The organism is Pseudomonas sp. 5C2 (assembly GCF_034314155.1).
In the GTDB taxonomy this organism is placed as follows: Bacteria; Pseudomonadota; Gammaproteobacteria; order Pseudomonadales; family Pseudomonadaceae; genus Aquipseudomonas.
Map to the genome: position 1 here is coordinate 1,323,768 of NZ_JAVIWH010000003.1, position 55,874 is coordinate 1,379,641.

The following is a 55,874-nucleotide window of genomic DNA, read 5'->3' on the forward strand; positions in this document are numbered from 1 at the left end:
CTTAAAGGTTCTGGCTACCTGGGGTTGCTGTCAACGACAGCGCTTTGCCCGATCTTTTCTACGCCTGTGGATAATTCGGGTCAAGGCTCGAGTTCTCGGGAATTCTGCGGCTGTGGATGAAATTATCCACCGGTGGAAATCTGTGGTTTTCCACAGACAGTTGCGTGGGCTTTAGATTTTTTAAGTGAGGTCCATCCAAGCAGGGCGGCTTTGCAGCCCTGTTTGGATGGACCCGCGTGGAAGGGCGGACAACGGTGATCTCACAGGCTTACCCGCGTTTGGATGCGCCACGGCTATTTTGTAGGGCCGTGATGTTGTCGCCGACTGGGTGAGCGAATTCGTGGGGCGTCACATGCCCATGGCGGTTGGCGTCGATGTAGTTGCTCCACCACGCCATGATCAGCCTGCGCTGTTCGAGGAATTCGGCCTTGTGGATATACGCGGCGCGCACGCGGTTGCGTTCCTTGTGACTCATTTGTCTTTCAATGGCTGCGTCGGTCCATAACCCGGACTCCAGCAGGGCGCTACAGGCCATGGTCCTGAAGCCGTGGCCGCACACGTCCTTGCTGGTGTCATAGCCGGAGTTGCGGAGCATGGTGTTCACCGTGTTCTCGGACATGGGCTTCCAGTACTTGTGGTCGCCCGGCAGCACTAACTCTGAGAAGCGACTGAGGCTGCGCAGGCGCTCCAGTATTTCGATGACCTGCGGCGATAACGGAACCATTTGAATGTCGCCGTTCATCTTGGTCCCACGTGTGGAGTTGCGTACCCCTTCAATCGGTGCGCGCGTGTCGGGGATTTCCCACATGGCGCGTTGGAGGTCGAACTCACTCCATCGCGCGAAGCGCAGTTCGCTGGAGCGGACGAATACGTGCAGCGTCAACAGGACGGCGAGGCGCGTCAGCTCGCGGCCGTTGTAGTTGTCGATACGGTGCAGCAGTTCAGGTAGGCGGTTGAGAGAGAGCGCCGGGCGATGGACAGTGCGTGGCGCGTGAATCGAGCCTGCCAGATCCAGTGCAGGATTCATGGTGATCTGCCGGGCTCTTTTGGCCCCGCGCATGATGGTGGATAAGTAGTTTTGTACCCTTAACGCCACATCCATGGTGCCGCGTTCCTTGATGCGCTGGGTGATCTCTAGCAGGTCGTGGGTATCGAGTTCGGCGATGGGCCGTTGGCCAATAAGCGGGAAGACGTGGGTGCGCAGTCGGCTCATTACGGTTTTTGCGTGGCCTTCGGTCCAGCGGCGGGACATATCAGCGTGCCACTCCAGAGCAACGGTTTCGAAAAGCAGTGCCGCCCGTTGGGCTACGATCTTGGCCTTTTTCTTTTCTTCCATTGGATCGAGGTTGTCTAGCAGCAACGCCTTGGCTTCGTCTCGCTTACGTCGTGCGATGGAAAGGGTAACGATGGGGTAATTGCCAATGATGAGCGTACCTTCCTTGCCGTTGGGCTTGGTGTACTTCAAGCGCCAGGTCTTCACGCCATTGGGTTTGACGAAAAGGTACATGCCTCCGCCGTCGAACAGTTTGTAGGCGCGTTCGCGGGTTTTGGCGGTGCGGCATTGTAGGTCGCTGAGGGGGATCGCAAGTCGTGGCATAGGGGTACGCGCTCCTGACCGGGAAATCGCAGTACCCCTAACATACCCTCGGGGAAGGGGGATTTTGTTGGAACCCGACAGAGGGTCCTGGAACGAAAAAACCCGCCAAAGGGCGGGTTTTCGGGGCTTCCAGAGCATTCGGTGGAATGCAATGGAGCCTAATGTGGTGCCGGCACCAAGAGTCGAACTCGGGACCTACTGATTACAAGTCAGTTGCTTTATGATCCAGCGGTGTCCAGACTTGTCTTGTTACTACCTTAAATACCTGTATTTATTATGATTTACATATAAGTTTGTCCGGGTGCATCCAGGCGAGTATCGTCACAGCCAGTAAAAACCGGTGACAAAGGCGGTGACAAAATGCGACATGCGGTGACTGTTTTTGAGCTGGGCGCCCTCGCGCCCGGAGATACCTTGACCTTGCACCTGAGCGGTAAAGGGGCGGGCGCATTACTTTTTAAGGGTGGAAAAAAGGCAGCAACTGCCTATTTCCGGCAGAGAGTGGGCAACAAGGATCAACTGCTAAAGATTGGTAAGGTCGGACGGGTCGACTCAAAAAACAAAAATGAAGAAATTGCGACTCTCAGGGAGGTAATGCGCGAAGCGGAACGGCTCTACGCACTTGCCGCAACTGTGTCGGATGTAAAAGCGCATCTGGAAAACGAGGGCGTCAACAAGGCCCTAGAGGCCGAGCGCAGGAAAGCGGAGTTGGCCGAAATCAACCGGCAAAAAGCGATCAACGATGCACATGGCACCCTTTCAGACCTGATTCAAAACTACATTGATCGCGGCGGCAAGCAGCGGTCGATGAGTGATGAAATCCAAAGGGTCTTAGAAAAGGACATCAAAAAAGACAACCCGGAAATCGCCGTCCAAAAGGCGCGCGACGTAACGCCCGAGCATATAGTAACCATCCTGCGAAAAATATATGACCGTGGTTCAAAGGGTATGGCAGGCAAGGTGCGCGGATATTTGCATACTGCCTACAATTTGGGGCTAAAGCACCGCTATACCTATACAAACAGCGGTGGTGATAACGGCAAGTCATTTGAACTAACGAGTAATCCAGTTTCGCTAATACCCAAGAACTACCACGAAACGCCTGGTACGCGGTCGCTAAATGAGGCTGAGCTGAGGCACTTTTACAAAACGGTAGACCGCACAAAAGGGGTCAGCGAGCGTATGGGGTTGCTCTTTAAGTTAAATATCCAACTTGGAGGTCAGCGCATACTACAGTTGGCGCGCGAGCCCTGGGCGTCTTACGACTTAACTAGGGGGGTGGTAACAGTAGTAGACTTAAAAGGGAGACCCTCTGGCGATGCAGAAATTAGGCGCCATAAGAAACACATACTGCCATTAACTCGTTCGTCACTAGCTATCGTAGAGCGGTTGAGGGTTGTATCGGATGGGTTTGATTATCCGTTCTCAGAGGATGGTAGAACACCTTACCTGGTAACCAGTTTTTCGCACGCGACCAAAGCTTGGCTTGAATCAAGTAATGGTAAATTGGACGGAGAACAGATCCCTCACTTTACCCCAAAAGACTTGCGCAGGACGTGTGCGCAACTTATGAAAAACATGAACATCCCAATGGAGGAGAGCAATATTCTGCAGTCCCATGGATTAACAGGCATGGTAATGCGGCACTACTTAAACGACCCTGAGCTATTTGTTGCTGATAAGGCCAAGGCACTAGCGGTTTTCGAAAAAAAGCTTGGCAAAATTTTGAATGTGAAGTCACGAAATGAACATCAAGCTAACAAGCATGAAGGGGTATAACTTTGGGTGTTGGACGATGGAGAAAATTTAATTTATGTATGAAGAAACTTTAACCGCCGATTCGGGCGGTCTTAAGCTTTTGGCGGAAAACTTGCTAATTGATTTTTCCTTTGCCCGTAAAATGGCCAGTTGTATGTGGTGAATTTTTAAGTATTTAATCGCTCTGAATACTTTGATAAGCATTTTTGCTTCCAGGTGCTTGAGCGGTTTAAACGCGCAATTATCGTATCCTATGAAACCGCCGTAGTTGTGAAAACTGCATCTAAACCCCTCTCTTTTAGGTGTATCAGGCCCGTATAGTCCGTTACGCTTTCGCCTTCCGCAGTTACCGATTTGCTCGGCCAATGTCGGACAACCACAGCAAACTCAGGCCAGTGTTATCCAACATTTGTTGGGTGAAGTCAGTTGGTGTCCGTAATTACTAGTCTTTGCCTAAATTGCCAAAATAACAATTAAAAGTTTGTTGACAGTAATCGACATAGTAAGGCGGAATGGATTCACCAGGACAAGCCTGGATGGTCATAGACGTAGGGGTTTTAAAATGCTTTATTCAGTTGGTGATTTAGTTCTTGAACTTAGAATTTCCCGTTCGTGGATTTATCAGATGGTTAAAGACGGAGTTTTTCCTCCGCCCAAGAAAATTGGAAGACTAAGCCGATGGAAAAGTGAAGACGTGGAAAGATTTTTGCGGGAGGTTGTGGTATGAGCATTGATCTCGGAGATAGCAAAGATAACATTACCCATGCAGATCTAGTTACCAAAGTTTACCACGAGCGACTGTCAATCAGGCGTGTGGTTGAAGAGATTTTGGATGCCAACGACTTCACCAGGGCGCTGAAGATTGTTAAGCAAGGTGTACGGGATAATGCTTGGCTAAGGGAGGCATATATTAGTTATTACCGAGGAAGACTTAAAGTTTCATTGTTTAATGTAACAGGCCTAGACTGGATTAATATTGAAGTTTTTGGTCTTATTTGCAGTCTTCGAAAGATTCAAGGGTGGAGCGACCAGGATTTGTTTGAACTAGAATCGTTCGCCAAATCACTAGGCTAGCCACACTAGTTAGATGATGATTTAGTTTTTTTTGAACACCTGCCGCCATTTATGGCGGTGCGGAATAATAATAATAAGAAGAAGAATCTAAAATGTATAACTTTACATACTCAGGCGCTACATCGCCTTATGAGCACTGCTACGCAACCCCTCTTCCGGCGCCAAACCAGCTGACCTCGCTTGAAACCCTTGAACTAAGATACTTAGCGAATCAGCTTGCCGCCGCTTACAAAAGCGTTTTACCTGGCTGCACGCCGGGAGTGATTAAGCGGATTCTCCAACGCCCGCTAGAGCTCGGAATAAAGTTAAATCACTATAAGACCTCAACAACCCAATCCTTATCCCTGCGGCTCCAGGATGCTAAATGGTGGAGGCGCAAGGTAATCGCCATGACGGACGAGCTCCAAGAACATCAAGCGCAGTTAGCCGGAGAGCTGGGCGGAAAGACGCCGAAAGCTGTTTGCTGCTCTAATAAAGCAGTCGTTGAGTTTAAAAAAAGAAAGGAATATTCAGATAAGAGCTTGAAATCCCAATACAAGATCAAAAACCATGCGGATGGTTCAGCTAGTGTTTTTTCTCTTTATGATATCTCAGAATTATCGAAAAAGAGCAGGCTAAATGAATTGTTCCTAGATATAAAAGCCCTTGAGAAAATCGCCGAAACCCAAGGGTTTGGATGTGCATTTATAACGTTAACAGCCGCGCCGGAGTTTCACTCAAACCCCAAGCATGGGCGCAGCACCTATAACGGTTCCACTGCGAAGGAAGCAAATCAGTCCATACATAAGGACTGGAAGTCCGTGCTGGACGCTTTAGACAATCTGGGTGTTGGACGAAAAAGCGGTAAGTATTTTGGATTTAGAGTAGTGGAGTTGCACGATGATGGCTGCCCTCACTGGCACATATTAATGTTTTTTGATAGGACGGAGCGCATCATTGGTACACTGGAAAACTCACTTGCTCGCCTGTACAAGGACAGGGGAACATATTTCCAGTCTCAAAAAAGAAATGTCGTTAGGTTAATCGAGAAGACGGATGATACCACTGCTAAACCGTCATCTTACATTTTTAAATATATCGCTTTTGCTCTGGGCGAACCCGAAGTAACAGATAGCAACGCAATAAGGTACAAGTGCGCCATCCGGGCCATGGGGGCAAGGCAGTACGCCTTTTTCGGGGTTAAATGCTCAATGGGCAAGCAACGCGCCCTCAAGGCCATATCTCGTGTCGACACCGCCCCTTTACACATCAAGCGGCTTGCCGATGAACTTCATGTAGCGAAGGGCGAGCTGGATCGAAATGCAAGGCAACTCCAAGCGAGAGTAGATTTTCTGCAAGGCGGCGCTGATGACTTGGATTTAATCACTGAGGTCACCAAGAATAAATATGGGGAGGAGGTGGCCGTAAACAGGTGGATAAAGCACCGCAGGGACGGCGAGCCAGTGCAGATCTCTGGGCTTTGCGAGGATATCAAGAAAAGCATTAGAGACGTTGGAGCCCTTGGCAGGCCCCCTGCAATGTAATACGAAGTGGCAATTTTCGGGAAGGGCATGCGGATTACTCAAGCCCCGAGCAGAGAGGCCCTGGGGTGCTGATTGCGGCGTTTTCAGGGCCCTATTTATAGTCGGGTTGCGAGCAAGCCGGCAATGCGCTAATAGGGCCCTTAGCGGGGCGCTGTAGCGTGACACATACCATGATGTCTGATTTTACCCCCCCGACAAGCGCACAGCTGAATGGCCTCAGGTCGTCCAGCCGGTCACGCGCCTAAAGCGCCTACTAGACATCCACAGGCCACTCAGCTCTTTTCTGTGCTGGAGTGGCAGATACAGGTGGCTCTGATCCGGAAAAACGGAATCCGGCTGTCTTCAGTCCTGCTATAACATCATCTCGCTTTAGCATACTCGGGATTTTGACGAAGTACTTCCATGCCATATACATAGCGATCGGAAACATGATCAAGCCCAGCCCGTAAGCGATCAAAGCCAGCACGCTTGCAAGAGTGCCGCCGAAGAAAAAAAACAAACCACTGTTGCGAAAGCCCTTGGCTACATCATCGATTTCATCAGGATCGAACTTCGCCACATCGCCATTTTCGTAGGCCACGAGGCAATGTGCTTTGCCATTATTGATATCGACGACATAAAGCGTGTTCATTTTCTTGTTTGTCATTGCGCTATGCAGGTATCCCGGCACAACCAATTCTTTAAAATATATTGTTTCACCATCTGCGGTTGTGCAACGAACCCGTTTTGCCAGAGAGAACCTGTCAGTACCGGCCCCCTTGTGTACATAGTTTTCAATTCGAACTGTGTGTTTGCTCACGTTGCCCATGATTTCCCTCTCACCCAAGCACTGAAAAATGCTTGATATCACATCGCCATTATCTGCGCAATAGAGGAATCTTCGGGCTCGCGCGGGTGCGGTTGTTTGGCAGATGGTTTCAAGTAGCCATCAAAGTACATTTGAAGGCAGTCTATGCTGTGGCGTGTCAGATCTTGATTAACATCCCCACGATAGCTCGCATTGGGTATAAGTGTTTCATCTGCTGAATAAAACTTTGCGACTAAACCAAAACTGACTTCTTGCATAAACACCTCGGGAATATAACCAGTAATGGGGCGAGTGCCGATTGCGCTCTCGTTCCTGATATGTAAATAATATACTCACTGGCTTTTTGGGAGCAAGGGCTAATCAGGTTGCACCTAATTCTCGCAATTCGCTTCGCTCTTACTCGCCTTGCCTCACCGCGCTTTGCTCGTGAAGAAAAACAATAAGAGCCATTTACGGCCGGAACCGACGACATGACTAATAACCGCACCAAAGATAAAGAAAAGCGCACCAAGCGCCTTAATGTATTCTTCAATGGAAACGAATATTTGCAGTTGCTTGGCGAGGCTAAGCGCGCCCGCATGAGGCCATCATCGCTTGTGAGGCAAAAGTTTTTTGCTACGGCACCACCGCCGTCAGTGCCGGACCTTAATTTAGATGCTTGGGTAAGGCTTGCGCCTGCTGCTGCAAATCTGAATCAGATCGCTCGTTATCTCAACACAGGTATGGAACTAGACATAGCCGAGCTTTCAACGATTCTCGCGGAGTTCCGGATTGCCCTCGTATGCGCATCGCGGAGGAGATAATACGACCATGAAAGGCATGAATAGAATCACTAGAGGCACGGGGTTTGCCGGGGCAATTAGATACGCCCAGTTCGGCGAGAAGGGGGCGCCCCGTAACCACGAAGGCATTGTCATCGGCGGAAATATCTCAGGCACATCTCCCCGCTCAATAATTCGCGAGCTTAATGCCACTAAAGAAATTCGGCCAGATGTTCACAAGCCCGTCTGGCATAACTCACTGCGATTACCAAAGGGCGATACTTTGGCGAGGAGTACCTGGAGTACTATCGGGGATACATACATGCGAAACATGGGATTCTCTGAACACCATCCTAGAGTCTATTTTCTGCATGACGATAAAGAAGGTCAGCACATACATATCATCGCGTCGCGGATTGGCTACGACGGCAAATTGTATCTTGGCAAAAATGAAGGTTTTCGCAGCACAAGCCTGATCAGTACCCTTGAAAGAGAATTTGGACTGACTGTTACGAAGGCTGTTACCCGTGATTCTGATGGCAGGGTCAAGCTGGCTACGCTTTCAAAACTTTCAAAGAATGAGATCCAGAAGTCTGTTCGCTTAGACAAAGAGCCTGAGCGTATACAGCTACAAAAGCTTGTTAAGCAAGCCCTTACCCGGCCCATCACGGCGACTCAATTTGTTGAATCTTTGCAAGTTGCTGGCGTGGACGTGCGCGTAAATATCGCCCGTACTGGAAGTCTCAATGGTTTTAAATTCGGTTTGAATGGAGTTTATTTCAGCGGCTCAAAGCTGGGCAGCAAATACAGTTGTGCGTCACTCCTACAAGAAGGTTTATCTTATGACAAAGACAGAGATAGCGAATTCCTTTCACGATTCCGATCAGAAGTTAGAGACAGTTCGGTCTATTCGCGAACTGCATCAAGTGTTGAAAGGTATGGATCTGGCCGGGACAGCCTCACTGATGAAGGACTTTCAGCAAGCGAACGAAACGTTGTTGAAAGTTGCGCAACGTATTCACCAGATTCCACCAACGACGTCTCATATCCTATCGCGAGCCCTGTTAGTGATCTCAGTATTCAACAGTTTAGGGATAATGTTCTTGGTGCTGAGTCACTAGACCCCGACAGCGGCGCCGGGCCATTACAAACGGGTGATAGAGTCTCTGACGAGTTCTCCCGCAAGTTGCATAACTTAAGGCTTTCGGAAGCGAAACAAGGCGTTAAGTTAGCCGGAAAATTAGAGGCAGAACTTTCGGCTCATCAAGCGGCTCAGAAAACCACTCATCAGGCGCGAGATGAGGCAGAAAAGGCGAAGCAACGCAGGCTCAATAATGAAGACGAAATGATTATGAACATAAGCCAGGAACTTGTAGCAAAAGGTTTTGGCTTTGCGATGCAATCAAAAATAATAATAAGAACTGGGGACGACAAAAATGACACAACAATTTCAAATTCAAAAGCGCGAAAAAATAATACAGAGATATCAGTTGATGCAGCACCCCGACGCAGTTAAGGCCTGCTGTTTGGACTGCAAAAATGCGCGCTTGCAAATCAAAAACAAAAATAAAGATGAACTTGATGAGTATGCAAGCCCCGCTATCGTCAAGGAGTATCTCCAGCAGTTGGAGATTACTGTGGTGTGCGTAGCCACTGGCCAGCAAAACAAAATGGGGCAAATCTCAGTCTGCGAGCTGTCAGAGGGCTTTGAGTAGAGCTGACAAGAAGAAAATCAAAAGCCCGTTCGCCGAGGCTCGGAGTGTCGTCAGTCACCATGCCCGCTGCCGACTCAGCTTGCCAGGGGCGGTCTCGCCAGCAAGGCCAAGCCGCTTCGCGGTCGCTGCGCGAGCCCTGCAGTCGAGCCCTCAAGCCCTGGCCTGCTTATGTCAGCAGCGAGCATGGCGACCGACGAGCAGAACCTCAAGTTCATGTGTGAGCTCACTCCAAAGGCAAGGCTGTCGCGCTTTCGCGCTCGGCTTGAGAGGCATTTTTTCGCAGCTCGCTGGCTCGGTCAAAGCAGGCCCGATGAAGCAAGTATGAAGAGATTGAGGGTAGGAAATAGTGTTTCCGCTTTCTCTATAAAATGACTCCGCTTTTCTTTAAATACTTTATCAACTCTGAAACCCTAATGAACGAATTCTTGCCGTTCGGATTCCCCTCAGCGCCTTTTGCTGCCACACCCACAACGTGGTAGCTGGAATTGATCACAGGGCCGCCACTGTTACCGGCATATAAAGTTTTATCTACTTCGCTATGCAACACACCGTGCAATGGGTATTTGTTTGTAATTTTACATTTTAGAATGCCAACATGGGGGCCGGCTTTATGGTTTGGGAAGCCTAGCACGGCTACGCGGCCGCCGAGGTTTGGCTCTTTGGATTCCTCTAGTGCAAACGCAGGAAAGGCATGCGGTGCGTCTGTAATTTTTAGCACGGCTATATCAAGAAGCTTGTCAAGGATGACTACTTTGGCTTCGTATATGGGCTCTCCTTCACCGGCTCTGAAAACAGTGCACTCGTCAAAATATACGATCTTTTTGGTGATTTTATCGCTCTGTGAATCCTTCAGTTCGATCTCACCACTAAAATTATGCGCACAGGTTATTAGTAACCCACCCTGGATCATAAACGCACTACCTTGAATCTGTACGAGCTGGCCTTCGCGATTTTCCGCGATTTCTGTAATCCAGCACTTGTTCTTTATGAATTCTCCTACTTTAAAGTTGTCGGAGTCTTCACTGGTAGCTTGAGGAGTATTTGGCACTTTGGAGCTAATAGGTAGCATATTGAATCGTTGTGCGAGTCGCCTATAAACTATGGAACTCTCACTAACGACTTGTTTTATGTACAGTAAGTGTCCTTGAAGATGAGATTCAAGCACGCCTGAGGAATTGGGGTTTTTTTCCTTGTATATGGCGTTGGCGGCTTGATCACCGTATTTCTCAATAGAGTGAATCAAGGCTGCTATCTTCCTAATGTAGGGGCGAGGTACATTAGGCTTTTGATTAGTAACCAGTCCTGTTACTGTTCGGCGTTCGTGAGGGCCCTGCAGTCTGACCTTGCTGGTATTTATAGTAAAACCCTGATTGTTTATCGTCGCCTTGAGATCGTGCCCTACGTTGCTATGATAATGATTAGCAATGCCATTTGAGTCTGACCACTCAACTATGTTGGTGGGTAGAAATTCAATGGGGCAATAAAACGAAAAAGTTATATCGTCAGCATACCTTGTATAAACAGCTCGGTGGCGCTTAGCTAATGAATAAAGATCCCGATCCAAGCTACCGCATAGCATATTGGAGAGAATCGGTGAGCTTGGCGCGCCTTGGGGCAAAATTCCGTTTACTGTAGTTAGGTGTGCTATAACGGTGGCAGTTTCTGGTGAAAGCGAGTATGGCTTAGCAATCAGCATGCCGCGAATTCGTGCAAAGGTGATCGTACCGAAGAAGTTCTCTAGATCAATATTAAATACGTATTTTTTGCGGCAGTGTGGCCGTGCGTTGTCAACAATTGATGTCCCTTCTAGAAAGGCTTTAACTGGCTCGCGTGGCTTGTACATCTTTTTCAAAAGCCCGGCTATACGAGCTTGAAGAGTTTTAAGCTTGTCTGAGGGTGCTAAAATCCTGCGCTTTCCACCATTTTTTTTCGGAATATCAAACGCGAGGTAGTGGCGCTGCATTTGGCCGCTATAGTAGATGCTTTTAATCTTTCCATAGCTGGTGCCCAGAAGTGCTGCGAGTTCAACCGGAGTAGTATTAGGATTTAACGCTACGAAGTTTAGAAAGAAGCCTCCATTCATATTTCACCATATTCCTTTGAACATAACGTCTCCCAGAGTCGCAGAGAGTCGTTGCTTGTAGCTTTTTTGATTCGGGTCGCAGTTTGAACAACCCTATTTAATACCTGAATGGAGGCTAAGCGACACTACGTGAAATATTCGGAGCGCGCAAGCCGTATTCCGTTGTGCTAAAGGTGCTAAAGGTGCTAAAGGGGAGCGACTGGTGCCGTTCCTTCGACCTCCTATTGAGATGAGTGTGCTAATGCTGAATGGCCTTCGCGCGGGCTACTACCTCTACGAATACCCTAATTTCAGCTTGGCTGATCCAGCGCGGTGAGATGGTGACAAATCCGGTGACAAAAAGCGATGCAAACAAAAAAGGCCCACCTTGCGGTGAGCCTAAGTCGTTGTTTCGTATGGTGCCGGCACCAAGAGTCGAACTCGGGACCTACTGATTACAAGTCAGTTGCTCTACCAACTGAGCTATACCGGCGTGATGGGCGCAAAGTATATCCAGATTTTTTGGGTTGTAAACCCCTAGCTGACTGATTCGATTGCAAAAACTTTCAGCGATGAGCTTTTTCACTGCTTCTGTCCCGCTGCTTCCCTGATCCACCCTCGACAGTTGGGGTTTTTTCCTTGTGTTGGTCAGGTTCTGTGCACGTTCTGCACCCCTATGTACTGCCGGTAAAACAATGGCTTTGCGGGCCATATTCACTTTTGCTGGAATGCTTATGCACAATCGGAGTTAGGGGTGGCGCGCCAGTGGCTGATTTTGTGCGGCCGTTCTCAACTGCTGCAACTTACTGTTTTTTGGGCGGTTTAGGCTTGAGTGAAAAATGATCAGTCATGAACTTGGCCAGCAGGCTGCGGTTTTCGTGCCTTCTTCGAATTGTTATTAACAGACTTATCCACAGACTGGGCGCGGATGAGTGGAGTATTCAGGCTGCTCCATTCACCCGCGCGTTTGTCTCACCGCCCTTGGCAGGCGTCCACGCGCAGTACGCGTTCCAGTAGCTTGAAGCCGCGTACCAGGACGTAAGCCATCAGCAGGTAGAACATCCCGGCGGCGAAGAATATTTCGACCGGCAGGTAGGTCCTGGCGATGATGGTGCGCGCCATGCCGGTCAGTTCCAGCAGGGTGACGGTGCTGGCCAGTGCGCTGGCTTTGAGCATCAGAATCACTTCGTTGCTGTAGGCCGGCAGCCCGATACGCGAGGCGCGCGGCAGGATGATGTAGAACAAGGCTTTCCACTTGGACATGCCCAGCGCCCGCGCCGCTTCGATTTCGCCCGGCGGGATGGCCTGGATCGCACCACGCAGGATTTCGGCGATGTAGGCTGCCGTGTGCAGGGTCATGGTGACGGTCGCACACCAGAACGGGTCGCGTAGATACGGCCATAGTGCGCTCGCCCGCACCGAGTCGAATTGCGCCAGTCCGTAATAGACCAGAAACAGCTGCACCAGCAGCGGTGTACCACGGAAGAAGAAAATGTATGCGTACGGCAAGGCGCGTACGGACAAGTGCCGTGACGAGCGCGCGATGCCCAGTGGTATCGCCAGAATCAGCCCGGCGACCACTGCGATGGCGACCAGCTCCAGGGTCAGGGTTGCGCCCTGAGCCAGCCTTGGCAGCCATTTGATGATGACTTCCCAGTTCATGACGAACTCCTCAAGAAACCGCGTGCGGCGCGTCTTTCCAGCAGGTACATGCCGATCATCGCCAGGACGGTCAGGCCCAGGTACATGAAGGCTGCGACCATATAGAAGGTGAACGCCTGTTTGGTGAAGCTCACGGCGATCTGCGAGTGGCGCATGATTTCTTCAAGGCCGATCACTGACACCAGTGCGGTGTCCTTCATCAGGATCATGAACAGGTTGCCCAGGCCGGGCAGGGCGATGCGCCACATCTGCGGCATGATCAGCTTGATGAAGATCCGCGATGTGGACATGCCCAGCGCCATACCGGCTTCGCGATGACCTTTAGGGATGGCGAGGATGGCCCCTCGGAACACTTCGGTCGCATACGCACCAAAGCACAATCCAAGCGCGATCACCCCGGCCGCGAAGGCGTTTAGCTCAAGGTCGGGTTTGCCGAGCGCTTCGCCGAGGCTGCGCATAAGGTTGACCGTGCCGAAGTAGATCAGCAGGACCCAGAGTAATTCCGGGATGCCGCGCACCAGCGTCGAGTAGGTACCGCCAAGCCATTGCAGCGACTTGTAGGGTGATGTTTTTGCCAAGGCGCCGAGCAGACCGAGCACCAGCCCCAGGCATAACGCCGACAGGGCAAGTTTGACGGTCATCAGCGCGCCAGCCGCAAGGGCCGGGCCGAATCCGTAGATATCAATGTTCATAGGCAGGCTTTGCTAGGGACCGGCACCGCGACGCTGTCACTGAAACAAGAAGCGGCGGTGCCCGTCGGGCAGGTCAGAGAATACTGAACGGGAAATACTTGTCGTTGATTTTTTTGTAGGTGCCGTCGGCGATGATTTCTTTTAGCGCTTTGTTCAGCTCCTCACGCAGTGGATCGCCTTTGCGCACGGCGATGCCGATTTTGTCGTTGCCGAACACTGGCTCGCCTTTGAATTCAAAGTTTTTGCCCGCGTCGCTTTTGAGCCATTCGTAGTTGACGAATTTGTCTGCCAGCAGTGCATCGACACGCCCGGAGGTCAGGTCGAGGTAGGCGTTTTCCTGAGTGTCATAGAGCTTGATGGTGACGGTGTCACCCAGGTTGTCTTCGAGCCAGCTACCTGCCAGCGTCGCACGCTGGGCACCAATGATTTTGCCTTTCAAGGTTTCCTTGAGGGTGGCCTTGTCGATGGTCAAATCAGTGGTCTTGGGCGCAACGAACTGCAGCTTGTTGGAATAGTACGGGTCAGTGAAGTCGACGGCCTGTTTGCGTTCCTCGGTGATCGACATCGACGAGATCAGGAAATTGAATTTATTCGCGTTCAAGGCCGGGATGATGCCGTCCCAGTCGGACGTGACGATTTCGCATTCGACTTTCATCTTGGCGCAAAGGGCGTTGCCGATGTCGACGTCGAAGCCCACGACCTGGCCGCTGGCGTCTTTGTTATTGAACGGCGGGTAGGCGGCTTCGATGCCCATTTTCAGTTTTTCTGCGGCAAAGGCGCTGGTCGCGAATGTCAGAGTGACGGCAGCGGCCAGGAGAAATTTTTTGTAGGTCTGCATGCGTGTTGCTCCGTTAGCGGTTGCTGGACATGAATTGTTTACAACGCGCCGACAAGGGGTTTTCAAACACCTGTTGCGGCGATCCTTGTTCTTCGACGAGGCCCTGATGCAGGAACACTACTTCGCTGGACACTTGGCGGGCAAAGCTCATTTCGTGGGTTACGAGCAGCATGGTCCGGCCTTCTTCGGCGAGGGCTCTAATGACGTTGAGCACTTCCTGAACCATTTCCGGATCGAGGGCGGAGGTCGGTTCATCGAACAGGATTACTTTAGGCTGCATCGCCAGGGTGCGGGCGATGGCCGCGCGCTGTTGTTGACCGCCAGACAGTTGGGCCGGGTACACATGACGCTTGTCGCCGATGCCGACTTTGGCCAGCAGGGCTTCAGCGACTTCAATGGCTTCAGCCTTGCTTTGCCCCAGTACGCGACGCGGCGCCTCGATGATGTTGTCGAGTACGGTCATGTGCGGCCACAGATTGAAGTTCTGGAACACGAAGCCGATCTCGCTGCGCATGCGATTGATCTGCTTGTTGTCGGCGGCGATCAGATCGCCATTCTTGGCGGCCTTGAGTTTCAGTTCTTCACCGGCCACCAGAATCTGCCCTTGATGCGGGTTTTCCAGCAGATTGATGCAGCGCAGCAGGGTGGATTTACCGGAACCGGAAGAGCCAAGGATCGAGATCACATCGCCATCGCGGGCGGTCAGCGAAATACCTTTGAGTACTTCAAGCGAACCGTAGCGTTTGTGCAAGTTACGGATTTCCAGCGCGGGCGTGGCCTCAGCCATGTGCGGTCCTCATTGTGTTCTGTGTGCTCCTGCTATTGGCTGCCTTCCTTGGCGAGCGCCAAGCTAGCATAGCGTTTGGAAGCAAGCTTCCGGCTATCGAAGGGTTGTCGCATTGCTAACGCAGACTGTCGCGCGGATACAAACCGCACCTCGGAAGGTGCGTTGGTCACGCGACGGCTGGGCAAAAAAGGGCCGCGATGGTGCCAGTTTCGAGAGGGTGTTGGAAGGTTTATTGCCTCGGAGGCAATCCTCTCGGTCATTTTGCGAGCGCACCACATCGGGGCGACAAATGCGCCCTGTGTGTATTTGTCATGCACGCCATCGTTAAGTGGGTGAGGCGTTCAGTAACAAACTCTGGAAAATGGCAAAAGGCCATTCCTATCAAACGCTTATGGAACGAGGCGCAAGCGCGTATATCCGTGGACGACGTCGTTATAGACACATTTTGGCGTAAATCTTGCGTAAAAAATAAGGAACAGCGTCGTTGCTTTCTTTTTACGGGGTGCGCGACGTGTACGACGAACTGAATCTCGCTTCTTTGCAAAGGTAGTTTTAATGAGCAGTGCGCAAAAATCCAACGACCTCGATCAGGGGCTCAAATCGCGACACATCACCATGCTTTCTATCGCCGGTGTGATTGGCGCTGGCTTGTTCGTCGGCTCCGGGCACGCCATCGCCGAGGCGGGCCCGGCTGTGCTTTTGGCCTACTTGGCGGCGGGCACGCTGGTGGTTCTGGTCATGCGCATGCTGGCCGAGATGGCGGTGGCCTCACCTGACACCGGTTCGTTCTCCACCTACGCGGACCGTGCTATCGGCCATTGGGCCGGTTTCACCATTGGTTGGCTGTACTGGTGGTTCTGGGTGCTTGTTATCCCTCTCGAAGCCAACGCCGCCGCGACAATCCTGCATGCCTGGTTTCCCGGCATGGCAATTTGGGCGTTCACGCTGGTTATCACCTTGCTCCTCACGGCCACCAACCTGTTCAGCGTGAAGCATTACGGCGAGTTCGAATTCTGGTTTGCCCTGATCAAGGTGTTGGCCATTATCGGTTTCGTCATTTTGGGCGTTCTGGCGATTTTCGGTCTGTTGCCGGGCAGTCAGGTCAGCGGCGTCAGTCATCTGGTCGACACGCACGGCTTCATGCCCAACGGGATGGGCGCTGTACTGGCGGCCATGTTGACCACCATGTTTTCGTTCATGGGCACCGAGATCGTTACGATCGCTGCCGCTGAATCGAAGAACCCGGGTGAGCAGATCACCAAGGCCACCAACTCGGTGATCTGGCGGATTTGCCTGTTCTATCTGGTGTCGATTTTCCTTGTCGTCGCGCTGGTGCCGTGGAATGACAGCCGTCTGACCGCGCTGGGTTCTTATCAGACCGTGCTCGACATGATGGGCATTCCTAACGCCAAACTGATCGTCGATCTGGTGGTATTGGTCGCCGTAACCAGTTGCTTGAATTCGGCGCTGTACACCGCCTCGCGGATGCTCTTCTCCCTCGGCAAGCGCGGCGATGCGCCTGCTGTTGCAAGACGCACTAACCGCAGCGGCACGCCTTACTGGGCGGTCATGCTGTCCACCTCAGCGGCCTTCCTGGCGGTATTCGCCAACTACGTCGCTCCGGCGGCGGTTTTCGACTTCCTGCTCGCCAGCTCCGGCGCCATTGCGCTGCTGGTGTACCTGGTCATCGCCATCTCCCAGTTGCGCCTGCGCCACAAACGCACCGCTAATGGCGAGACCATTGCCTTCCGCATGTGGCTGTTCCCAGGGCTGACATGGGCCGTCATCGTCTTCATCGTCGGCGTGCTGACCATCATGCTGTTCCAGGAAGAACACCGCGTCGAAATCCTCGCCACCGGCGTGTTGAGCGCGTTGGTCATCGCAGCAGGATTGCTGGTGGCACGACGCCGCAACATCGCGGTACGGCAGGGCAAGCCGGTACTGAGTTAATGGGGCAGGGCTGTTATAGGGCTCGATAAAACAAAACGGCCGCGATCAGTGATGATCGCGGCCGTTTTTGTTGGGGGGGTAAGCTCAAGCAGCGACGAGCGCTTTCAGGGCTTCTCCAATGGCTCGGGTATGAAGCCCTGATCTCTAAGTGCTTTGATAACGCCGCGTATCAAATAATTATTGGAAAAACCAATCGTGTACTGCCTTGCACCTTCGCTGATAGGAAGTAGCATGCCTTGGTCGACGAGTTTCTTTATCAGGTAGGTTCGCTGAGCGCTTTTAAGCTTGGGTAACACACCCGATAAATCTGCGGATTTAACGACCTTCGCCTCTATCGCCACGGACAGCACAGACTCTTCTGTCTCGGTGATCCAGCGTCTTTCACGGGCGAAAGCAATGGCAGGATTGAGGATCGACTTCGTCAGGTATGCATACTGTGTGAGTCTATCAACCTTGGTCAGTTCGTCGCGAACGCCTTCCAGGACATAGGTGCACCAGGCTTCGAGCCCTTCTTCTGTGCCTGTATCTGCTGTCGCGAGCATTGTGTAGTAGCGCTCTCGATCGTTACAGAAAACGGCTGTGGGGTTGAGAACCCGCCCTCCAGTGCTCACATTGAAACCATACTTCATCAGCATTGCGTAGGTGAGTAGTCTCACCACCCGACCATTCCCATTACCGAATGGGTGTATCCATCCGAACCTATGATGAGCCAACGCCACTTTCATCAGGTCGTATTTTGGCGAGTCGTCCTTGTTTATGAAGTCGACCAGCTCTTGCATGTACCCTTGCACAAGTACGAAGTCAGGCGGCAAGTGCTCTGACTGGGATATGCGTACCGTGCCTTGTCGATAAGCCCCTGGCGTCTTGTCACCTTCGCGGTGGAGTTCCTGCACCGTCATGGCATGCAGCTCGCGGATAACATGCTCGGTAAGCGGGGTGCCGGGCTCCATGATTTTTTCTATGTAATCCATGGCCTTTTCAATGTTGGCCACCTCGCGCAATTGATCGGTGTCTTCCACCCTGCCTTCTACCTTGCTGTCGATGTAGTCAGCAAGGGTGGTGTGGTTCCCTTCGATGCGCGCAGATCCCAGGCTCTCAAGCGTGTGGAATATGGATTTGAGCTGGAAAAAGACCGGGGCGGGCGTGTCCCCTTCAAGTTTTAATCGGCGAAGGTGCTCAAGCTCGCTCAGGACGTCCACCAAGCCTGAGTCAAAGGAGGGATTCAATAGCTTAAGGTCATGGTGAAGAAATTCAGGCATGAGCGGAATATCTCTAATCGCCAAATAGATTATCTATAAAAATTTCAGCGAAAAGCTTGTATTCACTGAGTCCCTGATTAGGGCCTGATAAACATTATATTAAATCAACGATTAAGCTAAGTTAAATTTCTGCGGAAATTATGTGTAAAAACGACAGGTCTTGGGGCGTCGTGGGCAGAGTCAGCGGGCAGGGAAGATCGGCTCGGCGGGCGAGCTTGCCCTGCATGACTCTTAAAAACAAAACGGCCGCGATCAGTGATGATCGCGGCCGTTTTGTTTGGAGCGGGCTTTATTTGAACGGTTCGAGCAGGTCGCCTTCGGCAGCCAGTAGCGCTGCTCCTTTCTTAGTCACGATCTCATTCAGGGAGGCCATGCCTGCATTCCCCGGGTGAAACCGCAAAACCAAAGCCCGGCAAAAAAGCGTCAGGCTGCAAACGAATCAGTCATGTTTGCGCTTGTGTTTGCTGCCACTGGCCATGTCATTGGCAATGGCGCCACCTGCTGCGCCGCCCAGGCCTGCGCCAACGGTTGAGCCGGTAGTACCGCCCAGTTTGCCGCCGATCAGCGAGCCGCCTGCTGATCCGAGGCCGCCACCGAGTGCTGCGGAGGTCTTGTGACCTTTGGGTGCAGAGATCGCGCCTCCTGCTGCGCCGCCGACACCGGCACCCAGTGCTGCACCGGTGCTGCCGCCCATTTTCTGGCCGACGACGTTACCCAGTGCGCCGCCGATGCCCCCGCCAAGTGCGGCGTTGAGATCGCCCCCGGCCATGGCGCTTTGGGCGGCCAGAAGTCCTAGGGCGAGGGTAAGGGCAGAAAGTGTTGTACGCATGTTACTAACCTCAAAAAAAGACGATGCAAAGGTGGGGGACGGCAGACTCCTGGAGCCTGTCCGGTGGATCAGTCTCGGCGAGACAGGGTTTTGTTTTTTTCCTGCAGAATCCGTGATGCCTCGTTGTAGTCGGCCTGGAACACAGGGCCTTCCATCCATACAACGGCAGCGTCTTCGTCTTCGTCGTAGAACATCGCCCGGTACGCGATGAGCAGGCTCATCAAGAAGTCGGTGGCGTCCTCTTCTTCCTCTTCGGCAATGACCAGTTCCAGCACCGGGTATTGAAGAAAGACCACGCACATTGCCAGTTGGCTAATCGCTTCGGCGGCTTTCATGGTCTGGAACAGGTCGTCGAAGTCGGCCGGATCGAAGCCGTTTTCAAGGATGTCCTTGAAGTCGAACGTGCTCAGGTCAATGTCGACGTCATCGAAAGGCTGGTTGATCAGGGGTGACGCGAGAACCGGGTGGACGACGCTCTGCGCGGGTTTGCTCACGCGGTTCTGCCTGGCCTTGGTCTTCGCCCGTTTGGCGCGTTTCTGCTGTTTGTCTGACGAGGCCATGGGCTTGAGTCCTTTTGCAGGCAGGGGGGCGTTGGGGCGCCATTGAAGCGCATACCTTTCGAATAGCCAAGGGGGGCGTCGGCCGCTGTGCGAGCGAACGATAAATGGCGCCCAATAAAAAACCCCTGAATCTTTCGATGCAGGGGTTTTTCGGTATTTATGGTGCCAGAGACGGAATCGAACTTTTGGCTGTAGGCATTTTTTTGTATGGCCTGTGTGAGTGATGACTATTTAATCTACTCACAAATCTACTCACTTTTAAGAATGCTGCCCCGTTTTCCGCCTTGTCTGAGTGTCGCTTACTGGTGATTCCCCGGATCTAATCCGCCGGACAGATGATTTCAGACAAGGGGCGGCACGCTTCCGGATTTTGACCCTTTGCCCACCAGTGGAGCAGGGCTCGATCCCGACTTAAACACGCGCAGTGGATGAGCGGCTGGCGATGGCCCTAACTCCACCCACGCTTCATACCCCAAGACGTCGATCAGCACCCGACCATCAGGAGCTCTCCGCCAGACCTGTCCGAGACGCCAAACTCCGTCGCGGATCTTTGATCTGATCGCCGCCTCAGAATATCCAGACTCGCTGGAAAACTTCCTAATCGTCAAATACCGCACTTTATCCTCCACCGGGCCAGTTGTCGGTCAATCCTTGGTATCTGGCCCGCCAGACGATCAGGCCGAACCGAAGGGGTTATATCTGGGTTGTTGATCCGGCGGTACTACGGAAGTTTCGTAGTAAGGGTCGCGTGCTCCGGCTCTGTTTTTTCTTCCGTAGGAAGCGAGCGACAAACGCAGTTTGTGTAGTGAGTACACAAGGCTAAGGCTTGGGGTGGCTTGCGCTCCGCTTTGCTCCACCGGCACGCTGAGGATGAACACACTCAGCACGGGGGGGCTGTCATGCCTTACGCGATACTAAGAACAAAAAAGCTGAAGTCGGTTGCCGAGATCTTGGGATCAGGACGACACACATTTCGAGAGGTACCCACGCCGAACTCCAATGGTGCGGCCAATGTGCACGTCGGTGGCGCAACGGGTGCGACCGATCTTGCCAGCGCGGTCTTGGCCAGGCTGCCGGAGCGCAGGCGTAAGGGTGCGGTGCTCTGCATTGAATATCTGATCACCGCAAGCCCCGAGGCATTCGCCAGGCATGGTGGGACGATGCCCGACACCGGCGGCTACTTTGATCGAGCGATAGCTTGGCTGAAGGCTCGACACGGTGGCGCGAACATTGTCTGTGCCGAGATTCACCTGGATGAGACCACGCCCCACCTTGTCGCATATGTTGTGCCGCTGACCAAGGACGGGAGACTGTCGGCGCGTGACTTCCTCGGAGGTGCCGCCAAGCTGCGCAAGATGCAGACCGATTTCCATCATTGGTGCGGGAAGCCTTTCGTGCTGTCTCGCGGCATCGAGGGATCGAAAGCCACCCATCAGAAGGTCGGGCAGTATTACCAGGCGCTCGCCGCTGTTGAGCCTGTCATTGAGAGATCAGACTTAGCCGCTGCAGCCGTCGGCATACAGACGCCGAGCTACAAGGCGCTGCTGCTGGGGGCGAAGACCTCAGCCATTCAGAACAAGCTTCAGCACACAGCGACCGAGGCACTACATGCGCTGCAGACAGCCCTAGATCGGCAGGCGGTCGAACTCAGGCGGGCTCAGCGGGCGCTCGAGGATCGGGAGATCACGCTAGAAAAGCGAGCCGACAAGTTAGCTGAGGTCGATCAGGCATTGGATATGGCTTTGCGGAAGGCTGACAAGGAGTTGAGCCGTGCTGACCGGCTGGCCAAGCAGCTCAGCGCCATGACAAGGAGAATGCTCGAGGTCGGCGTGGTAATAACGCCACACTGAGGCATTCCAACCACCCTGTTTCGGGGAAACGATCATCGTAGCAGTCCGTTGATTAGATATCCCCAATTTTGAGGGCGTCTCTGGCCTCGCTCGGGGTCAGGTATTGGCTCCACTCATTCGTAGGGTTAATTTCGCAGAGCGATTCATTCGCTGAGCGGGCTGAATTTTAGAATGGATGGCGCTACGGGCTGACTGGCACGTTTGTGAACGATTGCGCCAAGGCAAGTCTCGCAAGCTTTTTCTGAGCCTTGGTTCGATTAGCTATCTCAAATACATCAACATGCGCGGGGTTGTCAGGCAATGCGGTGTCATACACAGCAAACGCGCGCGCCCCCGCTATGACAATCTTGCGTACTGTTTCGACCTGCGCAGTAACAGTCCCAACATAAGTGCGTTCTGGCTGTGATGATTGTCGGCGGTCGTTGAACGCCTGAACCTGGACCTCCCCACGACCGTGAATATCTGGATGCGGGGCATCTGAATGGCCTCGCTCGCAGGAAAGCCCCTTGTCCTTGGCGTCGCTGAAGAGAGCCGGTAACACGCCTCCGTCATGCAAGTGCAATGGGGAAAATACGTAACGATGCAGGTACTCATCGCTCGACACTGGCCCAGGCGAAAACTCACTAACGCTTTCTGTTTCACAGCAAGCTTCAGGGTGCGACTGGTCTATTAGAGTCGCTCTTTCTGCAACACCAATACTTGTGGACAAACTCGCGAAGAGCACCTTACATGACATAAGCTTTTAGATCCGGCCCATATACGCAATCAAAGTGTCATCCAAGTAATTTCCTTCGAGTGATATATCGTCACTCGCAAATTGCTCTTGGCTATATTGAAAGATGAAGTGATATGTGTTGTCACCTGGAAACGATATTTCCAGATAACGTCCATCTTTTTTCCAGAAAAGCGAGATCTCACCGTCTCCTGCTAGCATCGGCACTGGAGCGCTAAAACGAATCGCCAAGCGGCTCACGAACTCAAGCGCATTACTCCACGAAGCGTAAGTTGCAGGTTCGCCGCCATAGCCATCCCAGTCTTTATAGAGGCTACGGTATGAATGCAGCTTGTCGATCAGCCGGTACATACCAAATTCCCGACTCTGGTTATGTGTCGGCGGTAAAGATCGATGAGCCCCAAATGTGAAGCTCGTCCGCTCAAATGTCGAGGCTTCACTTCTGCGAGCAACAAATGCTGGCTGAAGCTCTGCTATCGAAGTGCGTCTTTCCGTGGTGGCGCTCATAAAGACCTCCTTATGCGGGGTTCTTAGAGTCGAATTTAATCAGGCGCTTAGCAGCGTCGGTAAGTAAATCCCCGAAAACCAACTTGCTTTGATCGTGTAAGTATTGGAAGACAGGTTTAATTATTTTATTGATTTCCGAGTCTTGCGCTATTAGTGGAAGCATGTCGGAAAGCATGTATTTGTGCATTGTTACGATGTTAACGTCGAATACCGATGCGGCTTCTGTAACGTTCACATTGATGTTTGTTAGAAGCTTTCCATTGAGAGTGAAATCTGGAGTCGTAAAAAATCCATGATGCGAGTGAAACGAATCACTTATGTTGGCGAAACTTGGTGGTAGATACTTGCTCTGCGAGCTAAATAGATCAGTTAATGGGCAGGGTTGACCAGCCTCATAACTAACTTTGAATATGTCGGTATATTGAAGAAGTAGTGAGGATACTGAGATAGGAGATAGCAGCGGATTGAGGATGTCTAGATACTTCCCTACCTCCTCCGAAACCTTGGCCCATCGCTCGTATTCGCCACAGATGATCAGGAGAGCGTTCGCTTGAACGTTGACCGACATTGCGGCCTCACCGTTAGGCTTTATTCGATCAAAAGATATACCGCCTATCATGCCAGGCTGTGAAATCGGAGGAGCGAACATTTGATGATCCGCGCCGACGTTGAAATTGAACGTCATCTGCTGCTGCTCAACTACGCGAGGCAGATCAGCCTTCAGGCTCTCGTGCAGTTTTCCACCGGCCCGAAGATCAGTGAAAACGTGAGGTGACAGAGGCGCAGAGAACTCGAAAACAATGAGTACATTGCTGATCGCATGCCCGTGCTCTTCGTCAAACGGCTTGATCATGGCTGCCATGAAACCTCAGGAAATGTTCCGATCATGTGTGCTGGAATAACGGCAGCAGAGGTAAGCAGCCTCGTCAGTGGCATGCACACGGCCTACCTTCACCAGCGCGCGAGGTTAGCACACCCCTTCCCCATGCGTGTATTAAAGCACATTGCCTTTGACCTTATAGGACTGCTTGAGGAGCGACGCAAGCGACAAGCCCCTGCAGCGCGAGGGCACACCCTTTAGGCATTGCTATGATAGCCGTTCGACTGCCATTCCATGACCAGCGAAGTGCTCACCTGACCTCCCATTTCGGTATGGCAGGTGTCGCTACCCGGTGCGGTCTTATGTGGCGATCTGGGGTTTCCCGATTTGAAATCGCAGAACTACCCGCATCTTGGGTAGTTTGTCCGCGACACAATCCGCCATAACGAAAACGTGTCGCGCACTAGATGTCGGAAAGTTTGCCGCTATCTACAGCCGCATTTCCCTGATGATCTGTCGCGGCTCCGAACCCTGCGAGAGCGCACGCCTGGCATCCTTGGTGAGCTGGTCGAGTGCCTGACTCTCGAAAGCGTCGGCCATAGCGGCGGCCTTCCTCACAATCAGCAATGCCAGCTCGGGCGGAAAGGGTATCTGCTTCGGTTGGGGCAGGTAGTCGCAGTCGATAACGGACACGGTCGGCCCTCGGAGTGGTGGCTGCTAGACGGGTACGGTGATGCTCTGTGCGTTACACACATGGCGTGGATCAAATGTTACCAGCCAGGGTCAAAGGTGGCTCGGGATAACAATTAAACGGCTCCTGTCCAGGCATGTTGTCAGGACGAGAACCAGGCGGTAAGGTCGAAAACGAAGAAGCCCGGCGATGGGGCCGGGCTTCTTCGTAATAGGGGATGGCTCGGTGGTTGCCCGCCTGATCTTACGCTGCTGATGTGCTGAGTAATGCAGGTTGGAATCCCCAGCTTGCAGGAGGGATGCCGGCGGTGACAGTCCATCCATTCTCTGCCAACCATCTCCCGGTGACCTTATTCGCGAAGAATGCAACCACTACTCCGCCGAATCCTAGAGTGGCCATGCATATCAGTGCGGTGAGGAAAAACCATCCCCACTGACCGCGAAATGCAAATGGAAAAGCCCCGAAGAAGAATACAGTCCACGAGAAGCCAGCCTTGACCTCTCGAGTAACATTGTTTTTTTGAAAGTGGACATGCGCCATGAGTGAAACTCCGTTTCTTTGATCGTCGAATATCGGGGGGAGGCCATTTCCGCTTTGGCAGGTTATAGGCATGGCCTTTCGCTATCGCCGGAATATAACAAAGGCATTGAGTTTGTGCACAGCAAACCTGTGGATCGTTGATCTTTGCTAACAGCGAGTCTGGGTCACAATTAAGCTGAGCCTGCTCCGGCGCGCTATCTGGATCGCCCTCAAAACTGAGGAACCTCTTTCGGATGCCAGTCTGGATAACGCCGTGTCAATTTCCACACAGTGTGTCGATTCCAACACGCCGGAACCCAACAAAACCTAACATTTGACGAAGCTCAAAACCTTATAAAACCTAATGTCGGATCGAGTGTTCGGCCTGGCGTGATGTTGACAAATGTTGACATTGGAACGGCTGGCGCGGGTCATTCATGGGATGTTTTCACAAATCGCTCATTCGACCTCGTTGAAGCGTGTTTCGGCCTCATTCATGGGGTTGTTTCACAACACGTCGTTCGGCCTCGATTTGGCGAGCTTTTACCTCATTCATGGGGTTAATTTCACAAACGCGCCATTCGATGCTCTTTCATGGGGTGTTTCGCAAAACGGGGTTGACCGACCTCATTCATGGGGTAGATTTCGCAGAACAGGTTTCATTCATGGGGTTCGGTTTTCGCAACGCTCATTCAACATCGTTTTCGCGTCATTTCGCCTCATTCATGGGGTTATTTCGCAAACCAGCATTCGGCCAGTGAAAAACACTGCGATACCGTGGAAACCAGCGCTTTATAGGCCGCGCAAAGGGTCGGCTTTCGGTGGCAACCAGCGTGGCAACCTCACACCGGGCAACCTCGTTGGTTCGCGCCAGCACTGCGAACCAGTGGTGCGAACCTCGGGTGCGAACTTGCTGCCGGTGCGCGCTCCGCAATGCGTACCAGGAGTGCGTACCGGCCTGCGTACCAATGCCGTGCGTACCTGTCCGGGGGGAGTGTTTCGCGCACTCCAGGATGCGTGAAATTGCTGCGCGAAACACTGCGCGAAAACATGCCAATCGGCACTTGACGCGACTCATTCATGGGGTCGTGTTTCCCCAAACGGGATTTGATGGTTTTGTGACCAGATAAAGGTGGTCACTGATGGTGGTCACTCGGCTGGTCACTGGCCCTGGTATCCGGCTCACAATGCCCTAAAACCGTGGATACCAGACTGGATACCGGACGATTTGGTCGGCGCCAGCGACTTAACAAAACTTAACCTTTTTTCAGCGCGAAAACTTGTCAAAACTTGACATTGAAATGCTACGGGAATAGCAGTTTAGGGCGAGCTGTCGGACTTTGGTCAACTCGCCAGCCTGTTAGTAAATGTTAGTGTCCAGGCCGAGGCGTGGCCCGCCAGTCTGTTAACAATTGTCAAGGTTGTGTGGTTTAGGGGAGACCCCATAACGGAGCCCCCCTTTGATGGGCGGTAACCAGGCTGGGGTGGTTACTTTTGGTGGTTACGCGGGTGGTTACTCTTCGTGGCAGCTATGCTGGGTGACGTACAGAGGGTTCATGCTTTCGAGGTGCCTTACATGGCAAGACGTGGCCGTACTTTTCAGTGGCGTGACGAAGAGATCGAAGAGGTTTCGATTACGCCTGCCCCAGGCGCGCCACGTTCCAGGCGAACCGCTGCGCCTCCTAAGCCCGCAAGGCTTGGCTTTCAAAATGGCCTACTGCTGTTCACGGTCTGCAGCGTAACCATGGTGTTTGCAGTGCCTGCGCTGATCGCCGTTCTATACGTTATTTTTTCTGTGATTTTTGGCGAGTGATATGAGCAAGAAGCTAATTGTTATTGCGTTGCTGGTTGCGTACTCCTGCTTCTCACAGGCTCTTGAAAGCGAGTATTACGAAAACCAAAAAGATATTGAAAAAATCACAAATAAAATCCCGACAATTGTCGGAAGTCTTACCGACCGGGCAAGACTCAATGGAATCAAGATAAATTCTGTGGCTGTGATGAAATTTTCTAAAGCGGATGCTGAAGGAGATCCGGACACCAAGGATGGCGACATGGATTACAGCTTTGAAACCGACTCAAAAGAATGCACGGCGCTCGGCTCTGCCGGGTTTTCGTACAGGAATGGCAAATACACGCCGACAACAAGAACGGCACTATGGCTTTCCAAGGGTAAATGCCATGGGCCGGAGATTCTGTAATTAACAAAGGCATCGAGCGGCGCGCCGACTGCCAAGGCATGCACCCTGGCAACCGGAGAGCCTATTTTTTAGCCCCTTGGATAAACGGCGCTCGGCGTGCCAGGCATAAGCATGCTGCGGGACGGGTCGAACCCGTTGGTTCCGGTGTTGGGGCGACTCAATTCCTTGGCCTGGTGCTCCGTTACGGCCTCTGCGATCTTTTTACCGCTCAGGTCGATTCTGGTGCTGACCTGAATGGTCTGGGCCTGCCTTGGCGGAACTGGTGCAACCATGGCTCCTGGCAATGGCTGTCCATTCGAGGTGCTTGGCGGAACCATTAGCAGCGGCGTAATTGGAATGTGCGCCGGGTATGGCGTCACAAGCGGAGATCCTGCCAGCCATTGCTTGTCCGACTTGCTCCAGCTGTCTGCAAACGTTGCCTTCTTGAACGCCATTCCGGCCGGTAGCATCGAGTTGATACCTGTAACCACCGTGTTGAAAAGCCACTGCCACTGATCGAGGAAGAACCCGACAAAGGATTTCATCCCGGATTTGATGCCAGTCCATATCGAGGTGGCGGCATCACCGATCCACTGAAAGGCGCCGATTATGTAGGGGCTGACTTTCCCCCAGATCGCCTTGGTCTTCGTCCAGATCATGTCCCAGTTTCGATAGAGATAAATCCCGGCGGCAACGGCCAACATGACCCATCCGATCACCGGGATTGCGCGCAGCCCGATCATCAGCACTTTACCGATGATCGACACCCCGGTAAGTACCGCTCCCGTGATCCCACCCCCTCCACTCAATACGGTGAATAGCAGGCCAAACCCTTTCGATGAGGCCGCGATCATGTTGACCAGGCCGCCGGTGACAAGGACGGTCGACAGTCCAATCAGTGAGTATGTGAAGCCCTTGATCAGGGCCGGATGCCTCCCAAGCTCTTGAGATAGCTCAGTCAGCTTGGTGAGCATGGGGAGAAACACCGGCATCACGTTCTGGCCGATAGACAGGCTTAAATCGTCCATCGCCTTCGACAGTTCAAGGGTCTTCATCATCGGAGAGCCCTTGTTTGCCTCGATGGTCTGGCTGATGCCCTGAGCCTTGTCATAAGCATCGAGCGAGTGAAGCAGAACCGGCATTTGCTGCATGATTCGGGTGTAGATCGCACCGCCGGTTCGTCCGAACAGGATGTTGTTCTCTCGGCCCATGTCAGTCAGCGACGTGATGTGTTTTTTTGCGTAGATGCCCATCATCGCCTGAGCAAACTCGACCGTATTGGTGTCCTGTAGGTGCGCAAGCCCTGCATTCATGGGGCTGCCATGCAGGAACCGGGCGCCGCCGCCCTTCGTTCTCGCCACCTTGTTCGCATCCCAGACCCCAAGGCGCAGCATCTCATTGGTCGTGATGCTGGGGGTCAAGGCCATCATGCCGTGTGTTCGGCTGAAGGCGGTCTGAAGTCCGGTGGCGACCATTGAACCGTGAAGCTCGCCAATGATTGGTTCCAGGCCAGCGAAGATCGTTTTTTGGGTAAGCCCGGCCACAGCGACGCCACCATGGGACATGAACAGTCGCAGATCGCGCTCGCTAACCATCTTGCCGCTCGATTGAACGGTCTTGAAAATGCCATCAGCGATCTGGGCTGCCTTGTTTGCGTCGTTGAGCCCCCCCATAAGCTCCATTGTTTTGCTCATCTGCATAAACTGCTCATGAGCCATTCCCTGCTTGCCATCAGCGAGCATTCCGGTCGCCACTTGGTACTGCGCAAGTACGGGGGATATGACTTTCGCAGCGGCCAGCGCCTCGAAACCACTCTTGCCAGACTCCCGGAACGCGCCCTGGGCGTCTGTGAACATCTTGGTTCGATCTATCAGCGATGTGCCGATGATCTTGTTTGCCTCGGAAAACTTCATAGCCTCAGAGATCTGTAATTGTCCAAGCCCCTGTTGCCGGAGCTTGGACATCTCTTTTTGGTATGTGATTGCGCTGTCGAGTGGGCCCTTGAACATAGCTGCAATCCCAAGGCCGCCGCCGAACATGGCGCCGCCAATGGCTGCTTGCTTGCCGATCGACATCAACTTGCTATTCAGCAAGTCGGCATCCATACCAGTGGTATGCAGGTTCTTGGAGATCATTAGCAGGCCAGAGCTGACATGGTTGATCAGCGAGAGCTTGACCGCGACTGAATACGCTTCAATCGACATGGTTAGTTACCTTTTTTGATGTGGGCGTGACGGAGCGGCGTACATGCCCCGAACAACCTTGGGTGAAATAGCCGGAAGCCATTCGCGTTCGTGGATCGTGTCTTATTCAATGTGTTTTACCTCTCATGTGTTGGGCGGATGCCCGGCGGTATTGCTCTGGTGGTGCGCGACACGTTTTGCGTTTGCAGAAAACGTGTCGCGACACGGGAAGGGTTTATTTGCCGACGATGCGCAGGTCGGGCGGTAATTTCGGCCCGAACAGCTCACCAGGCGCGAACGGATCGGGCAGCAGGTGCTCAGGGCATTCCTTGATGAAATGGATCATTGCGGCATGACAGGCGCGATACAGCGGGCCACCGGCACCCCATTCGTCGCCGTACCCGGTGGCGCTGTCCTCCAGTTGGGATAGGTAGGCCACTCCGCGAAGACTGGTGTCACCGTCCTTGTGCGCTTGCTGGCGATGAACCGGGTTGACGCTCATCAGGTCGCACATACGGTCGAAGCCCAGCGCATCGGCCAACCCTTCGCGGTCGAACATCAGTGATTGTCCAAACCCAGCCAGTACAAAGCGCGCCCCACTGCGCTCATCCTCTCGGTGTGCCTGCGCTCGCTGCTCCAGATCTGCAATGGCTTGCCGGGTGAATGGCATAAACGCTTTCAATTTGCCCGCTTCACGGCGCATGGCACGGCGTTCGCTGTGGATTGAGTCGAGTTGATGAGCCATGGCCCGACAAATGCGCCGGTTGGTGATGAGTTTCGTGGTGGCACTGGTGATTGGCTTCAATCCGATCTTGCACAGGGCAAGGATGAGGTTCAGCGTCATTGGTGCGACTCCATAGGTGTGCGGTCATAAGTGGCGCGCAGGTCAGCGCCAGCAGCGCAGTGGCGGCCGGTGGGCGCGCAGCAGGAACGACACGCCATAAGGTGGTTGATGTATTGGTCGCGGGTATGGCGCCACTCAGGCGTTGCCATGGCGGCATTGGTGTAAGTGCTTGCCGGTAATTGGACGGGGCGCTCTGCGCGATTGACCAACACCAGGCGCGGACGATCCGGGGAGCGATTCGCCATGGTCGGTTTATCGGCGCCAGCGATGGTCGGCGGCATGTGATCGAGCAGGCTGGAAAGCAGGCTCATGACGTCACCGCCATCGAATTGCGCCATTGCCCATATGTGTGACTAGAAAAAAAACGGGGGAACGGGGGAACAAGGGGAACGTCCAGTATTTCCGGGGCCTCCAGAGGGGGTTTCTGTTCCCCATGTTTTTTTGTGGGGAACGCTGATAACCGAATGTTCAGAAAATCTGACGCTCTTATATTGAAAAACATGTTTGTGTTCCCCCTGTTCCCCATACATCTAATAAGGGGGAACGGCTACAGGCCACGGTTTTAAAGGCCGTTCCCCCGTTCCCCCTGTTCCCCACAAAAATAGGTTCCTGTGAACTCGGGTATTGGTTCTTGGTGGTAATAGGGGTCATACGCTGCCACCTTCGCCGTCCATGACCTCTGGATCGATCACGTACAAGCGGGCAGAACCGCCGGCCGGAATGCGGTACTTCTTGGTCTTGCGGCTATCGCGGTCGGTGTCGTGCTTGGTGAGTGCGCCGCCCACCTCAAGCGCTTTGATGACGCGGGTAAGGCCGAACCCATGAGCCGCCTCGATCAGCGCCGACTTGTTGAACAGGTACAGGCGTTTCTGGCCCACGGTCTCCCAGTACCCGGCGCGGTTGAACACCTTAGCGTCGATGGTTTGGTCGTCTACGTTCGAGAATCGGCTGCTGCCGTGCTTATCGATGAAGTCCAGGATTCCGGCGAGGATCTGCCGGTCTTCGGCGTTGCCGCCGCCTACACGGCTCAGCCATTCGCCATACAACAACTGGCAGTCAGCAAGGGCGTTACCAGGCGTCCAGGGCAACAGGCCATAGGCGATAGCCATTTCCCCCGCCAGCGCAATGACGGCGAACCTGTCCGCCACCCGTCCGGCTTGAGCGTTGTCCTCGACGAAACTGGCGCGTATACCGGCGAAGTCTTTCAGCAGGCCGGGCCGGTCATTGCTGGCGAGCAACTTTTCCACGAATGCCGATCCAATGTGCCCGTGGTGTGCGGCGACAGCGACGGTCAGAAAACGGTGAAAGTCGGCGCCCTCCAGGCCATGCAATTCATCGAAGGCACGGTGGGTGCGAGTACCGGCATTCACGTCCACCATGCGCAGTTCAGCACCAGCGTGGGCCGCATTACCGCCGATGGCCGCGTGTTCAGACAGGGAGCGTTCGCCGCTGGAGAGCGTCAGCAGGCGCCAACTCAGCTTGGCCCGACCTTCACGCTCGCGGGTCATGGTGCCTTTGCCCTGGCCGTTGGCGAGCGAGTACGCCATTTCCTGTACGCGCTTGGGGTCGGCGCGTTTGATTTCGTCCAGGGGCAATAGGGTGTCATTGCGCCCAGACGCCTCGATCTCCAAGCCGCCCTTGGTCATGTCCCACGACGCGGCAAAGATTCCGGGATCACCCCACACGGATGACCCGATCAGTTGCGCCAGTGACTTACCGCTGGAGCTATCGCCCACCAGGTGGACGCCGCCACCCAATACGCCCACTAGACTCAGCAGCGGGCCAGCCAGTGCGCAGCCAATCGCCAGCGTTAGTACCGGGTTGCCCTCACACTTGGCCGCAACTTCGGTTTTCCAGCTCTCCAGATCGCCGCGGACGCTGAATAGGTTCTGTCCCTTGCCGCTGGCCTGATAACGCACCTTGTCACTGCCGATGGTGCGGCCAGGCAACACGAACGCGCCCGACTCATGCCAGCCGGGGCGGCAAGTGGTTGCGAATACTTGGTCGGGGCGCTGATCTAGGAGGTACTCCATGAACGCGCCACGTTTCTTGAGCGCGATAATCACGCCCATCCCGAACAGTTGGCGCCTGGCGTCCTCACCGCTGCCGCCGAACACCTCCATGGGGATGATCCATTCCTTGATGCCGTTCTCCGTCACCAGGCGCAGGAAACGGCCCTCGCTGCCGTCGTCGCTATTGGTCGTCCGGGCCGCTACGGTCACGGGAGTAGCGATCCACTCGTCAGTGATGGGGCGTTCGACGCCATCGTTATCGTCGTCGCTGTCATCTTGGCCAGCCACTCGCTTGAAGCCATGCCGGTACACGCCGGGGCGCAGCTTGCGGCCTTTCTCGTTTGTCACCCCGCGCTCATACACGGCCCAGCAAGGGCGCTCAGGCTTAACCATGGGTGCTTCGGGGCGCAGGTTGATGACGTTGTTTTCAGGCGATGCCATGGGCTTTGCTCCATACGGCCAAATCATTGAAGTCGGTCAGCGTGTCGGGCGCACCGGCGGGCCATTCGGGGAAAGTCACCAGACAGCCAGCGATTGCGGCGGCGGCATTGGCGGCAGCGCGTCCGGGGTTGCCGTCGGTACGCCTGTCGTCGTCACCGGCGATGATGATTTCTTGATTCGGGTACCGGGCACGAAGCGCCAGCGCCACCGGTTTGAGGTTTCCGGCGTTCATGGCTGCGGCGACGGTGTATCCGCCGTCCTGATGAAGCGTTGCGCCAGTGGCCCAGCCCTCGCAGACGCAAAGCGGGCGATCAGGGGTGATGTTGCCGAACGTTGAATAGCTGGCGCTGACCTTGCCGCCAGCGAGGAAGCGCTTACCGCCGTCCGGCCCAATCCGTTGCAGGTTGACCAGTTGGCCGTTGGCGTAGAGCGGCACCAGCAGCTCATCACCGCGCTGGCGCAGACCGTGGCCACGAACTTCCTTGGCAGCCAAGTACGAATGATCAGGGTCGGCGCGGCGGGCGTTACTCCACCAACGATTAGCCCATTCGGCGGCGTTCTTCTGGCGCAGTTGGCGTTCGGCTTCACGCTGGCGCCGGGCCTGCTCAATGCGTTGGCGCACCTGCTCGGCTTCACGGGCGTCGACCGGCTCACGGCTACACCAGGTGGAGGCGCCACCAGTCTTCCAACTGCCGAACGCGGCCGAGGCGATGCCGTCCAGATACAGGACATACCAGCCGTTGAGGGTGCCGGGCTTGTCGTCTGGCACGCGAAACCGGTGGATGTTGCCGTCCGGCTCGGGGAGCCAATCAAACGGGCCATAGACAGACTGGAGCGCGTCACGGAATAGGATCGTCACGTCTGTCATGCGACCCCCTTCGGCGATGTGAACCGTTGGGCGAACTGCTCCAGTTGCTGGGTCAGGCGCTCCAGTTCATCGCAGTGACGGCCTGCGTCACCCTCCGCGATGCGCAGTTCCAGGAAGCCGATCAGGGTTTCCACCAGCAGCGCATAGCTGGCGCTGTCGATATGCGCGGTTTCACGGGGCGGCTCGCCACGTCCCTTGCGCTTCATTGGGGTGACGTTACTCATGGCGCACCCCTTGGCGATCAGCGCCAGCAAAGGCCCGGACTACCTGCCCGTTATTCACGGCGTGCCAGTAAGTCAGGTCGTCCAGCGAATCGATGAGGCCGGCCGTCACTACGGCGTCAGCACTGCGCATCACGACACGCCCACACTCTGCGTCGGCCTGGCTCAAGAACGGCCCTAGAAGCGCCTTGGCCGCCTTCGGATGGCAGAGGTAAAACAGCTCGGTGACTTTCTTCGGGCAAGCCGGTAGCGCACCCACTGTGTTGCAGGTTTGGTTATTCATGGTGGGTTAAGCCTCTACGGGGTCAGGGCTATCGAACTGCAATGTGGCCCACAGCGCGTCAATGATCGCCTTAGCGCTCTCTATGGTGTGATAGGCCATCCAGGCTTGATTGCCCTTGAGCGGCGTCCCCATACCGGCAAGCTCGATGCTGTCAGCGACGCAAGACAGGAGGTCGGACGCTTTGTTTAGCGCGAACTCAGCATTGATACCGGGGGTAACGCTGAAGATTTTTTGACCGCCAATCTCTGAGAATCCTTCCTCGGTAGTAATCAGCGGCTTAATCACAGATCACCCCCATTCGACTCAATCACGCCTTCGAGCAGTTCGGCCCAGGCCATAGCTGTGTGCTGAGCGAACGTGGCCAGAACTTTCGACACAAGCGGCTGTGTGGTCGGCGCCGCAATGACTGCAAGAGCCATGGCAAGCAGCATAAGGATCTCTTGCGCGCCGCGCAGGTCGTCGAGGGTGCTATCGACGGGCGATGCGACGGATTGGATAGGGTAGGTCATGCGGCACCCCCGACAGTTTCCAGGCTGCGAGCGATGGTCATATGGTGATTCCAGCGACGCAAGCGAACAGACAGGGATGAGTCGGCATGAAGTGCGGCGATTGCCATAGCGCGGTGCGCGGAGGCTTTGCCGGATGCTGCGGACGGATTTTGAGTGCGGGAGAACTGCATAGTTACGGCTCCTAGATTTGAGGAGCTGCCACTGATCGTCGCCAAACGATTTCGGGTGGCAGCTGTGCGCAGGTTGGCGAACCGGGAATCAAGGAACCCGGCAGACCCGAAGGTCTCCCACGCACAGCCACCATAAACAGGATGTGCAGGCACAAAAAAAGCGCCTGTAATCGTGATTGGGGCGCCTGTGCGCCTTGAATTCATCGGGTCGCCAAACCCGGTCGCTGATTTTGCAGCAACGGGCGCACCATACCGCCGATGTGCGAACTTGGCAACACTCGGGAATGATTGAGTGGTGTTCATGGGCGCGCCTCTTCCAGTGCCAGGGGCAGTTTCAGTTGCTCCCTCAAGTGGGCGACGTGCTGATGCATGCCTGGCTTGTCATAGCGCCAATGAGCCAGCCGACTACCGCTCTGGCTCGCCTCCTTCTTGCGAGCCTCCAGCGTCTGGCAGGCGTGCCCGTAACGGGCTTCACGGAATGCCATTATCAGACTCGACTTCAGCTCCACGACGCGATCAGTGTTGCGAGACAGCGCCAGTAGGAAGAACGCTTGATCCTCGTTCAGTAGGGCGAAGCGTTCAGCTTTGCCGCCCCCCTGCGCACGTTTACCAACTTCGGTTTGAAACGGAAGATGGCCAAACCGACGGATCTTGTCGGCGTATTTATCGATCAGCTCAATGCTGCTTTTGTGCTGCGTACCCAACTGCTCGGCCAGCACACGACTATCCACGCGGGGCTCGCCTTTGGATTGGATCAGGACGATAGCGCTCATGCAGTCACCCCGACTGGCGGGTTGGTACTGAGGTAGTACAGAGCCATGCGGCGGTGCGTGCGGCCTTGATCGTCGGTAAGGGCGAGGCGGTGCGTCAGGATCTTATGGCCGAGCTGGCGCAGTTCATTGATGCGAGCGCCAGGCCTAACAATGTTTAGTTCGCGAATCGCGGTGAAAGTGTCGATCGATCCTTTTTGCAGGCGCTCCAAAAGGCGAGCGCGCTGCGCCGTTCCGCTGGTATTATCGACGTGAGTGTTTTCGTGGCTGGCCTGTTGGTCGGCCATTTTTTTGTCTGTCATTTAGGCCGCCTCCGCTCGCAGGGCGACAAGCGAGTCGCACCAGGCAATAACCTCGGCCTCGATCCAGACGGCGGACTTCGGCCCGAGCATTACCTGCTTGGGGAAGCGCCCTGCTGCAATGCGGCGGTAAATCTCGGATGTGGAAATAGTGGTCAGGCTGCGGACTTCGGCCAACTTGATGAAGCGAAGTGTCCGCCCAGGCTGGGCTGAGGATTGTTCGGTTTGTTTGCGGATAGGGTGGGCTGTGTTTGCCATCGTCTGCGCCTCCTAGGGCGGTTTGGGTAATCGACGATGGAAATGCTGGCGGTTGAGACGGAATCGGAATAGGTAACAGGTGGGAGTTAACGTGTCACCGGTGGCTTAATTTCCGACAACGAAAATCTCTGCAGGCCAGTAAGGGCGTGACTTCTAACCTGTTACCCCTTATTACCTGATCTCGCTATAGCTCCACCCTTTTTACGATCAGATCCTGCAAGTGCAATGACGAATAACTTCACTTTTATAGCAGGGAGAGTCACTCCTCTTGCCTTGAACCACCTAGTGACAATCGTACTCCAGCCAATGCCCGGGGCGGTTGCGCCGTTCTGTGTAACATCGCACCAGCATTCAACAATTAAGCGCCCATCGGGTGGCGAAAGCTGATTGTCTTGGTTCATGAACTCTGCAAGCCCCATTACCTGCTCGAACTGTTCCTCCATGCGGATATTTTCGTCTTCCGCTTCGAGCCTGGCTCGACGTTCCTCGCTAAGCTCGCGGCGCTGGAGTTCAAGCTCGTCCATTAGGTGTTGATTTTGGGCTGCTGTGATTTCGAGCTGAGCCGAAAGCTTTACCAGCTCTTGCTCTGCCTTTTCCCGCCCGGCCTGCGCTTCATCAAGCTGCTCGCTGGCGCTCTTCTCGCCTTCGCGGCGTAACTGAGCCTGGTGCGCCTTAAGGATGGCGGGTGCGCTGCCTGACAGGCGCGGGAGCGGCAGTTCGTGACTCGCAGCTGCAGAGCCGTTGATCACAAGTGCAAGGGTTCCGCTGTCGTTGGCCGGCTGGGCGATACCTGCTGCATATTCGGCGCGCTCGGTAGCCTCATCGACAAGACGCTCAATCCACTTCCGCCATATCAGAACGCTAGCGGCTGGTACGGGCCCTGAACTTGTTGCGATTGTTAAGGCTTGCTGCCCGGTACTAGCAGAGTCGAAGTAAGCGGCGAGCGCGTCAAAAGTAACTGGAATGGTTCTGTCCGATCGACCCTTAGAAAAGACCGATGCATGCATAGTCTGAATGGGCTGATTTGGTAGAGCGCATGTCGCGAGTGTAGCGGCGAGCTCGGAAGCGAGCAGGCGAGGATTTAAATGATGGCCTGAAGCCCAGTCGCCATAGATCCGATCGAGCCTGATACGCCCGAAAGGTTCTAACTGTTCGTCTCGACCGACTCCCGCCATCTGGCTAGCTCATATATTGTCAGCTGTACGAATATCCAGCCGTGGTCGATATGGTAACCGTCCCGCACTTGAAAAAGGAACCCTTGAGACTCATTGGGAAAGATTTATCTAAATTCAATGCTTTCAAGCGCGTTTAATGCTCACAACGTTGGCGCCAGCGCACACCGCATCGATTGAATCAGCCCACGCCTGCATCATTTCACTGCGCTGCGCCACGTAGGCTGCGTGGTTGTAGGTGCCGCGAATCTCGTCAGTGTCGCCGTGGGCGAGCTGGCGCTCGATCCAATCCTTATTATACCCGCGCCCGTTCAACTCGGTGCTTAGCAGGTGGCGGAACCCGTGCCCGGTCTGCCGACCCTCGTACCCCATCTGGCGCAGAGCCTTGTTTACAGTGTTCTCGCTCATCGGCCTTTCAGGATTGGCGCCAGCAAATACCAGTGAGTAATGCCCGGTCACCTCATGGAGCTGGCGCAAGATAGTGACGGCCTGGCGGGGGAGTGGCACAACATGGGGGCGACGGGCTTTCATGCGGGCGGCAGGAATCGTCCAGAGCGCGGCATCTAAATCGAACTCCGACCACGGCGCTTGGCGAAGCTCACCAGGGCGAACGGCGGTCAGCACCAGAAGTTTGATGGCATGGCGAGTCAGGATATGAATTTTGGCGGCGTCAGACTTACCAAGCAGCTCGGGCAATTCGGCAAAGCTGACGTGCGGATGGTGGCGGGCGGCTTTGGCCTGCGCCGCTACTACGCTCAGGTCGGTGGCCGGGTTGGCGTCCACGACGCCCTTGGCCAACCCGTACCGGAATATCTGGTGTAGCCACTGGCGGATCTTGCCGGCGGCATTCAACGTGCCCCTTGCTTCGACCTTGCGCACCAGTTCCACCAGATCGGGGCGGGTGATCGCTTTCACCGGGCGGGCGCCGATGCCGGGTATCAAATCGTTTTCAAGGTACAGCTTGGCCTTGTAGGTGGTGCTCTCTGCCCAGCGAGGGGAGTTATAGGCAAACCATTCTCGCGCCAGCGACTCGAAGGTAACGCCTTCGACAGCCTGTGCTTGCTTGGCGGCTTTCTTGTGTTGGCCAGGGTCGACGCCATCGACGATCAACTGGCGCGCGTCGTCGCGTAACTGACGAGCCTTTGCCAGCGTGATTGCGGGGTATGAGCCAAGCGCCAGCATCTTTGCGCTGCCGTTGAAGCGATAGCGGTACCGCCACAGTTTGGAGCCAGTCTGCGTGACTTCCAGGCAAAGCCCGTTGGCATCACTGAGACGATACAGCTTCTCTTTTGGCTTGGCGGTGCGGATGGTGGTGTCTGAGAGTGACAAAGCAGCCTCCTGCGGGCCGCACCGGGCGGGCGTTTCGCCGCAGGGTGTGAGTAGATTTCTAGACCGAACTGAATCTACTCACGAATCTACTCACAATCGTCCGGGCTTACAAGAGAACCCTTGGGAACGCTGGACAACAAAAAGCCCGCACTAAGCGGGCTTCTCGTTTGCTTTCAGGTGTTGTTGGAACCACCTGAAAACGAAAGGTGGTGCCCAGAGACGGAATCGAACCGCCGACACGGGGATTTTCAATCCCCTGCTCTACCGACTGAGCTATCTGGGCAACGGGGCGCATTAGACTTGTTTTTCAGGGGGTCGTCAAGCGTGTTGTTAAAAAAATTTCAGTTATTACCGTCGCTTACGACCCTTACCTGCTGGAAACGCTTATTTCTCTGGGGGAACGTAGCCTTCGGCCTGGGCGTATTCTTCGCCGGACAGGTACTTGTCCATCTCGCCCTGGATGAATTTGCGGTCGTCGATGTTCATCATGTTCAGGCGACGTTCGTTGATCAGTAGCGTCTGGTGTTTCTGCCAGTCGCCCCAGGCTTTTAGTGAGACGTGGTTGAAGATATCTTCGCCTTTGGCACCTGGGTACGGAGGGCGCTCAAGGCCTGGCAGTTCTTCTTTGTACTTGCGGCACATCACGGTGCGGGTCATGACAACTCTCCTGCGTTCAATACGTCGGCTGCGCGTTTCAACAGCTTCTTCACCGGGGCAGCAAGGCCCAGGCGCGGTGGGGTGGCGAGGTTATACCAGAGCCAGTCGGCCTCGGCCACGTGGTGGCTGGACTCTTCGACCTGTATCAGCCACGGCTCGATGCTCAGTTGGAAGTGGCTGAAGGTGTGGATCAGGCCTGGCAGTTCGTGGTGGTTGCCCAGTTCCAGGGCATGTTGATTCGCCAGATGCTCCAGATCGCTGAAGTGATCCAGCTCCGGCAGGCTCCACAAGCCGCCCCAGAGCCCCGTGGACGGGCGCCGGTAAAGCAGAATGGCGCCGTCGCGGTTGGCGAGCATCGGCATCAGCGTGCGCTTCTGTGGGATGGTTTTACGCGGCTTGGGGATCGGGTAGCGAGTCTCCAGCCCGAGCAGGTGCGCTTCACAGCCTTTTTCCAGGGGGCAGAGCAGGCAGCTCGGTTTGCTCCGGGTGCACAGGGTCGCGCCCAGGTCCATCATCGCCTGGGTGTAGTGATTGACCCGTGACTGCGGGGTAAAACACTCAGCCGTGGCCCATAGCTGTTTGGCGACCTTCGGCTCGCCGGGGTAGCCCTCCTGGGCGGTGTAGCGCGCCAGAACGCGTTTGACGTTGCCGTCGAGGATCGGCGCACGCAGGTCCATGCTCAGGCTGGCGATTGCACCGGCGGTAGAAAGACCGATCCCCGGCAGTTCTGTGAGCTGTTCGACATTGCGGGGAAACTCGCTGCCGTGGTATGCCACGACGATTTTTGCAGTCTTCTGCAAGTTGCGTGCGCGGGTGTAGTAGCCCAGCCCGGTCCACAGGTGGAGTACTTCGTCCTCCGGTGCATCGGCCAGGGCCTGGACCGTCGGCAGCGCATCCATGAACCGGTCAAAGTAATTGAGCACGGTGCTGACTTGCGTCTGCTGCAGCATGATCTCCGAAACCCATACCCGGTACGGCGTGATGCCCTGTTGCCAAGGCAAGTCATGCCGACCGTGATCGTCATACCATTCCAGTACGGCCGCTGAAAACTGCTCGGGTTTCATCGATTGAACAGACCTTTGAGGGCGTCTTTGAGTTGTGGGCTGACTTTATCGCCGAGCTTGTCTTCGATTTTCTGCTGGAGCTTGTCGCCGGCCAGTTTCGCCGCGACTTGGCCCAGTTTTTCGTTGTCCAGGCGGCAGGCTTTGGCGCCCAGTTCCAAAGGACCACGGCAGCGCACGGGCCATTCGATACCGGCGTAGCGTTCGTTGATCTGACACGCTGGGTCGGGCATGTCGCTCTTGTCGCCTTCGATGATGATGGCGATGCGGTAATCCATGCCCAGAACGCGCAGGTCTACGTCACCATCGCCTTTGACCGTGAGCCCCGGAATGCCCACTTTGAGGTCCGGGTTACTGGCGACACCGTTATGAAAGACCAGATTGCCGTTGAGCTGCTGGAACGGGGTGTCCTTGCCGCGCGGTTCGCTGTCGAGGGTTTTGCGGTTGAGCTTGGCAATGCCCTGGCAAAGCTGTTGTTCCAGGTTGGCGTTGACCAGCACGCCGTCGTTGAGCATGAAGCTGGCGGTGCCGTTGAGTCCGTCGATCAGGACTTTTTCGCTGTTGCCTTTGCTGGTCAGGTCGCTGCTCAAGGTCAGCAGGCCTTTGACCGGCGGCGTTTGGTCCTTGCTCTGGATGAAGCGTTCGACCGGCACTTTGGCGATGTGGGTTTGCACGCGCATCAGCGGAATGTCCGGGCGCACGTCAAGGTTGCCTTTGACTTCGAAATTGCCGTTGTAGAGATCGCCACGCAGGCTTTCGAGGGTGATCTGCCCGGCCTGGGCCTGGGTTTTGAGTACGGCATTCTGGATCGGCAGCTTGTTGAGGGTCAGCGTGCCGAAGTTGAGATCAGCCTGGACATCGAGTGTGCGCATGCGCTCCAGCGGCAGTAGCTGGGTGTTGCTCCATGCGCCTTGCGTCGGCGCGTTCGGCAGCGGGGTTGTGCCGCCACTCGCTGCAAAGGCCTGGCTTTGGGTGCTCTCAACTTCGGATTTACGTGCTGCGCCAGCGCTTTTGGCGGCTTCGGACTTGCCCGGGCGATAGCGATCAGCGTCGAAGGTGTCACCCTTGAGCTGGACGCGTAGCGCCTGTTTGGCGAAGTCGTCGACGGCAAGGCGTCCGGTGAAGGTGCTGTCGTCGACCTTCAGGTTGAGGTCTTCGAAGGCCATGCTGGTCGGGTTACCGGTGAGGCGGCTGACCATTTCGAACTTGTTCAGGCTGCCTGCGGCCATCTCGGGTACCGGTTGACCGATACCTTCGAGGAAATCGTGCAGGTTGAACTGCGCGATGGACAGGCCGCCACTGAGCTGTGGTGTCTTGTCCAGGTCGCGAACGTGCAGTTCGCCCAAGGCGCGCAGTTGGTTGGCTGAGAGCTTCAAGCCGTTCCACTCCGCGACGTTGGCTGCCAGGTCCACCAGCAGTTGCCCTTGTGCAGCAAAGGTCAGGGTTTTCCCGTCCAGCGGTTCGCCCGATGCTTCGCCGGACAGGCGCATGTCTTCGAATTGGTAGCGTTTGAGCACACGATCGAAGCGCAGTTGCCCGGCCAGTTCGGTCTTGGCGCGGATCACCGGCTGGTTAGTGCTGAAGAAGGCGGTGAGTTTGACCGGGATGTTGGTCCCTTCATGCACTGCGCCGGTACTCAGTTGAATGCTTTCGGCACTGAATTGCCGACCATTCTTGGCATCGTTGAAGTCGATGCGCGCGTTGTTGACGGTCAGGCTGTCGATGTCCAGTTTGATCGGTTGCGAGGTTTTTTCCGGCGTTGTTGCCGTGCCTTGTGCAGTCTGACCGGCTGCGCCTGGTTCAACCGGGGGCGGCGTTGCGGGCTGTGCCGGACGCCCAATGTCCTCCCAGTTGCCATGGCCATTTTCGTCGCGGTTCAGCGTCAGGTTGAGGCCTTCGACGCGGACATCGCTCATCTGCACTTCGCGGCGCAATAGCGGCAGGACGCGCACGGAGAGCCCGAGCATCTGCAGGTCGGCAAAGGGTTTGGTGGGGGCGGTCAGGGTCGCCACGCTGGCGTCATGCAACTCCAACCCAAGCCAGGGGAACAGGCTCCAGCCGATGTCGCCGTTGAGTGTCAGCTCTAGGTGGGCCTTGTCGCGTGCCAGCTGGCGAATCTCGTCTTTATAGTCGTTGGGATCAAACAGATGGCTCAGAGCAAAGCCCAGAGCCACGATGATCAGCAACAGCCCGAGAATAACCAGACCCAGGATTTTGCCGAACGCTTTCATGGGCGAGTCCTTGTAATTGAATCATTCAAAATTTAGCCCGCGAGTATAGCCTCCACAAACAGTAACCGGGCTGCCGATGCCTCCGGGTGTGACTTACCCTTGGTTCAGGGCCTGTTGCGCGTCCAGTTGCAAGTCGAGTTTAGCCGCCAGCGCCTGAGCCTCCAGTTGTCCGACTGGCGCCAGCAGGCGTAGTTCACAACCCGCCTCATGAGCCATTCTTTGCGCCTCGACCAGCAAGCGTTCGGCCACCCCCCGGCGCCGGGTGAGCTTGCGTACGCACAGCTGCGACAGGTGCCAGACGTTGCCCTGGCGTTGCACGCGAGCGGCACCCAACAGGCGGTCATTGAACCGAGCAGCCAGCAAGCTGCCGTTGCTCAGGCCTGCGGTGATCAACGCCTGACTATCGCCAAACGGTGCAAGCAGCCACTCCGGTGCATCGCGGTAAATCTTCTGCAGATCTTCCTGATCCTGATAGGAGGCTGAATGTACGGACTCAATGACGATGGGCATTACGTTTCCTCGATCAAGCGTGAGTGGTGTAGAGCGTAGTGGCATTAGGGCCAGACAGCGCGAATAAAGGTGCTGGCATATAGCCTTCCGTAGAGGCCGTGATGGTACCCTCTGGGCCATCGTCAGTCCTCCTGCGTCTTTTTGTCACGTCTGGGGGATCTCTGCCGATAAGACAAGCGTTGCCTGCGTGCATGGAAGGTTGTGGGTGAAACACGTAATTGCCTTGCGAGCTACATCCAATCCGGGGAAATAATAATGAACACACACGCTACGCTGAGCGGCATTGTCGCGCAGCCCGCGTTCTTGTCCAAAGAACGCATCATCGCCAAGCCCGGTTTCAACCGTTGGCTGGTACCCCCAGCAGCATTGGCCATCCATCTGTGCATCGGCATGGCGTATGGTTTTTCGGTGTTCTGGTTGCCGCTGTCCAAAGCCATTGGCATGACCGCGCCGGTTGCTTGCGCGCCGAACATGAGCTTCCTGGCCCAGGTGTTTGCATCGGATTGCGACTGGCCGATTTCGATGCTGAGCTGGATTTTTACCCTGTTTTTCATCTTCCTGGGCTGTTCCGCAGCCATTTGGGGCGGCTGGCTGGAGCATTCCGGTCCGCGTAAGGCGGGCGTCGTTTCGGCGTTGTGCTGGTGCGGCGGGCTGGTGATTTCCGCGCTGGGTATTTATACCCACCAGATCTGGCTGATGTGGCTGGGCTCCGGTGTGATCGGCGGTATCGGCCTGGGGTTGGGCTATATCTCGCCAGTCTCGACGCTGATCAAGTGGTTCCCGGACAAGCGCGGCATGGCGACCGGCATGGCAATCATGGGTTTCGGTGGCGGGGCAATGGTTGGCGCACCGTTGGCTGCAGCCTTGATGGGCCATTTTGCTTCGCCCGCTGGTGCGGGTGTGTGGCAGAGTTTCCTGGTGATGGCGGCGATCTATTTTGTCTTCATGATCGGCGGTGCCCTGGGTTACCGCGTTCCACCGACCGGCTGGAAGCCTGAGGGTTGGACTGCTCCGGCAAAGAAAGCCAGCAACGCGATGATTACTCACCGCCATGTGCACGTTAGCGTGGCGTGGAAAACTCCGCAGTTCGCTCTGGTGTGGCTGGTGCTGTGCCTGAACGTGTCGGCGGGCATCGGCATCCTCGGCATGGCCTCGCCACTGCTGCAGGAAGTGTTCGCCGGTAAATTGCTCGGCAACGGTTTGGCGTATGGCCAACTGGACGCCGTTCAACTGGGGCAGATTGCTGCCATCGCTGCGGGTTTTACCGGTTTGCTGAGCTTGTTCAACATCGGTGGACGTTTCTTCTGGGCGACTTTTTCCGATTACATCGGCCGTAAAGCCACGTACTTCGTGTTCTTTTTTCTGGGCTTTTTGCTCTACGCGTCAGTGCCTTCGTTGAGTCACTTGGGCAGCATTGCACTGTTTGTGGCAGCGTTCTGCGTGGTTCTGTCGATGTACGGTGGTGGTTTTGCGACTGTTCCGGCTTATCTGGCGGATCTGTTTGGCACGCAAATGGTCGGCGCGATTCATGGTCGTCTGCTGACCGCCTGGGCCGCAGCGGGCGTATTGGGTCCGGTGTTGGTCACCTACTTGCGTGAGTATCAGTTGAGCATCGGCGTTGCGCGCGCTGACGCCTACGACATCACCCTGTACATCCTTGCGGGCCTACTGGTGCTGGGCTTTATCTGCAACCTGCTGATTCGTCCGGTGGCCGATAAGCATTTCATGACTGACGAAGCGTTGGCTGTGGAGCAATCCTACGGTCACGATGCCGGTGCGGATCACACCACCGTGCTGGAGTGGAAAGCTTCGCCTGCCAGCATGCCTCTGGTCGTCGCGGCCTGGTTGGCGGTAGGCATCCCGCTGACTTGGGGCGTGTGGGTCACCCTGCAAAAAACGGCCGTGTTGTTTCACTGACAGCCGACTGTAAACGCGCGTTTGTGTGGCACGGGTGTTGATTTAAGTGCCACATGAACGTCTGGGGTATGATGCAGGCGTTGGTTTCAGAGTAACCATAATTACGCGCTACGCCTCCCCGACTTCTCGGCGCGATAAACCTCGGCGAAAATATCGGTGATCGGGCGTTGTGGATGACGTGTGTGCAGCGCCCGGACCTGAGCGCTCATCCGCAGCAACTCGGGGCTGGGCTTGGCCCATTGTTCTTTGGGCAGCGGTTCCGACCAGTCGCGCATCGCCTCTGGCAGCGCTTGACGAGCCATGCGTTTGACCCGGCCAACCTCCCACTCAGTCAGGTAAAACGGCAAGGTCCAGAAGGTCATGACGTGAAACAGGTACCAGAAAAAGCCATAGACCCAGCCGCGCTGCTTGTCGCGAATCTCCTGATGCAGGCGAGCGCGGGCGTTGCGGAAGGTGTGCAGGCCTTCGTGGGGTGGATCGTCGGGACCTTGTAGATCGAGCGGGTCGGTGATCTCTTTCAGGGTGTGGACTTCGTACTCCATGTACGCGCGGATGGCCTCCCAGTTGCTGATGGCGATGGGCAGTGCGGGGCAGACGAACTCCAAGGTAAAACGCTCGCCGCTGGCCTCATGGTAAAAACCCACGCCCATGCCGTATTGACGTTGGACGCCGTATTGATTGGCGCCCTGGGCTTGAATCACCCAGGCGGTGACCGATTCCCAAGGCACGATCACGGGTTCGCTTTCGTCGTTGGGGACGAAACAGACTTCACGGCGTTGACGGTTGAAACGGGTTGGGATGACTTCCTCGTATTTGTTGTGCATGTAGAACCAGATGAGGAGCGCCATAGCAAGAGCATACAAACTAACTCCCACACTTAACCCCCAGCCAGCTCGGTGCGTTCCAGCGATAACTTCCAAAGCCTCGGATGAGCTATAGCCGACCGAAAGACCTATCAACCCCAAAATCAGCGGCAACAGAAAACTGATCATGACAAAACCATTAAATGGGCCACCCAAGGTGACCTGCCATGAAAAAGCCTGTGGTGAACCCAATCCGAAATCCAAATAAACGTCGTTAAGCTCCCCCACATAGGGACATTGCGGCGGCAGCTGTGTAGGTAAAGGCAATGGGGCCAAGTAGGTGATGCGACCGCTGGGAAACGGCTCCACATCACCTGCCTGCTTGGGTTGCTGAAGATGAAGCTGGGGTTCGGGCAGGGTGATTTCAGGCGCCTTACTCATCAGCGCCCTCCAGTGTCAGCGGATCAACCGTCAACAGCTCCGCCTTACCGTATCGGGGCTCAAAGGGTGCCACCGGGAAAACACCTTCGCCATTAGGGTCCAGCCGCAGGTGGTAGAGATGCGTCTGGGCCTCACCCTCGTTGTCGTAGGTTTGCACGGCGACAGCCAGGATCAGTGCGGCCTTGGCCACGGTCGAGGGTCTCTCCCATTCATCCGGGTAATCCAGCCGAAGTATCAATGGCGCGGACTGCACCACCCGCAGGCTGGCGATCACCCGCTCACTGACGATGGCCCATTGGTCGCTGTCGAAGCCGCGGTCCCACTGGGCGGTGATGATCCGATACGCAGCGATGCTCAGGCGATGCGAGGTGTTGTGGCGGTTGTAGCGCGAGGTGCCACCCCGTTCAACTTCAGGCGACTTACTCATCAGCGCCCTCCAGCTTTAGCGGGTCGGTATGACTGCCCATCATGCGCTGCGCTTCCCCGACTTCTCGGCGCGATAAACCTCGGCGAAAATATCGGTGATCGGGCGTTGTGGATGACGTGTGTGCAGCGCCCGGACCTGAGCGCTCATCCGCAGCAACTCGGGGCTGGGCTTGGCCCATTGTTCTTTGGGCAGCGGTTCCGACCAGTCGCGCATCGCCTCTGGCAGCGCTTGACGAGCCATGCGTTTGACCCGGCCAACCTCCCACTCAGTCAGGTAAAACGGCAAGGTCCAGAAGGTCATGACGTGAAACAGGTACCAGAAGAAGCCATAGACCCAGCCGCGCTGCTTGTCGCGAATCTCCTGATGCAGGCGAGCGCGGGCGTTGCGGAAGGTGTGCAGGCCTTCGTGGGGCGGGTCATCGGGGCCTTGCAGGTCTAGAGGGTCGGTGATCTCTTTCAGGGTGTGGACTTCGTATTCCATGTAGGCGCGGATGGCCTCCCAGTGGCTGATGGCGATGGGCAGTGCGGCGCAGGAAAACTCGACGCTGACCACCCGATCATTATAGAAAAAGCCCAAACCCATCCCGTACTGACGCTGCACACCGTATTGATTGACGCCTTGAGCTTCTATGACCCAGGCCGAGAGGGATTCCCACGGAACGAAAACCGGCACTTCAGCATCCTCGGGCATGAAGCACACTTCACGGCGTTGACGGTTGAAACGGGTTGGGATGATTTCCTCGTATTTGTTGTGGACGTAGAACCAGATTAGGAAAGCCATGGCGAGTGCAAAAAAGCTGATTCCCACAGTCATTCCCCAGCCAGCGCGGTGCGTCCCAACGATCACGTCCCAAACCTCGGGCAACTCAGCGCCCATCGACATAACTATCAATCCACCGATGAGCGGCAACACAAAACTGGCCAAGACAAAAAAATTAAATGGGAGGCCTAAGTTGGCCTGCCATGAGAAAGCCCCCGGCCACCCCAATCCGAAGTCCAAATACACATCGTTAAGCTCCCCCACATAGGGACATTGTGGCGGCAGCTGTGTAGGTAAAGGCAACGGGGCCAAGTAGGTAATACGACCGCTGGGAAACGGCTCCATATCACCCGCCTGCCTGGGTTGCTGAAGCTGCGGTTCGGGCAGGGTAATTTCAGGGGCCTTACTCATCAGCGCCCTCCAGTGTCAGCGGGTCGACCGTCAACAGCTCTGCCGTAGCGTATCGGGGCTCAAAGGGCGCCACCGGGAAAGTGCCTTCGCCATTTGGGTCCAGCCGCAGGTGGTAGAGATGCGTCTGGGCCTCACCCTCGCTGTCGTAGGTGTGCACGGCAACAGCGAGGATCAGTGCGGTCTTGGCCACGGTCGAGGGCCTCTCCCATTCATCCGGGTAATCCAGCCTAAGTATCAATGGCGCGGACTGCACCACCCGCAAACTGGCAATCACCCGCTCACTGACGATGGCCCATTGATCGCTGTCGAATCCGCGGTCCCATTGGGCGGTGATGATCCGATACGCAGCGAGGCTCAGGCGATGAGAGGGCGTATCCGACAGAGGTGTTCGCAAGTTGGCGAGACTGAGGCCGGGCAGTGTTAGATGGATCGCGCCGCGCGGCGCGGCGCTTGGCGCAGCATGTCTTGCCAGCGGTCGTTGTGGAGTTTAGGACCCACCTGTACCTGTGGCACCTGCAACAGCCACGTCAGTTTTCGTTGATATTCAACGAGGCTCAGGAATTGGCGCTTGTCGCCATCCAGGCTCCACGGGGTGCTTTCCAGCCATTGATCATGAGGCGAGGTGTTGTGGCGGTTGTAGAGCCAGGTGCCACCCAGTTCAATGACAGTGAAGAACGCGCCCGCCAGATTGACGCGAAAGAACACTGTCGACATCCGTACTCCGGCGGCGGCCCAAGCGGCGATGCGCGCGGCGCGATTGGGCGCCAATATAACTTTATAGGCCGAATGCAATACATTACCTAGGTCATAAGAATGACTCGCAAGTTGCCCTCCTGCGCCCACCATGGCCAACGTTGCGCTGTTTTGAAGTGTACGGTTGCCACTACGTACAGCCTGTTGCCAATTGCTATGGTGTGCATTGAGGCTGGCGCCGGTTGCAAAAATCCCAGCGACTGAACCGAGCAGCCCCAACCCGACATGCATCTTGCCCAACTGCACATGCACATTATTCAAAGCATGTTGTTGAAACACGCTGGCAAGTTGGGTGGCTCTGGCTGTCAACGCAGTGTCTAAAATCCCACGAACCGCCGTAAACCCAGAAGTGGCCGTAGCAGTGCCGGCAACAACGAGCGAACGAAACCCTTCGTTGTCCCAAGCCAACACCTTGGTTTCCTTGGTCAACACCACCAAATTCACCATCTGCGCCACAAACAGCAGCACCCCCACCCCATCGCCCAGCACATTCAGCTTCGGCGCAGTCTGTATCCCCTGGCGCACGTTCCCCATCAAATGTCCCAACTCCTGCTGTTGCGCAGGCGGGAACAGCAAGGTCACGCCCGCCTTGCCCTGCGCGGCGCCGTAGAGTCTGACGGATTCATGGGGCAGCTCGGGGATGGGGCTGATGGCTTTGGCCAGGCGCGCCTCTATCGTGTCCAGTGTCCCGCGAATTTGGTAGATTTCGGCCTGCAATTTTTTCGCTTCGGGCTCTTTGTGGTCCCAGCGACGGATGATCTGGTTGCGCTCATGGGTCACCCGCTTGAGCGCTCGACGCTGCTCAAGCACTTCTTTGAGGTCGTTCTGCAAGGCGGTTTGTTCGGCCGGGGTGGCGAAGGTGAAGGTCGCGCCTTCGCGTTTTGCGGCTTCGAGAATTCGCCCCGGCAGGGCTTTGGGCAGGTTGCGGAACAGTTGGTCCAGGTCTGGCATCTGTTCGCGTTGAATGCCCTGGATGAATGCGCTTTGTATCCGTTCCATTCCGCGACTCAGGGCTGGCGCCAAGGTATCGCGCGCGCCTTCTGCGACCACGCGAACGTTGTCGGGCAATTGATCGAGGGCCGGGAGTCTGCCCTGAGTGATCCGTTGCCACTCGCTGATCCAGTGCGGCAGATTGTTGAGCAACGCATAACCGACGTTGACCAGCGTGGCGTACTGGGTGGTCAGTTGGCTTTGTTCGCTCAACGGCAAGGTATGCAGGAGCGGCAGGCTGAACTGCGGATTCTTCTCCAGCCACTCGAGCATCGCTTGGCTGGACGTGTCGCTGCGGCAGATGTCTTTCAGGCAGGCGTATTCGGCGCTGAACGCCGCCAGTTGCTGCGCGGCCTGTTGTGCATCGAAATACCAGGCGGCACGATGGAAGCGGCCGGCAGCGACCAACGCCACCCGGTCTTCGCTGATGAGGTCGAGCAAGGGATTCCAGCGCGCCAGATTTGCCCTGTGCTCAGCCAGCACGTGATCCATGGCGGCACGGTCGATCAGTTCATTGACGCCGCGCTGCCCGATTTTTGCACCCGCGAGCACGTCCTTGATGCGTTGGTTCTGCTCTTTGCCCAACTGGACCAGCGCCTTGAGGTGGCGCTCGACAAAGTCGTCCGGCGCTGGCCGCATGAACTGGCGAGTGTGATAGCGCCAGTCAACATCCTGAAGGATCACGACCTTTATCGACCCCAAGGCGAGGCTGCCGAAAAAGCCTTGCTCCTTGCGAAACTGATCAAGCGCTTCCTGACGCTCCTCCAGCAAGGCCTCGGGGGGATCGGTTTTTTGACTGGAAACGGCCTGACCGCTGTTATTCAAATGATCGAGTAATGCGCGCCCGGCATGGTTGCGCTGTGGTGACGGCAGGTCATCCAGGTCCTGAAGCATGGCCTTGATCGCCGGATCATCGCTGGCATTGGCCAGTCCCGTCAGGTTGCTTTCATTGAGCAGGGTCAGGGATTCGATGTAACAGGCCAGCAAGTAATCGCGCTCGTTGGCGTTCTCCTGCGCGCCACCCTCGGCCCACCCCTCGATCCAGCCGACCACCGCGTCTTGATAGTTGGCCAGGTCGGTCAATACGCCGATGTCGTCATGCACCACCAGGCACAGCGTGTCGTGTTGGTAAAGCGGCAGCACGCGCGTTAGCAGTTCGCCGACATGCGCCTCGCGAAAGCGTTTGGGGGTCTCCCACAGATAAGGCATGCGCTCCTTCGCTGGCAGGTCGGTGTCGGGCAGCAGCGCATCATCTTCGGCCAATTCAGCCAGCCAGCGCTCGGTCTGTTGTAAGGTGAGCAGGTCCTTGCCACCGGTTTCGCAATTGACGTTGGCGAGCCCGACAGCTTGCATGAAGTGCGCGCGCTCGTCGGCGCTATTCAGCATCCGGTTGCATTGGGCGGCGGTCCATTGCACGTCGGCAAAACTGACATGCAGGGTGCTGCTCCTGGCAAATACCAAGGCCGGTTCCGCACTTTGCGGTTCACGCTGGTCGTTGCTGACCTCGGCACCTTGCCAGAGCAACGCGCTGATGACGCCTTCGAGAACGCGGTATTCGTGCAGCTCACGGGTCGCGCTGTCGATGATGTACAGCCAGCCGTCACGCAACAGGCGCACGCCCAGCGGCCGGCTTTTCAGCGCATAAGGCAGCGCCAATTCGGTCGACGGATCAGCGCGCTCGACCAGACCGTAACGCAACGGAAGTAACTGCACCTTGGGCTGGCGCAGGGGGCACATGCCGTAGCCGAGGACATCGCCTTTGGATTCGGCGGCGGCAGCGAGGTTGGGGTCTTTGCGGCGATTTTGGGTCATGGGCGGTCCTTGTCTGCCGAGTGGGCCGAGGCCGAGGCCCAGGCGCTTGCCAGTTGGGCGGCTGCGGCGATGCGAGCACTGGGTGTCTGAGCCGACGGGGTGCTCAGCAGCCGCGCAATCTGTGGGTGTTGCTCCAGAGGCGACGAACCCAGCCACGCGAAAATGTTGGCGTAATACGTCAAGTCGGACTGGCTAGTAAAACCCTGCGCGTAGGCGGTGCGGACCTGTCGGTCGAGCGCAGGCCAGCGCTCCGGCAATGGCCTGACGCGGTCGTCGGGAAAATACGCCAGCAGGTGCGCATCGAGTTTCAGTGTGGCTCGACGCAGGTCGACGGCATCCAGCGCAGCATTCTGTTCGGTGCTCAACTCATAACGCTTTGGCAGGTCGGCAGGCGTTGTCAACGCACGTGTGTGCCGATGCCAACCGCCCGTGACACTGTCAGGGATGACCCAGGTATGAATCGGCCCGAACAATCGCTCGTCGCGGGTTTGCGTACTGATCAAAGCGTGCGCCACCGCTGGATCAGCCAGACGTAACATCACCTCGGGCCCCTCACTGACGTGTACCGTCAGCAGTTTGCGCAGATGTTTCGTTAGTTGATTAAGCGGTTCGCGGGTGAACAGCAACGAGCCCCACTCTTGCGCGGCATGTTCGAGGTAGAACTGAAACGCCGGATCGTCGGGCGGCCCGATGGCCACCAACAAGGGGGAAATATCGCGGAGGGCGTTGAAACGCGTTTCCTTGTACAGCGGGATTTTTAGGATGCCGGGCGCACACGCCGTGAGCCTGAGGGGTAAGTCGGGTACCGCTGCGCCATCGAGCAGCAGCACGGCCTGCCCCTGATCCCAAGGCAGGTCCTGAGGAAGTGCAGTGAGCGTATTCATGCTTTCACGGCCTCCTCACAGAGCACGCAGCGTGATCGATGCTCAACGACCAGGTTATGTTTCTGATCGCCCGGTAGAACATCGCGCACCCACACAGGCACCTCGCCGGGTGCCAGCGGCATGGCCGGCGTCCCCGGTACCGGTGCGCCGCCGACCTGGATCGGTGTGCTGCTGAAAATCCCCGCCGGATTGATGACGATGTGCTGACCGTTGATCGACAGCGTCAAGCTGAGGCCACCGCTGATGACGATATTGTCACCGCTGATGTGCACTTCTTGCCCGGCGGCCATCAACAAGTCGCCACCGACGCGGGTGTGACTGCTGCCAGCGACGTCGAGGTGATCGTCGGCCAACAACTGCACTTTGCGGGCGCCGGTGACGGTGACGTTTTCCTCGGCCTTGAGCACGGTGGTGCTGTTGCCTTGGATGGTTTCCAGACGTTCGTTGCCGATTTCGATGCGGCTGTCGTTCTGGATCAACTGCTCCATGTCACGCTGGGCGCGGAGGTAGATCAGTTCTGCCCCGCTCTTGTCTTCCAGGCTCAGCTCATTGAAACCAGACGTTTTTCCGGTGCTTTTACTGCGCAACACGGTTTTGGTCTTGTTGTCCGGCAGGTTGTAAGGCACTTGATGGGTGTTGTTGCTCAGGCATCCGACCACAATCGGCTTGCAGGCGTGCCCTTCTTCAAAGGCGACCAACACTTCCATGCCCACGCGCGGGATGGTGACCGCGCCGTATCCGGCGCCGGCCCAGCTGGAGGCCACCCGCACCCAGCAGCTGGTGCTTTCGTTTTCTTCACTGCGGTCCCAGTGAAAACGGACTTTTACCCGCCCGTATTGATCGCAGTGGATTTCTTCTTCGGCAGGGCCGGTCACCACGGCGGTTTGCATGCCTTGAATCTTCGGGACTGGATGTTTGAGGGCAGGCCGAAATTGCACGGTCTCGCGGATAGCGATGAACTCATTGCGATAACCCTGAGCGATTCGACCGGACTCCACCGGCTCGTCACTGACTGCGTATTCCTCTAATACAGCAGGCTGGCGACCGTCATGAAACACCCAAGTCGGTAGCCAGACCATGTTCCAACCCGGCTCCGGGTGTTCTTCTACCTTTAACGGCGTGCCACTGCGCAGCAAAGGCTGGTCGCTCTGACCTTGAGCGAGCTCAGCATCGCCGCGAAGCCTCTCCAGCGCCCGGCGCGTTCGCACCCGCCCTTGGTGCGCGGTATCAAACTCTCCGGGGTAGATGTACGTCTCAAGGTTCGGAAATACCTTGGAGTCCCGGTCCGCTTCCAGCGAGAGGTGTGCGTTTTGGAAGTCGTAATCGCGGTGGGTGACACGGCTGGCGTGGGTGCTCAGGCCTACGCCGAACGCCTGGATCACCGGATGCTCTGCCGCCATGCCGTTGATCGGCCGAAACGGCATCACCACGGTGGGATTGCCCGCGTGATAGAACTCGGTTTCCTGATCGGCGAAGATCAGTTGGTGCCCTTCCGGGGAGTGCTTGAAGTAATAGAAGTAGACTTCGGCCTCGCACAAACGGCTGACGAAATGCAGGTCAGATTCATCGTACTGAACGCAATATTCGTGCGGGACCGGTTTTTCCGGGCCGATGTTGAACAGCACGTGCAAACCGTTCAGCAAACCATGCCCCTTGAGCACGTCGCGGAGGATGGCTTCAGTGGTCAGGTTCTGGAAAATCCGCCGATTACTGGCGTGCTGCAAATAGCGCAGAAACGGCACCATTACCAGTTGGTAGTGGCTCAGCCGGGTGCCCACTTTGCCTTTCCGGATGGAGTAGATATGGCCGTGCAGGCCCCGATCGCCAAAAGCCAGATAGGCTTCTTTGTGCAGCAGGCTTTCCAGCTCGCGCGGCGGTCGGTCGGTGACCACATCGACGGTGATGTCGAAGCACTCGCTGATGGCCTCTTCGCCGGAAAAGGCTAGAACAAGTAACTCGTTGTCTTTAGCTCCTTTGATGCTGAGCGTGAACGTTGGGGTGTTGGACATCGGCCGGTTTCCATATCTGAAGGACTCGGCAAGTGTCCAGCAGCAAATCATAGATATATAGATTCCATGGCTGACAGGGTGGGTAGGACGATTCCCATTGTTCAGTGGGGATTTGCTTAAGCACCCTTCGACGGCGCCTGTACGTACTCATTTCTCTGGGCTGAACACGCTCCAATCGGGTGCATCCGACCGGTTGCACCCGTGATATTCCTTTCCCTGCTTCTGTTTGCTTCATGCCAGCCGGTTCTGGGCCTATAATGCTCGCCTTTTTCGCCCAATGATTTTGCGGAGTTGGTGATGGCCGAACGTAAGGCGTCCGTCGAGCGCGACACTCTGGAAACCCAGATCAAAGCCTCGATCAACCTGGATGGCACCGGAAAGGCCCGATTCGATATCGGTGTTCCCTTCCTTGAGCACATGCTCGACCAGATCGCCCGACACGGGCTGATCGACCTGGATATCGAATGCAAAGGCGACCTCGCTATTGACGACCACCACACAGTGGAAGACGTCGGTATCACCTTGGGTCAGGCCTTTAGCAAGGCGATTGGCGACAAAAAAGGCATTCGTCGTTACGGCCACGCTTACGTGCCGCTCGATGAAGCACTGTCGCGCGTGGTCATCGACTTCTCCGGCCGCCCTGGCTTGCAAATGCATGTGCCGTATACCCGCGCTACCGTGGGTGGCTTCGATGTGGACTTGTTCCAGGAATTCTTCCAGGGCTTCGTCAATCACGCCAACGTCACTCTGCACATCGACAATCTGCGTGGGCACAACACCCACCACCAGATCGAGACCGTGTTCAAAGCCTTTGGTCGTGCCCTGCGCATGGCGATAGAGCTTGATGACCGTATGGCCGGGCAAATGCCTTCGACCAAGGGCGTGCTCTGATGCAGACGGTCGCGGTTATCGATTACGGCATGGGTAACCTGCACTCGGTTGCCAAGGCACTGGAACACGTCGGCGCCGGCCGGGTACTGATTACCAGCGATGCCACGGTGATTCGCGAAGCCGACCGGGTGGTATTCCCCGGCGTCGGCGCGATCCGCGATTGCATGGCGGAAATTCGTCGCCTGGGCTTCGATGAGCTGGTGCGTGAAGTCAGTCAGGATCGGCCATTCCTCGGCATCTGCGTCGGCATGCAAGCCTTGCTTGATCGCAGCGAAGAGAACGGCGGCGTTGATTGCATCGGTCTGTTTCCAGGTCAGGTGCGTTTCTTCGGCAAGGATCTGCATGAAGACGGCGAGCACCTGAAAGTGCCGCATATGGGCTGGAACGAAGTGTCTCAGTCGGTGAATCATCCGCTGTGGCATGACATCCCGGACCTTGCGCGTTTTTATTTCGTGCACAGCTACTACATCGATGCCGCCAACCAGCGGCAAGTCGTTGGGCGCGGGCACTACGGCGTCGACTTCGCTGCCGCGCTGGCGGACGGTTCGCGCTTTGCCGTGCAGTTCCATCCGGAGAAGAGCCATACCCATGGCCTGCAACTGTTGCAGAACTTCGCCGCATGGGATGGTCGCTGGTAATGAGCAAGAAGACCAAGCCGCCGATCTTGACCCTCACGCCCGAACAGGAGCGTGAGGCGAATCACAAGATCAAGCGCTTCATGGAGGAGCGCTTCGAGCTGGATCTTGGTTCGTTCGAGGCCGGTGAAATCCTCGAACTGTTTACC

At 55.8% G+C, this 55,874-nt stretch carries 55 protein-coding genes and 2 tRNA genes (1 of these 57 only partly in view); 14 read left to right on the forward strand and 43 right to left on the reverse strand.

Going from position 1 to position 55,874, the window contains the following annotated elements:
- Positions 1–268 precede the first annotated feature (268 nt).
- Positions 269–1,597: a tyrosine-type recombinase/integrase gene (locus RGU44_RS20880; protein WP_322277816.1), complete on the reverse strand. Its 1,329-nt coding sequence runs from the start codon at positions 1,595–1,597 to the stop codon at positions 269–271.
- 414 nt (positions 1,598–2,011) lie between these two features.
- Here RGU44_RS20880 and RGU44_RS20885 point away from each other — a divergent pair, with 414 nt between their 5' ends.
- From RGU44_RS20885 to RGU44_RS20895, 4 genes are all read left to right on the forward strand, one after another.
- Complete coding sequence (locus tag RGU44_RS20885) at positions 2,012–3,376, forward strand: tyrosine-type recombinase/integrase (RefSeq protein ID WP_322277817.1); 1,365 nt, start codon at positions 2,012–2,014, stop codon at positions 3,374–3,376.
- A gap of 541 nt (positions 3,377–3,917) precedes the next feature.
- Positions 3,918–4,082, forward strand: coding sequence for a helix-turn-helix transcriptional regulator (locus RGU44_RS25190; RefSeq protein ID WP_416194647.1), 165 nt, complete (start codon positions 3,918–3,920; stop codon positions 4,080–4,082).
- On the forward strand, positions 4,079–4,429 hold the full coding sequence (locus RGU44_RS20890) for a hypothetical protein (RefSeq protein ID WP_322277819.1): 351 nt from the start codon (positions 4,079–4,081) through the stop codon (positions 4,427–4,429). The genes RGU44_RS25190 and RGU44_RS20890 overlap by 4 nt, the downstream gene beginning before the upstream one ends.
- A 92-nt stretch (positions 4,430–4,521) precedes the next feature.
- Positions 4,522–5,952, forward strand: a complete 1,431-nt coding sequence (locus RGU44_RS20895) for a replication endonuclease (RefSeq protein WP_322277820.1) — start codon at positions 4,522–4,524, stop codon at positions 5,950–5,952.
- 253 nt (positions 5,953–6,205) lie between these two features.
- On the opposite strand, the gene RGU44_RS20900 is transcribed toward RGU44_RS20895, so the two are convergent.
- Both RGU44_RS20900 and RGU44_RS20905 read right to left on the reverse strand, forming a co-directional pair.
- Positions 6,206–6,760, reverse strand: coding sequence for a hypothetical protein (locus RGU44_RS20900; RefSeq protein ID WP_322277821.1), 555 nt, complete (start codon positions 6,758–6,760; stop codon positions 6,206–6,208).
- A 38-nt stretch (positions 6,761–6,798) separates the two neighbouring features.
- Positions 6,799–7,017 carry a hypothetical protein gene (locus RGU44_RS20905; RefSeq protein ID WP_322277822.1) on the reverse strand — a complete coding sequence of 73 codons (219 nt, stop codon included), beginning with the start codon at positions 7,015–7,017 and terminating at the stop codon, positions 6,799–6,801.
- Between the two features lie 213 nt (positions 7,018–7,230).
- Between RGU44_RS20905 and mobC the strand changes: the two genes are divergently transcribed.
- The gene (gene mobC / locus RGU44_RS20910; RefSeq protein WP_322277823.1) at positions 7,231–7,563 is read left to right on the forward strand and encodes a plasmid mobilization relaxosome protein MobC; all 333 of its coding nucleotides are present in this window, start codon (positions 7,231–7,233) and stop codon (positions 7,561–7,563) included.
- Positions 7,564–7,570: 7 nt separating this feature from the next.
- Complete coding sequence (locus RGU44_RS20915) at positions 7,571–9,037, forward strand: relaxase/mobilization nuclease domain-containing protein (RefSeq protein ID WP_322277824.1); 1,467 nt, start codon at positions 7,571–7,573, stop codon at positions 9,035–9,037.
- Positions 9,038–9,597: 560 nt separating this feature from the next.
- On the opposite strand, the gene RGU44_RS20920 is transcribed toward RGU44_RS20915, so the two are convergent.
- The 6 genes from RGU44_RS20920 to RGU44_RS20945 all read right to left on the reverse strand — a co-directional run bounded on the left by RGU44_RS20920 (position 9,598) and on the right by RGU44_RS20945 (position 15,277).
- Positions 9,598–11,319 carry a reverse transcriptase domain-containing protein gene (locus RGU44_RS20920; RefSeq protein ID WP_322277826.1) on the reverse strand — a complete coding sequence of 574 codons (1,722 nt, stop codon included), beginning with the start codon at positions 11,317–11,319 and terminating at the stop codon, positions 9,598–9,600.
- A 396-nt stretch (positions 11,320–11,715) separates the two neighbouring features.
- Positions 11,716–11,791 (reverse strand) — tRNA-Thr (locus tag RGU44_RS20925).
- A gap of 479 nt (positions 11,792–12,270) precedes the next feature.
- Positions 12,271–12,960, reverse strand: coding sequence for an ABC transporter permease (locus tag RGU44_RS20930; RefSeq protein ID WP_322277827.1), 690 nt, complete (start codon positions 12,958–12,960; stop codon positions 12,271–12,273).
- The gene (locus RGU44_RS20935; protein ID WP_322277828.1) at positions 12,957–13,652 is read right to left on the reverse strand and encodes an ABC transporter permease; all 696 of its coding nucleotides are present in this window, start codon (positions 13,650–13,652) and stop codon (positions 12,957–12,959) included. The genes RGU44_RS20930 and RGU44_RS20935 overlap by 4 nt, the downstream gene beginning before the upstream one ends.
- A 73-nt stretch (positions 13,653–13,725) precedes the next feature.
- Positions 13,726–14,490 (reverse strand): ABC transporter substrate-binding protein, encoded by a 765-nt coding sequence (locus RGU44_RS20940; RefSeq protein ID WP_322177319.1) that lies wholly within the window; start codon positions 14,488–14,490, stop codon positions 13,726–13,728.
- Between the two features lie 13 nt (positions 14,491–14,503).
- Entirely contained in the window at positions 14,504–15,277 is a 774-nt protein-coding gene (locus tag RGU44_RS20945; protein WP_219063677.1) for an ABC transporter ATP-binding protein, read from the reverse strand.
- Between the two features lie 555 nt (positions 15,278–15,832).
- Between RGU44_RS20945 and gabP the strand changes: the two genes are divergently transcribed.
- A complete protein-coding gene (gabP, locus tag RGU44_RS20950) occupies positions 15,833–17,227 on the forward strand; it encodes a GABA permease (RefSeq protein ID WP_322177320.1) in 1,395 nt (464 codons plus the stop codon).
- A 104-nt stretch (positions 17,228–17,331) separates the two neighbouring features.
- Here gabP and RGU44_RS20955 read toward each other — a convergent pair whose 3' ends face one another.
- The 3 genes from RGU44_RS20955 to RGU44_RS20965 form a co-directional block, all read right to left on the reverse strand.
- Positions 17,332–18,486 (reverse strand): Fic family protein, encoded by a 1,155-nt coding sequence (locus RGU44_RS20955; RefSeq protein ID WP_322277830.1) that lies wholly within the window; start codon positions 18,484–18,486, stop codon positions 17,332–17,334.
- A 439-nt stretch (positions 18,487–18,925) separates the two neighbouring features.
- Positions 18,926–19,315, reverse strand: coding sequence for a bacteriocin (locus RGU44_RS20960; protein ID WP_322177322.1), 390 nt, complete (start codon positions 19,313–19,315; stop codon positions 18,926–18,928).
- Between the two features lie 68 nt (positions 19,316–19,383).
- Complete coding sequence (locus RGU44_RS20965; protein WP_322177323.1) at positions 19,384–19,875, reverse strand: hypothetical protein; 492 nt, start codon at positions 19,873–19,875, stop codon at positions 19,384–19,386.
- Between the two features lie 899 nt (positions 19,876–20,774).
- On the opposite strand from RGU44_RS20965, the gene mobV reads away from it, so the two are divergent.
- Entirely contained in the window at positions 20,775–21,725 is a 951-nt protein-coding gene (mobV, locus tag RGU44_RS20970) for a MobV family relaxase (protein WP_322277831.1), read from the forward strand.
- Between the two features lie 742 nt (positions 21,726–22,467).
- Here the strand turns inward: mobV and RGU44_RS20975 are convergent.
- The 4 genes from RGU44_RS20975 to RGU44_RS20990 form a co-directional block, all read right to left on the reverse strand.
- Entirely contained in the window at positions 22,468–22,965 is a 498-nt protein-coding gene (locus RGU44_RS20975) for a hypothetical protein (RefSeq protein ID WP_322277833.1), read from the reverse strand.
- Positions 22,966–22,975: 10 nt separating this feature from the next.
- Complete coding sequence (locus RGU44_RS20980; RefSeq protein ID WP_322277834.1) at positions 22,976–23,827, reverse strand: TIGR04255 family protein; 852 nt, start codon at positions 23,825–23,827, stop codon at positions 22,976–22,978.
- A 447-nt stretch (positions 23,828–24,274) separates the two neighbouring features.
- Positions 24,275–24,478 (reverse strand): hypothetical protein, encoded by a 204-nt coding sequence (locus tag RGU44_RS20985; RefSeq protein WP_322277835.1) that lies wholly within the window; start codon positions 24,476–24,478, stop codon positions 24,275–24,277.
- A gap of 241 nt (positions 24,479–24,719) precedes the next feature.
- Positions 24,720–25,016 carry a hypothetical protein gene (locus RGU44_RS20990; protein WP_322277836.1) on the reverse strand — a complete coding sequence of 99 codons (297 nt, stop codon included), beginning with the start codon at positions 25,014–25,016 and terminating at the stop codon, positions 24,720–24,722.
- Positions 25,017–25,398: 382 nt separating this feature from the next.
- Between RGU44_RS20990 and RGU44_RS20995 the strand changes: the two genes are divergently transcribed.
- A complete protein-coding gene (locus tag RGU44_RS20995) occupies positions 25,399–26,016 on the forward strand; it encodes a hypothetical protein (protein WP_322277837.1) in 618 nt (205 codons plus the stop codon).
- A gap of 793 nt (positions 26,017–26,809) precedes the next feature.
- The gene (locus RGU44_RS21000) at positions 26,810–27,196 is read left to right on the forward strand and encodes a hypothetical protein (RefSeq protein WP_322277838.1); all 387 of its coding nucleotides are present in this window, start codon (positions 26,810–26,812) and stop codon (positions 27,194–27,196) included.
- 68 nt (positions 27,197–27,264) lie between these two features.
- Here the strand turns inward: RGU44_RS21000 and RGU44_RS21005 are convergent, their stop codons facing one another.
- The 20 genes from RGU44_RS21005 to panM all read right to left on the reverse strand — a co-directional run bounded on the left by RGU44_RS21005 (position 27,265) and on the right by panM (position 42,993).
- Positions 27,265–29,379, reverse strand: coding sequence for a hypothetical protein (locus RGU44_RS21005; RefSeq protein ID WP_322277839.1), 2,115 nt, complete (start codon positions 29,377–29,379; stop codon positions 27,265–27,267).
- A gap of 214 nt (positions 29,380–29,593) precedes the next feature.
- Positions 29,594–30,202 (reverse strand): hypothetical protein, encoded by a 609-nt coding sequence (locus RGU44_RS21010; protein WP_322277840.1) that lies wholly within the window; start codon positions 30,200–30,202, stop codon positions 29,594–29,596.
- Complete coding sequence (locus tag RGU44_RS21015) at positions 30,199–30,513, reverse strand: hypothetical protein (protein WP_322277841.1); 315 nt, start codon at positions 30,511–30,513, stop codon at positions 30,199–30,201. The genes RGU44_RS21010 and RGU44_RS21015 overlap by 4 nt, the downstream gene beginning before the upstream one ends.
- A gap of 336 nt (positions 30,514–30,849) precedes the next feature.
- Entirely contained in the window at positions 30,850–32,655 is a 1,806-nt protein-coding gene (locus tag RGU44_RS21020; RefSeq protein WP_322277842.1) for a DUF927 domain-containing protein, read from the reverse strand.
- Positions 32,642–33,523, reverse strand: coding sequence for a toprim domain-containing protein (locus RGU44_RS21025; RefSeq protein ID WP_322277843.1), 882 nt, complete (start codon positions 33,521–33,523; stop codon positions 32,642–32,644). Before RGU44_RS21025 ends, RGU44_RS21020 begins: the two co-directional genes overlap by 14 nt.
- Complete coding sequence (locus RGU44_RS21030; RefSeq protein WP_322277844.1) at positions 33,520–33,747, reverse strand: hypothetical protein; 228 nt, start codon at positions 33,745–33,747, stop codon at positions 33,520–33,522. The genes RGU44_RS21025 and RGU44_RS21030 overlap by 4 nt, the downstream gene beginning before the upstream one ends.
- Positions 33,740–34,027: a hypothetical protein gene (locus RGU44_RS21035; RefSeq protein WP_322277845.1), complete on the reverse strand. Its 288-nt coding sequence runs from the start codon at positions 34,025–34,027 to the stop codon at positions 33,740–33,742. Before RGU44_RS21035 ends, RGU44_RS21030 begins: the two co-directional genes overlap by 8 nt.
- A 6-nt stretch (positions 34,028–34,033) precedes the next feature.
- The gene (locus RGU44_RS21040) at positions 34,034–34,312 is read right to left on the reverse strand and encodes a DUF3077 domain-containing protein (RefSeq protein WP_322277846.1); all 279 of its coding nucleotides are present in this window, start codon (positions 34,310–34,312) and stop codon (positions 34,034–34,036) included.
- Positions 34,309–34,536, reverse strand: coding sequence for a hypothetical protein (locus tag RGU44_RS21045; protein ID WP_322277847.1), 228 nt, complete (start codon positions 34,534–34,536; stop codon positions 34,309–34,311). The genes RGU44_RS21040 and RGU44_RS21045 overlap by 4 nt, the downstream gene beginning before the upstream one ends.
- On the reverse strand, positions 34,533–34,706 hold the full coding sequence (locus tag RGU44_RS21050) for a hypothetical protein (protein ID WP_322277848.1): 174 nt from the start codon (positions 34,704–34,706) through the stop codon (positions 34,533–34,535). The genes RGU44_RS21045 and RGU44_RS21050 overlap by 4 nt, the downstream gene beginning before the upstream one ends.
- Positions 34,707–35,005: 299 nt before the next feature.
- Positions 35,006–35,479: a Rha family transcriptional regulator gene (locus RGU44_RS21055; RefSeq protein ID WP_322277849.1), complete on the reverse strand. Its 474-nt coding sequence runs from the start codon at positions 35,477–35,479 to the stop codon at positions 35,006–35,008.
- Positions 35,476–35,778, reverse strand: coding sequence for a helix-turn-helix domain-containing protein (locus tag RGU44_RS21060; RefSeq protein ID WP_322277850.1), 303 nt, complete (start codon positions 35,776–35,778; stop codon positions 35,476–35,478). The genes RGU44_RS21055 and RGU44_RS21060 overlap by 4 nt, the downstream gene beginning before the upstream one ends.
- The gene (locus RGU44_RS21065; protein ID WP_322277851.1) at positions 35,779–36,033 is read right to left on the reverse strand and encodes a helix-turn-helix transcriptional regulator; all 255 of its coding nucleotides are present in this window, start codon (positions 36,031–36,033) and stop codon (positions 35,779–35,781) included.
- A gap of 161 nt (positions 36,034–36,194) precedes the next feature.
- Positions 36,195–37,208 carry a hypothetical protein gene (locus tag RGU44_RS21070; protein WP_322277852.1) on the reverse strand — a complete coding sequence of 338 codons (1,014 nt, stop codon included), beginning with the start codon at positions 37,206–37,208 and terminating at the stop codon, positions 36,195–36,197.
- Between the two features lie 123 nt (positions 37,209–37,331).
- A complete protein-coding gene (locus RGU44_RS21075; RefSeq protein ID WP_322277853.1) occupies positions 37,332–38,534 on the reverse strand; it encodes a tyrosine-type recombinase/integrase in 1,203 nt (400 codons plus the stop codon).
- 207 nt (positions 38,535–38,741) lie between these two features.
- Positions 38,742–38,817 (reverse strand) — tRNA-Phe (locus RGU44_RS21080).
- 101 nt (positions 38,818–38,918) lie between these two features.
- Positions 38,919–39,191 (reverse strand): oxidative damage protection protein, encoded by a 273-nt coding sequence (locus RGU44_RS21085; RefSeq protein ID WP_219063674.1) that lies wholly within the window; start codon positions 39,189–39,191, stop codon positions 38,919–38,921.
- Positions 39,188–40,255, reverse strand: coding sequence for an A/G-specific adenine glycosylase (gene mutY / locus RGU44_RS21090; protein WP_322277854.1), 1,068 nt, complete (start codon positions 40,253–40,255; stop codon positions 39,188–39,190). The genes RGU44_RS21085 and mutY overlap by 4 nt, the downstream gene beginning before the upstream one ends.
- Positions 40,252–42,483 carry an AsmA family protein gene (locus RGU44_RS21095; RefSeq protein ID WP_322277855.1) on the reverse strand — a complete coding sequence of 744 codons (2,232 nt, stop codon included), beginning with the start codon at positions 42,481–42,483 and terminating at the stop codon, positions 40,252–40,254. The genes mutY and RGU44_RS21095 overlap by 4 nt, the downstream gene beginning before the upstream one ends.
- Before the next feature lie 93 nt (positions 42,484–42,576).
- Positions 42,577–42,993, reverse strand: coding sequence for an aspartate 1-decarboxylase autocleavage activator PanM (gene panM, locus RGU44_RS21100; protein WP_322177351.1), 417 nt, complete (start codon positions 42,991–42,993; stop codon positions 42,577–42,579).
- A gap of 255 nt (positions 42,994–43,248) precedes the next feature.
- Here panM and RGU44_RS21105 point away from each other — a divergent pair, with 255 nt between their 5' ends.
- Positions 43,249–44,910: an OFA family MFS transporter gene (locus RGU44_RS21105; RefSeq protein ID WP_322177352.1), complete on the forward strand. Its 1,662-nt coding sequence runs from the start codon at positions 43,249–43,251 to the stop codon at positions 44,908–44,910.
- 101 nt (positions 44,911–45,011) lie between these two features.
- Here the strand turns inward: RGU44_RS21105 and RGU44_RS21110 are convergent, their stop codons facing one another.
- The 7 genes from RGU44_RS21110 to tssI form a co-directional block, all read right to left on the reverse strand.
- Positions 45,012–45,758 carry a hypothetical protein gene (locus RGU44_RS21110; protein WP_322277856.1) on the reverse strand — a complete coding sequence of 249 codons (747 nt, stop codon included), beginning with the start codon at positions 45,756–45,758 and terminating at the stop codon, positions 45,012–45,014.
- Positions 45,759–46,146: 388 nt separating this feature from the next.
- Positions 46,147–46,581 (reverse strand): hypothetical protein, encoded by a 435-nt coding sequence (locus tag RGU44_RS21115; RefSeq protein WP_322277857.1) that lies wholly within the window; start codon positions 46,579–46,581, stop codon positions 46,147–46,149.
- A 39-nt stretch (positions 46,582–46,620) separates the two neighbouring features.
- Positions 46,621–47,361, reverse strand: coding sequence for a hypothetical protein (locus tag RGU44_RS21120; RefSeq protein ID WP_322277858.1), 741 nt, complete (start codon positions 47,359–47,361; stop codon positions 46,621–46,623).
- Positions 47,362–47,743: 382 nt separating this feature from the next.
- On the reverse strand, positions 47,744–48,145 hold the full coding sequence (locus RGU44_RS21125; protein ID WP_322277859.1) for a hypothetical protein: 402 nt from the start codon (positions 48,143–48,145) through the stop codon (positions 47,744–47,746).
- Between the two features lie 26 nt (positions 48,146–48,171).
- Entirely contained in the window at positions 48,172–51,306 is a 3,135-nt protein-coding gene (locus RGU44_RS21130; RefSeq protein ID WP_322277860.1) for a toxin VasX, read from the reverse strand.
- Positions 51,303–52,190 carry a DUF4123 domain-containing protein gene (locus RGU44_RS21135; RefSeq protein WP_322277861.1) on the reverse strand — a complete coding sequence of 296 codons (888 nt, stop codon included), beginning with the start codon at positions 52,188–52,190 and terminating at the stop codon, positions 51,303–51,305. The genes RGU44_RS21130 and RGU44_RS21135 overlap by 4 nt, the downstream gene beginning before the upstream one ends.
- Entirely contained in the window at positions 52,187–54,199 is a 2,013-nt protein-coding gene (gene tssI / locus RGU44_RS21140; protein ID WP_322277862.1) for a type VI secretion system tip protein TssI/VgrG, read from the reverse strand. The genes RGU44_RS21135 and tssI overlap by 4 nt, the downstream gene beginning before the upstream one ends.
- A 297-nt stretch (positions 54,200–54,496) precedes the next feature.
- Here tssI and hisB point away from each other — a divergent pair, with 297 nt between their 5' ends.
- The 3 genes in view from hisB to RGU44_RS21155 are tightly spaced (each overlapping or abutting the next) and all read left to right on the forward strand, a layout consistent with a single transcriptional unit that may run on beyond the window.
- A complete protein-coding gene (hisB, locus tag RGU44_RS21145) occupies positions 54,497–55,090 on the forward strand; it encodes an imidazoleglycerol-phosphate dehydratase HisB (protein WP_219063669.1) in 594 nt (197 codons plus the stop codon).
- Positions 55,090–55,728 carry an imidazole glycerol phosphate synthase subunit HisH gene (hisH, locus tag RGU44_RS21150; protein WP_322177360.1) on the forward strand — a complete coding sequence of 213 codons (639 nt, stop codon included), beginning with the start codon at positions 55,090–55,092 and terminating at the stop codon, positions 55,726–55,728. Before hisB ends, hisH begins: the two co-directional genes overlap by 1 nt.
- Positions 55,728–55,874 carry the 5' portion of a DUF2164 domain-containing protein gene (locus RGU44_RS21155; RefSeq protein ID WP_322277863.1) on the forward strand. 111 nt of this gene lie beyond the right edge of the window, so 147 of the gene's 258 nt are visible here — the first part of the coding sequence; it begins with the start codon at positions 55,728–55,730; the stop codon falls past the right edge of the window. The genes hisH and RGU44_RS21155 overlap by 1 nt, the downstream gene beginning before the upstream one ends.

Excerpts from the sequence above, each read along its gene's own strand:
- RGU44_RS20880 (WP_322277816.1), bottom strand. The coding sequence starts at position 1,597 with ATGCCACGACTTGCGATCCCCCTCAGCGACCTACAATGCCGCACCGCC.
- RGU44_RS25190 (WP_416194647.1), top strand. The coding sequence starts at position 3,918 with ATGCTTTATTCAGTTGGTGATTTAGTTCTTGAACTTAGAATTTCCCGT.
- RGU44_RS20890 (WP_322277819.1), top strand. The coding sequence starts at position 4,079 with ATGAGCATTGATCTCGGAGATAGCAAAGATAACATTACCCATGCAGAT.
- RGU44_RS20895 (WP_322277820.1), top strand. The coding sequence starts at position 4,522 with ATGTATAACTTTACATACTCAGGCGCTACATCGCCTTATGAGCACTGC.
- RGU44_RS20900 (WP_322277821.1), bottom strand. The coding sequence starts at position 6,760 with ATGGGCAACGTGAGCAAACACACAGTTCGAATTGAAAACTATGTACAC.
- RGU44_RS20905 (WP_322277822.1), bottom strand. The coding sequence starts at position 7,017 with ATGCAAGAAGTCAGTTTTGGTTTAGTCGCAAAGTTTTATTCAGCAGAT.
- mobC (WP_322277823.1), top strand. The coding sequence starts at position 7,231 with ATGACTAATAACCGCACCAAAGATAAAGAAAAGCGCACCAAGCGCCTT.
- RGU44_RS20915 (WP_322277824.1), top strand. The coding sequence starts at position 7,571 with ATGAAAGGCATGAATAGAATCACTAGAGGCACGGGGTTTGCCGGGGCA.
- RGU44_RS20920 (WP_322277826.1), bottom strand. The coding sequence starts at position 11,319 with ATGAATGGAGGCTTCTTTCTAAACTTCGTAGCGTTAAATCCTAATACT.
- RGU44_RS20930 (WP_322277827.1), bottom strand. The coding sequence starts at position 12,960 with ATGAACTGGGAAGTCATCATCAAATGGCTGCCAAGGCTGGCTCAGGGC.
- RGU44_RS20935 (WP_322277828.1), bottom strand. The coding sequence starts at position 13,652 with ATGAACATTGATATCTACGGATTCGGCCCGGCCCTTGCGGCTGGCGCG.
- RGU44_RS20940 (WP_322177319.1), bottom strand. The coding sequence starts at position 14,490 with ATGCAGACCTACAAAAAATTTCTCCTGGCCGCTGCCGTCACTCTGACA.
- RGU44_RS20945 (WP_219063677.1), bottom strand. The coding sequence starts at position 15,277 with ATGGCTGAGGCCACGCCCGCGCTGGAAATCCGTAACTTGCACAAACGC.
- gabP (WP_322177320.1), top strand. The coding sequence starts at position 15,833 with ATGAGCAGTGCGCAAAAATCCAACGACCTCGATCAGGGGCTCAAATCG.
- RGU44_RS20955 (WP_322277830.1), bottom strand. The coding sequence starts at position 18,486 with ATGCCTGAATTTCTTCACCATGACCTTAAGCTATTGAATCCCTCCTTT.
- RGU44_RS20960 (WP_322177322.1), bottom strand. The coding sequence starts at position 19,315 with ATGCGTACAACACTTTCTGCCCTTACCCTCGCCCTAGGACTTCTGGCC.
- RGU44_RS20965 (WP_322177323.1), bottom strand. The coding sequence starts at position 19,875 with ATGGCCTCGTCAGACAAACAGCAGAAACGCGCCAAACGGGCGAAGACC.
- mobV (WP_322277831.1), top strand. The coding sequence starts at position 20,775 with ATGCCTTACGCGATACTAAGAACAAAAAAGCTGAAGTCGGTTGCCGAG.
- RGU44_RS20975 (WP_322277833.1), bottom strand. The coding sequence starts at position 22,965 with ATGAGCGCCACCACGGAAAGACGCACTTCGATAGCAGAGCTTCAGCCA.
- RGU44_RS20980 (WP_322277834.1), bottom strand. The coding sequence starts at position 23,827 with ATGGCAGCCATGATCAAGCCGTTTGACGAAGAGCACGGGCATGCGATC.
- RGU44_RS20990 (WP_322277836.1), bottom strand. The coding sequence starts at position 25,016 with ATGGCGCATGTCCACTTTCAAAAAAACAATGTTACTCGAGAGGTCAAG.
- RGU44_RS20995 (WP_322277837.1), top strand. The coding sequence starts at position 25,399 with ATGTTGACATTGGAACGGCTGGCGCGGGTCATTCATGGGATGTTTTCA.
- RGU44_RS21000 (WP_322277838.1), top strand. The coding sequence starts at position 26,810 with ATGAGCAAGAAGCTAATTGTTATTGCGTTGCTGGTTGCGTACTCCTGC.
- RGU44_RS21005 (WP_322277839.1), bottom strand. The coding sequence starts at position 29,379 with ATGTCGATTGAAGCGTATTCAGTCGCGGTCAAGCTCTCGCTGATCAAC.
- RGU44_RS21010 (WP_322277840.1), bottom strand. The coding sequence starts at position 30,202 with ATGACGCTGAACCTCATCCTTGCCCTGTGCAAGATCGGATTGAAGCCA.
- RGU44_RS21015 (WP_322277841.1), bottom strand. The coding sequence starts at position 30,513 with ATGAGCCTGCTTTCCAGCCTGCTCGATCACATGCCGCCGACCATCGCT.
- RGU44_RS21020 (WP_322277842.1), bottom strand. The coding sequence starts at position 32,655 with ATGGCATCGCCTGAAAACAACGTCATCAACCTGCGCCCCGAAGCACCC.
- RGU44_RS21025 (WP_322277843.1), bottom strand. The coding sequence starts at position 33,523 with ATGACAGACGTGACGATCCTATTCCGTGACGCGCTCCAGTCTGTCTAT.
- RGU44_RS21030 (WP_322277844.1), bottom strand. The coding sequence starts at position 33,747 with ATGAGTAACGTCACCCCAATGAAGCGCAAGGGACGTGGCGAGCCGCCC.
- RGU44_RS21035 (WP_322277845.1), bottom strand. The coding sequence starts at position 34,027 with ATGAATAACCAAACCTGCAACACAGTGGGTGCGCTACCGGCTTGCCCG.
- RGU44_RS21045 (WP_322277847.1), bottom strand. The coding sequence starts at position 34,536 with ATGACCTACCCTATCCAATCCGTCGCATCGCCCGTCGATAGCACCCTC.
- RGU44_RS21050 (WP_322277848.1), bottom strand. The coding sequence starts at position 34,706 with ATGCAGTTCTCCCGCACTCAAAATCCGTCCGCAGCATCCGGCAAAGCC.
- RGU44_RS21055 (WP_322277849.1), bottom strand. The coding sequence starts at position 35,479 with ATGAGCGCTATCGTCCTGATCCAATCCAAAGGCGAGCCCCGCGTGGAT.
- RGU44_RS21060 (WP_322277850.1), bottom strand. The coding sequence starts at position 35,778 with ATGACAGACAAAAAAATGGCCGACCAACAGGCCAGCCACGAAAACACT.
- RGU44_RS21065 (WP_322277851.1), bottom strand. The coding sequence starts at position 36,033 with ATGGCAAACACAGCCCACCCTATCCGCAAACAAACCGAACAATCCTCA.
- RGU44_RS21070 (WP_322277852.1), bottom strand. The coding sequence starts at position 37,208 with ATGGCGGGAGTCGGTCGAGACGAACAGTTAGAACCTTTCGGGCGTATC.
- RGU44_RS21085 (WP_219063674.1), bottom strand. The coding sequence starts at position 39,191 with ATGACCCGCACCGTGATGTGCCGCAAGTACAAAGAAGAACTGCCAGGC.
- mutY (WP_322277854.1), bottom strand. The coding sequence starts at position 40,255 with ATGAAACCCGAGCAGTTTTCAGCGGCCGTACTGGAATGGTATGACGAT.
- RGU44_RS21095 (WP_322277855.1), bottom strand. The coding sequence starts at position 42,483 with ATGAAAGCGTTCGGCAAAATCCTGGGTCTGGTTATTCTCGGGCTGTTG.
- panM (WP_322177351.1), bottom strand. The coding sequence starts at position 42,993 with ATGCCCATCGTCATTGAGTCCGTACATTCAGCCTCCTATCAGGATCAG.
- RGU44_RS21105 (WP_322177352.1), top strand. The coding sequence starts at position 43,249 with ATGAACACACACGCTACGCTGAGCGGCATTGTCGCGCAGCCCGCGTTC.
- RGU44_RS21110 (WP_322277856.1), bottom strand. The coding sequence starts at position 45,758 with ATGGCGCTCCTCATCTGGTTCTACATGCACAACAAATACGAGGAAGTC.
- RGU44_RS21115 (WP_322277857.1), bottom strand. The coding sequence starts at position 46,581 with ATGAGTAAGTCGCCTGAAGTTGAACGGGGTGGCACCTCGCGCTACAAC.
- RGU44_RS21120 (WP_322277858.1), bottom strand. The coding sequence starts at position 47,361 with ATGGCTTTCCTAATCTGGTTCTACGTCCACAACAAATACGAGGAAATC.
- RGU44_RS21130 (WP_322277860.1), bottom strand. The coding sequence starts at position 51,306 with ATGACCCAAAATCGCCGCAAAGACCCCAACCTCGCTGCCGCCGCCGAA.
- RGU44_RS21135 (WP_322277861.1), bottom strand. The coding sequence starts at position 52,190 with ATGAATACGCTCACTGCACTTCCTCAGGACCTGCCTTGGGATCAGGGG.
- tssI (WP_322277862.1), bottom strand. The coding sequence starts at position 54,199 with ATGTCCAACACCCCAACGTTCACGCTCAGCATCAAAGGAGCTAAAGAC.
- hisB (WP_219063669.1), top strand. The coding sequence starts at position 54,497 with ATGGCCGAACGTAAGGCGTCCGTCGAGCGCGACACTCTGGAAACCCAG.
- hisH (WP_322177360.1), top strand. The coding sequence starts at position 55,090 with ATGCAGACGGTCGCGGTTATCGATTACGGCATGGGTAACCTGCACTCG.